This window comes from Burkholderiales bacterium, assembly GCA_036262035.1.
Taxonomy (GTDB): Bacteria; Pseudomonadota; Gammaproteobacteria; order Burkholderiales; family SG8-41; genus JAQGMV01.
Window position 1 is genome coordinate 1 of the sequence record DATAJS010000007.1, and the last position, 46,796, is coordinate 46,796.

At 68.5% G+C, this 46,796-nt stretch carries 46 protein-coding genes and 1 tRNA gene; 16 read left to right on the top strand and 31 right to left on the bottom strand.

Annotation, left to right across the window (positions count from 1 at the left end):
• Positions 1 to 359: 359 nt before the first annotated feature.
• The 3 genes from VHP37_04955 (at position 360) to VHP37_04965 (ending at position 885) form a co-directional block, all read left to right on the top strand.
• Positions 360 to 433, top strand: a tRNA-Gly gene (locus tag VHP37_04955).
• Between the two features lie 73 nt (positions 434 to 506).
• A complete protein-coding gene (locus VHP37_04960) occupies positions 507 to 734 on the top strand; it encodes a hypothetical protein (protein HEX2825673.1) in 228 nt (75 codons plus the stop codon).
• Position 735: 1 nt separating this feature from the next.
• On the top strand, positions 736 to 885 hold the full coding sequence (locus VHP37_04965; protein ID HEX2825674.1) for a hypothetical protein: 150 nt from the start codon (positions 736 to 738) through the stop codon (positions 883 to 885).
• Positions 886 to 911: 26 nt separating this feature from the next.
• Here the strand turns inward: VHP37_04965 and VHP37_04970 are convergent, their stop codons facing one another.
• From VHP37_04970 to VHP37_04990, 5 genes are all read right to left on the bottom strand, one after another.
• A complete protein-coding gene (locus VHP37_04970) occupies positions 912 to 1,634 on the bottom strand; it encodes a CHASE3 domain-containing protein (GenBank protein ID HEX2825675.1) in 723 nt (240 codons plus the stop codon).
• 87 nt (positions 1,635 to 1,721) lie between these two features.
• Positions 1,722 to 2,747: an Ldh family oxidoreductase gene (locus VHP37_04975; GenBank protein ID HEX2825676.1), complete on the bottom strand. Its 1,026-nt coding sequence runs from the start codon at positions 2,745 to 2,747 to the stop codon at positions 1,722 to 1,724.
• The gene (locus VHP37_04980; GenBank protein ID HEX2825677.1) at positions 2,744 to 3,703 is read right to left on the bottom strand and encodes a tripartite tricarboxylate transporter substrate binding protein; all 960 of its coding nucleotides are present in this window, start codon (positions 3,701 to 3,703) and stop codon (positions 2,744 to 2,746) included. Before VHP37_04980 ends, VHP37_04975 begins: the two co-directional genes overlap by 4 nt.
• Positions 3,700 to 4,710, bottom strand: a complete 1,011-nt coding sequence (locus tag VHP37_04985; protein HEX2825678.1) for a membrane dipeptidase — start codon at positions 4,708 to 4,710, stop codon at positions 3,700 to 3,702. The genes VHP37_04980 and VHP37_04985 overlap by 4 nt, the downstream gene beginning before the upstream one ends.
• A 4-nt stretch (positions 4,711 to 4,714) precedes the next feature.
• Positions 4,715 to 5,677 carry a LysR family transcriptional regulator gene (locus VHP37_04990; protein HEX2825679.1) on the bottom strand — a complete coding sequence of 321 codons (963 nt, stop codon included), beginning with the start codon at positions 5,675 to 5,677 and terminating at the stop codon, positions 4,715 to 4,717.
• Between the two features lie 143 nt (positions 5,678 to 5,820).
• Here VHP37_04990 and VHP37_04995 point away from each other — a divergent pair, with 143 nt between their 5' ends.
• Positions 5,821 to 6,783, top strand: a complete 963-nt coding sequence (locus VHP37_04995; GenBank protein HEX2825680.1) for a tripartite tricarboxylate transporter substrate binding protein — start codon at positions 5,821 to 5,823, stop codon at positions 6,781 to 6,783.
• Positions 6,783 to 8,171 (top strand): MmgE/PrpD family protein, encoded by a 1,389-nt coding sequence (locus tag VHP37_05000; protein HEX2825681.1) that lies wholly within the window; start codon positions 6,783 to 6,785, stop codon positions 8,169 to 8,171. Before VHP37_04995 ends, VHP37_05000 begins: the two co-directional genes overlap by 1 nt.
• Here the strand turns inward: VHP37_05000 and VHP37_05005 are convergent.
• The gene (locus VHP37_05005; GenBank protein ID HEX2825682.1) at positions 8,128 to 9,276 is read right to left on the bottom strand and encodes a mandelate racemase/muconate lactonizing enzyme family protein; all 1,149 of its coding nucleotides are present in this window, start codon (positions 9,274 to 9,276) and stop codon (positions 8,128 to 8,130) included. The genes VHP37_05000 and VHP37_05005 overlap by 44 nt on opposite strands.
• A gap of 149 nt (positions 9,277 to 9,425) precedes the next feature.
• On the opposite strand from VHP37_05005, the gene VHP37_05010 reads away from it, so the two are divergent.
• From VHP37_05010 to VHP37_05030, 5 genes are read left to right on the top strand one after another with little or no spacing between them, the layout of a single operon-like run.
• Positions 9,426 to 10,679, top strand: coding sequence for a sarcosine oxidase subunit beta family protein (locus VHP37_05010; protein ID HEX2825683.1), 1,254 nt, complete (start codon positions 9,426 to 9,428; stop codon positions 10,677 to 10,679).
• A gap of 1 nt (position 10,680) precedes the next feature.
• On the top strand, positions 10,681 to 10,944 hold the full coding sequence (locus VHP37_05015) for a sarcosine oxidase subunit delta (GenBank protein ID HEX2825684.1): 264 nt from the start codon (positions 10,681 to 10,683) through the stop codon (positions 10,942 to 10,944).
• On the top strand, positions 10,941 to 13,916 hold the full coding sequence (locus tag VHP37_05020; protein ID HEX2825685.1) for a sarcosine oxidase subunit alpha family protein: 2,976 nt from the start codon (positions 10,941 to 10,943) through the stop codon (positions 13,914 to 13,916). Before VHP37_05015 ends, VHP37_05020 begins: the two co-directional genes overlap by 4 nt.
• Positions 13,909 to 14,481 (top strand): sarcosine oxidase subunit gamma family protein, encoded by a 573-nt coding sequence (locus tag VHP37_05025; protein ID HEX2825686.1) that lies wholly within the window; start codon positions 13,909 to 13,911, stop codon positions 14,479 to 14,481. Before VHP37_05020 ends, VHP37_05025 begins: the two co-directional genes overlap by 8 nt.
• A 10-nt stretch (positions 14,482 to 14,491) precedes the next feature.
• Positions 14,492 to 16,228: a gamma-glutamyltransferase gene (locus VHP37_05030; GenBank protein ID HEX2825687.1), complete on the top strand. Its 1,737-nt coding sequence runs from the start codon at positions 14,492 to 14,494 to the stop codon at positions 16,226 to 16,228.
• Positions 16,229 to 16,387: 159 nt separating this feature from the next.
• Here VHP37_05030 and VHP37_05035 read toward each other — a convergent pair whose 3' ends face one another.
• On the bottom strand, positions 16,388 to 17,218 hold the full coding sequence (locus VHP37_05035; GenBank protein ID HEX2825688.1) for a cytidylate kinase family protein: 831 nt from the start codon (positions 17,216 to 17,218) through the stop codon (positions 16,388 to 16,390).
• 121 nt (positions 17,219 to 17,339) lie between these two features.
• Here VHP37_05035 and VHP37_05040 point away from each other — a divergent pair, with 121 nt between their 5' ends.
• From VHP37_05040 to VHP37_05055, 4 genes are read left to right on the top strand one after another with little or no spacing between them, the layout of a single operon-like run.
• Positions 17,340 to 18,080, top strand: coding sequence for a CBS domain-containing protein (locus VHP37_05040; protein HEX2825689.1), 741 nt, complete (start codon positions 17,340 to 17,342; stop codon positions 18,078 to 18,080).
• 48 nt (positions 18,081 to 18,128) lie between these two features.
• On the top strand, positions 18,129 to 19,559 hold the full coding sequence (locus VHP37_05045; GenBank protein ID HEX2825690.1) for an AsmA family protein: 1,431 nt from the start codon (positions 18,129 to 18,131) through the stop codon (positions 19,557 to 19,559).
• Complete coding sequence (gene mutY / locus VHP37_05050; protein ID HEX2825691.1) at positions 19,556 to 20,623, top strand: A/G-specific adenine glycosylase; 1,068 nt, start codon at positions 19,556 to 19,558, stop codon at positions 20,621 to 20,623. The genes VHP37_05045 and mutY overlap by 4 nt, the downstream gene beginning before the upstream one ends.
• Positions 20,620 to 21,354, top strand: a complete 735-nt coding sequence (locus tag VHP37_05055; protein HEX2825692.1) for a 5-formyltetrahydrofolate cyclo-ligase — start codon at positions 20,620 to 20,622, stop codon at positions 21,352 to 21,354. Before mutY ends, VHP37_05055 begins: the two co-directional genes overlap by 4 nt.
• A gap of 67 nt (positions 21,355 to 21,421) precedes the next feature.
• On the opposite strand, the gene VHP37_05060 is transcribed toward VHP37_05055, so the two are convergent.
• The 11 genes from VHP37_05060 to VHP37_05110 form a co-directional block, all read right to left on the bottom strand.
• Entirely contained in the window at positions 21,422 to 21,997 is a 576-nt protein-coding gene (locus VHP37_05060) for an LON peptidase substrate-binding domain-containing protein (protein ID HEX2825693.1), read from the bottom strand.
• Entirely contained in the window at positions 21,994 to 22,836 is an 843-nt protein-coding gene (rapZ, locus tag VHP37_05065; GenBank protein ID HEX2825694.1) for an RNase adapter RapZ, read from the bottom strand. Before rapZ ends, VHP37_05060 begins: the two co-directional genes overlap by 4 nt.
• Positions 22,836 to 23,777 carry an HPr(Ser) kinase/phosphatase gene (gene hprK / locus VHP37_05070; protein HEX2825695.1) on the bottom strand — a complete coding sequence of 314 codons (942 nt, stop codon included), beginning with the start codon at positions 23,775 to 23,777 and terminating at the stop codon, positions 22,836 to 22,838. Before hprK ends, rapZ begins: the two co-directional genes overlap by 1 nt.
• The gene (ptsN, locus tag VHP37_05075; protein HEX2825696.1) at positions 23,746 to 24,231 is read right to left on the bottom strand and encodes a PTS IIA-like nitrogen regulatory protein PtsN; all 486 of its coding nucleotides are present in this window, start codon (positions 24,229 to 24,231) and stop codon (positions 23,746 to 23,748) included. The genes hprK and ptsN overlap by 32 nt, the downstream gene beginning before the upstream one ends.
• A gap of 41 nt (positions 24,232 to 24,272) precedes the next feature.
• On the bottom strand, positions 24,273 to 24,599 hold the full coding sequence (raiA, locus tag VHP37_05080) for a ribosome-associated translation inhibitor RaiA (protein ID HEX2825697.1): 327 nt from the start codon (positions 24,597 to 24,599) through the stop codon (positions 24,273 to 24,275).
• A gap of 25 nt (positions 24,600 to 24,624) precedes the next feature.
• Positions 24,625 to 26,058: an RNA polymerase factor sigma-54 gene (locus VHP37_05085; GenBank protein ID HEX2825698.1), complete on the bottom strand. Its 1,434-nt coding sequence runs from the start codon at positions 26,056 to 26,058 to the stop codon at positions 24,625 to 24,627.
• A gap of 62 nt (positions 26,059 to 26,120) precedes the next feature.
• On the bottom strand, positions 26,121 to 26,903 hold the full coding sequence (lptB, locus tag VHP37_05090; protein ID HEX2825699.1) for an LPS export ABC transporter ATP-binding protein: 783 nt from the start codon (positions 26,901 to 26,903) through the stop codon (positions 26,121 to 26,123).
• A complete protein-coding gene (gene lptA, locus VHP37_05095) occupies positions 26,890 to 27,510 on the bottom strand; it encodes a lipopolysaccharide transport periplasmic protein LptA (GenBank protein ID HEX2825700.1) in 621 nt (206 codons plus the stop codon). The genes lptB and lptA overlap by 14 nt, the downstream gene beginning before the upstream one ends.
• A complete protein-coding gene (gene lptC, locus VHP37_05100) occupies positions 27,500 to 28,081 on the bottom strand; it encodes an LPS export ABC transporter periplasmic protein LptC (GenBank protein ID HEX2825701.1) in 582 nt (193 codons plus the stop codon). The genes lptA and lptC overlap by 11 nt, the downstream gene beginning before the upstream one ends.
• 9 nt (positions 28,082 to 28,090) lie before the next feature.
• Positions 28,091 to 28,615, bottom strand: a complete 525-nt coding sequence (locus VHP37_05105; protein ID HEX2825702.1) for an HAD family hydrolase — start codon at positions 28,613 to 28,615, stop codon at positions 28,091 to 28,093.
• A complete protein-coding gene (locus tag VHP37_05110) occupies positions 28,615 to 29,604 on the bottom strand; it encodes a KpsF/GutQ family sugar-phosphate isomerase (protein ID HEX2825703.1) in 990 nt (329 codons plus the stop codon). Before VHP37_05110 ends, VHP37_05105 begins: the two co-directional genes overlap by 1 nt.
• Before the next feature lie 169 nt (positions 29,605 to 29,773).
• Between VHP37_05110 and VHP37_05115 the strand changes: the two genes are divergently transcribed.
• Positions 29,774 to 31,624 (top strand): sulfatase-like hydrolase/transferase, encoded by a 1,851-nt coding sequence (locus tag VHP37_05115; protein ID HEX2825704.1) that lies wholly within the window; start codon positions 29,774 to 29,776, stop codon positions 31,622 to 31,624.
• A gap of 58 nt (positions 31,625 to 31,682) precedes the next feature.
• Here the strand turns inward: VHP37_05115 and VHP37_05120 are convergent, their stop codons facing one another.
• The 4 genes from VHP37_05120 to VHP37_05135 all read right to left on the bottom strand — a co-directional run bounded on the left by VHP37_05120 (position 31,683) and on the right by VHP37_05135 (position 34,742).
• Complete coding sequence (locus VHP37_05120) at positions 31,683 to 32,372, bottom strand: prepilin-type N-terminal cleavage/methylation domain-containing protein (GenBank protein HEX2825705.1); 690 nt, start codon at positions 32,370 to 32,372, stop codon at positions 31,683 to 31,685.
• Positions 32,373 to 32,410: 38 nt separating this feature from the next.
• Entirely contained in the window at positions 32,411 to 33,112 is a 702-nt protein-coding gene (locus VHP37_05125; GenBank protein HEX2825706.1) for a prepilin-type N-terminal cleavage/methylation domain-containing protein, read from the bottom strand.
• A 122-nt stretch (positions 33,113 to 33,234) separates the two neighbouring features.
• Positions 33,235 to 33,972, bottom strand: coding sequence for a hypothetical protein (locus tag VHP37_05130; protein ID HEX2825707.1), 738 nt, complete (start codon positions 33,970 to 33,972; stop codon positions 33,235 to 33,237).
• Positions 33,972 to 34,742 (bottom strand): ABC transporter permease, encoded by a 771-nt coding sequence (locus VHP37_05135; protein ID HEX2825708.1) that lies wholly within the window; start codon positions 34,740 to 34,742, stop codon positions 33,972 to 33,974. The genes VHP37_05130 and VHP37_05135 overlap by 1 nt, the downstream gene beginning before the upstream one ends.
• A 54-nt stretch (positions 34,743 to 34,796) precedes the next feature.
• Between VHP37_05135 and VHP37_05140 the strand changes: the two genes are divergently transcribed.
• Positions 34,797 to 36,530: an ATP-binding protein gene (locus VHP37_05140; protein ID HEX2825709.1), complete on the top strand. Its 1,734-nt coding sequence runs from the start codon at positions 34,797 to 34,799 to the stop codon at positions 36,528 to 36,530.
• 7 nt (positions 36,531 to 36,537) lie between these two features.
• Here the strand turns inward: VHP37_05140 and VHP37_05145 are convergent, their stop codons facing one another.
• From VHP37_05145 to VHP37_05185, 9 genes are all read right to left on the bottom strand, one after another.
• Complete coding sequence (locus tag VHP37_05145) at positions 36,538 to 37,308, bottom strand: type II secretion system protein (protein ID HEX2825710.1); 771 nt, start codon at positions 37,306 to 37,308, stop codon at positions 36,538 to 36,540.
• A 3-nt stretch (positions 37,309 to 37,311) separates the two neighbouring features.
• Positions 37,312 to 38,121 (bottom strand): hypothetical protein, encoded by an 810-nt coding sequence (locus tag VHP37_05150; protein ID HEX2825711.1) that lies wholly within the window; start codon positions 38,119 to 38,121, stop codon positions 37,312 to 37,314.
• Positions 38,118 to 39,572: a hypothetical protein gene (locus VHP37_05155; GenBank protein HEX2825712.1), complete on the bottom strand. Its 1,455-nt coding sequence runs from the start codon at positions 39,570 to 39,572 to the stop codon at positions 38,118 to 38,120. Before VHP37_05155 ends, VHP37_05150 begins: the two co-directional genes overlap by 4 nt.
• Positions 39,573 to 39,713: 141 nt before the next feature.
• Entirely contained in the window at positions 39,714 to 40,331 is a 618-nt protein-coding gene (locus tag VHP37_05160; GenBank protein ID HEX2825713.1) for a hypothetical protein, read from the bottom strand.
• Positions 40,331 to 40,954 (bottom strand): hypothetical protein, encoded by a 624-nt coding sequence (locus tag VHP37_05165; protein HEX2825714.1) that lies wholly within the window; start codon positions 40,952 to 40,954, stop codon positions 40,331 to 40,333. Before VHP37_05165 ends, VHP37_05160 begins: the two co-directional genes overlap by 1 nt.
• Complete coding sequence (locus VHP37_05170; protein ID HEX2825715.1) at positions 40,951 to 42,531, bottom strand: hypothetical protein; 1,581 nt, start codon at positions 42,529 to 42,531, stop codon at positions 40,951 to 40,953. The genes VHP37_05165 and VHP37_05170 overlap by 4 nt, the downstream gene beginning before the upstream one ends.
• Before the next feature lie 6 nt (positions 42,532 to 42,537).
• Positions 42,538 to 43,746, bottom strand: coding sequence for a type II secretion system F family protein (locus VHP37_05175; protein ID HEX2825716.1), 1,209 nt, complete (start codon positions 43,744 to 43,746; stop codon positions 42,538 to 42,540).
• A gap of 6 nt (positions 43,747 to 43,752) precedes the next feature.
• Complete coding sequence (locus VHP37_05180; GenBank protein ID HEX2825717.1) at positions 43,753 to 45,456, bottom strand: GspE/PulE family protein; 1,704 nt, start codon at positions 45,454 to 45,456, stop codon at positions 43,753 to 43,755.
• Positions 45,457 to 45,472: 16 nt separating this feature from the next.
• Positions 45,473 to 46,796 (bottom strand): tetratricopeptide repeat protein (locus tag VHP37_05185; protein ID HEX2825718.1); only part of this gene is annotated, 1,324 nt, incomplete at its 5' end.

Genomic DNA, 46,796 nt, shown 5'->3' on the forward strand with positions numbered 1-46,796 from the left:
GGCATTGAAGCAATACGCGCAGACACTCAAGGGTTCGCCGTTGCTGAAAACTTTAAACGAGCACTTCTTTTCGCACCCGCTCGCTATCGCAGAAGAAGTCGCGGACATGGCCCCGGCAGTTTCGCGAGCAGATTTGGCCGCACTCCGTCCGCCAGACGACCTCGCGGCCGCATGACAATAACGCGTCGTGTCTCACGACCCTCACCGTCGAGGGCGCCGCGACCTGTGACACCCCGGGGGATTCGCAAACGCAGGATCAGCCGTCGTGTGGCACGACTTGTGAACTACCCAGTAATCGCCCCAGTGTCGGAACTGTCGTGTGACACGACAGCTGGAAATCCCCTAGAATCAGGGGCGACGCGGGTGTCTTCCAATGGTAGGAAAGTAGCTTCCCAAGCTAAGAACGTGGGTTCGATTCCCATCACCCGCTCCAAGCGCAGTCGCGTCTCAAGATCTCCCGCCCGCCGCCGTTAACCCCGATACGGGAACCCCATTCCCGTGTCTCGATGAACACGATCTTCAACGGCAAAATCACCCGCGACCGCCTCATCTTCGATTATTCGGGGATCTGGACCCGCCGCTCGGGCGGAATCGACTGGAAAGCGGTGGTGCGTAACGCGGACGTCGTGTGCAGGCCGGGCGGCACGCTCGACGACGTGCTGACCGACGCCGAGATCCGATTGGCAATCCGCGACCTGGTCTTTCTGAACATCGCCGACGCCCTCGGCGAGTAACATGAAATTCGCAGTTTTCTCCCTGCTGCCGAGCGCGATCGGCGTCGCGATCGTCATGAGCGGCTCACCTTCACAGGTCGACTTCGTCCGCGCCGGTGTCTGCTTCGCGCTGGCCTTCGGCATGTGCGTGGCGGGCTCGCACTGGAAGTAAGCCAAGCTGCCGCCGCCTCGCGGCGATCAACGCAACGAATTCTCCGTCGTCCCGAACGACGCTTCGATGCGCGCGAACCTGGCGTCCGCGATGCGTTGAGCTTCGCGTCGCACGGCCAAGCCCAATAACGGCAACGCCGCCAGGCTGATCGCCGTGACGAGGCCGAGCGCGAGCAGGCTTCGGTTTCGCGCCTTTTCCGCCATGGCCGTGCGCTCAGCCAGCAGGCTTTCCTCCTCCCGCCGCATCTCCTGGACGTAGCCGCGATAGGCGGTCGTGAGCGCATACCCGCGGGCGGTGCTCACTTTGCGATTTGCCGCGTCCATCGCCTCGCCGGAATCAGCGGCCGCGATCAGGTTCGAGGACCACCTGAGCACCGCTTTCATGTGCTTGTCCAGCAACTGTACGCGCAGCTGTTGCGCCTCGTTGTCGAGCGTCAGGTTCTGAAGGTTGTACAGCGCATCCTGAGCATCGCGCACCGCCGTGGTGTAGTGATCGAGGAACTGGCGGTCGGCCGTCAGCACGAAGCCGCGCGCCGCGCGCTCCGCGCCGACCACGGCCATCACCGATCGATCGAGCGAGAGGCTGACTTCGAGCGTATGTATGATCCAGCGCTCGGCCCACGTCAGGCGCGTGAAGTTGAGATAGATCGCGGTGGCTGTCGCGACGATCGCTGCGGCCATCGCAAGCAGGATCACGGTCATCCGGCCAAGCTTGAGCGGCTCCGGACAGTCCACATCGGGGACATTCATGGTCGGCGCGCGGTACCGAGTGTGTTTACTTATGACACTGGCAGTGCTCGTGCCCGCCCCCGAAAGATGCCCCCGGGCAGCGTAGCCCTACGCCGCTTCGCCGGCCGCCTTCAGCGCGTCATCCCACAGTCGAGCAGGCATCCGGGCGCCGTCGCGCGCTATGCGAGCGCGATTCGCGCTGCGCCGATCGCCGGGCAGGCGCACGCCGTCGAGCGCCGCGTAGCGCGCGAAGAATGCTTCGCAATGCGCGAGCCACCCTTGCGCATCGCCGAACTTCGCCGGGTCGAGCGCCAGCAGGAAGACGCCGCCGCGCGGCGGCCCGCCGTCCTTGCTGTCCTGCTCGCCCGCTTCGACGCTGAAAGGCTGGCCGATCAGGCCTGCCGCGAGCAGCTCGACCATCAGGGCGATCGACGTACCCTTGTAGCCGCCGAACGGCAGTTGTGCGCCTTTGAGCACCGCGGCGGGATCGGTCGCCGGCTCGCCCGACGCGTCGATGCCGATCCCGGGCGGCAGCGCCCGACCGTCGCGCGCGGCGATCGTGATGTCGCCGCGCGCCATCGCGGCCGAGGCCTGGTCGAAGATCATCGCGCGTCCGTCGGCTCGAGGCCAGCCGAACGCCATCGGATTGGTGCCGAAGAAGGGCTTGCGGCCGCCGTAGGGCGCCACCGCCGGCATGTACGCGGTGAAGCACATCGCCGCGAGGCCCGCTTGCACGAGCGGCTCGATGTCCACCCACAAGGCAGAGAAGTGGTGAACGTCGACGAGCGCCGCTGCCGCGATGCCCTGCTCGGGAGCGAGGGAGCTGAGCGCCTCGCGCGCTCTTTCCATCGCGAGCGGCGCGAAACCGCCGTGGCCGTCGATCCGTACGACCGAAGGCGCGAGCCGTTCGAGCGAAGGGCGCGCACGACCGTCGACCTTGCCGCTCTTCAGCGCCGCGAGATAGCCCGCCAGCCTGAAGAGCCCGTGCGAAGCGCAGCCGTCGCGGTCCGCGGCGGCCATGACCGCGGCGACCGAAGCCGCGTTCTCCGCGTCGCATCCCGCGTTCGCCAGCGCGGCGCGCGCCACGCGCCGGATGTCTTCGATCGAAACGAGCTTCGTTGCGGCCGCGCTCATTCCGGCTTGATGCCGAGCTTCCTGAAAAGCCCTGCCCAGCGCCGCTGCTGCGCGTCGAGATAGGTTGCGTACTCGCGGGCGGTGCTGCCGACGACTTCCGCGCCTTCGCTCTGCAGGCGGTCGCGATACGCCGGCTGCTTCGACACTTCCGCGATCGCTTTCTCCAGCCGCTCGATCGCGCTGCGCGGCGTCTTCGCCGGGACGAGGATGCCGTACACGCCGGTCGTCGCATCGTAACCCGGCACCACCTCGCTCACCGCGGGGACATCGGGCATGGCGGGCGAGCGCTTCGCGCTGGTGACCGCGAGCGGCCGCAGCCTGCCGGTCTTGAGCATCGGGAACGCGGACACGATGTTGGGCGGATAGATGTCGATCTGGCCGCCCATCGTATCGGCCACCGCCTGCGAGGTCGCTTTGTACGGGATCTCGCGGATGTCGAGGCCCGCCATCGACTTGAACAGCTCGAGCGTGAGGAACGCCGAGCTGCCGCGTCCCGACGAGCCGTACTTGAGCTTGCCCGGCTGCGACTTCGCCAGGTCGACCAGCTCCTTGAGCGTCTTGGGGGGCAGACCCGGGTAGATGCAGATCACGTTCGCCGCGAGCACGAGCAGGCTCACCGGCACGAGCTCCTTCGGATCGAACGGCAGGTCGCGATAGAGGAGCGGGCCGGTGACGAGGCTCAGCGTGCCCATGAGCAGCGTGTGTCCGTCCGGCGTCGCGCGCGAGACGAGCTGGTTGGCGAGGCCGCTGTTCGCGCCCGGGCGGTTGTCGACGACCACGTTCTGTCCGAGCGGCTCGGTGAGCTTGTCCGCGAGCAGCCGCGCGGTGATGTCGGTGGTCGTGCCCGGCGTGAAGCCGACGACGATGCGCACCGGGCGCGACGGGGAGGTTTCGGCGGCATGGGCTGCGGCTGCGGAGAGCGCGAGCGCGGCCGCGAGAGCGAGGCGGGCGCTCATCCGACGAACCGCTCGAATGCGTTGACCCAGTTCTCGCCGAGGATGCGGCGCACGTTCTCTTCGGAGTAGCCGCGCGCGAGCAATCCGTTCGTGAGGTTCGGCAGCTTCTCGATCTTCTCCAGGTTCGTCGCGTAATCGAGGTTCAGGAAATCGTCGACCGAGCCGAAGATGTCCGGCCGCAGCGTGCGGTTGCGGACCGACTGCGGCAGGACATGCCCCGCTTTCTTGAAGCCTTCGACGTAGTCCAGCCCCAGCCCCATCGCCTGCATGCCGAATTTTTTGGTGACGTAGTCGACGTGGTCGAGCATGCCTTCGAGCGTGGCGTGCTCCGCCGACACCGTGCGCGGCAGCGCGTTCAGCCCGATGACGCCGCCTTTGCGCACGACCGCGTCGATCACTTCGTCCTTCTTGTTGCGGTCGTTCGGCGTCACGGCGTAGGCGTTCGCGTGGGTGATCACCGGGGCCCGCGCGAGCTGTGCAGTGTCGAGCGAGGTCTGATGTCCCGAGTGCGACACGTCCACCATCATCGGCAGCTCGTCGATCGCGGCGATCACGTCCTTGCCGTAGAACGTGAGACCGCCGTCCTTCAACTCGCCGCAGCCGCAGCCGAGCAGGTTGGCGAAGGTGTAGCACACGCCGAGGATGCGAAAGCCCAGCCGATGCAGCACGCGCACGCGCTGCGCGTCCTTCTCCAGCATGTCCATCGCCTGCGTGATCAGCACCAGCGCGATCTTGCCCTGCTGTTTGGCGCGGCGCAGGTCGGCCGCCGTGGTCGCGAGCGTGAGCAGCGGGTTCTTCTCGATCTTGGTGAGCGCGGTTTCGGTGCGCCTCAACACCTCGTCCCACGACTGCGGCGAAGCGATGCTGAGAAAGCCGGCGCTGACGCCGCCGGCGGCGAGCGCGCTGGTGTACGGCTCGTCGAGCACGTAGAGCGGCGTCAGCCCGTCGAGGACGATCGACGCCTTGTGTATGGCCGGCACTTCCGCTCGGGCTGCTGCTGTCTGCATGTGATTACCCTATGACGATCTGGTTGCGCAGCCACGGCACGAGCTTGCGCATCTCGGGGACGCAGTGCTCGCGCAGCACGGCGCAGGCGAGCTCGGTGACGCGCCGCGGCAGGTCGCCGTACTCGCCCGCGCGCGTGATGAGATGGAGCTGCCGGCTGAAGCCCGCGCCGGGAAACGGCACCGCCTTGACGCCGGTGAGACGCGTGCGCACCTGGAGCAGGCACAGCGGCGTCGCGATGCCCCAGCCGAGTCCCGCCGCCACCATCGCGACGAGCGCGTCGGTGGCGTCGACTTCGAGGAGGTGCGCCGCCCTCACGCCGAGCCGCCGGAGATGGCGCTCGATCTGCGCGCCCACCTGCGAGCGCGCCGAGAACCGGATGAGCGAATAGCGATCGGCGAGCTCGCGCACGCCGAGCTCCGCCGCCGCAGAAGGAATCTTCTCCGGCATGACCAGCAGATAAGGCTCCGAGAGGACCTGAAAGCGCTGGAGCCCGTCGAGCTCGTCCATCGGATCGCTGGTGACGATCACGTCGAGACCGCGATTGAGCAGGCCTTGCGCATGGTCGTGCGCGAGACCCGAACGGAACGACAGGCGCGACGTCGTCTTGAGCAGCGCCTTGATGAGCTCGGGCCCGGCAGTGCTGGCGAACGAATCGACCACGCCGATCTTCAGCTCCGGCAGCTTGGCCGAGCCTGCCTGGCGCACGATGGTCGGCAGCGCTTCGGCGTCCTCGACGATCGGCTGCGCGTGGCGCTGCAATACCTGGCCCGCCGGCGTGAGCGCCAGCGGCCGATGCGAACGATCGATGATCACGGTACCGAGCACGTCTTCGAGCTGGCGTATCGCCTGCGATATCGCGGATTGAGTCAGACCGAGCTTCGCCGCCGCAGCGGTCATGCTCCCCGTCGAGCCGACGGCGAGAAACGCTTTGAGCGATGTAAGGTTGTACTCGATCACCTTTTTCATGCTAGACCATGTCGCGCGAGCGGATCTTGCAAATTAGCAGACCTAATGATGTTCCGTAAACTTGTTAATGCAGACCGTGGATCGTTGACACGCACGCAGCGCGCGGATGACATGCATGCAAAAGGTCTCCGGGGAGAACCGAGATGAGCAAGCGCATGGCGGCGTTAGCGGCTGCGGCGATGTGGGTCGCCGCGCACGCGTACGCACAGTCGTATCCGTCGAAACCCATACGCATCGTCGCGCCGTTCTCGCCGGGCGCGAGCACCGACATCGTCGGACGGCTGCTCGCCGTCAAGCTCGGCGAAAGCTGGGGCCAGCCGGCGGTCGTCGAGAACCGCGCCGGCGCGGGCGGCGTGATCGGCGCGTCGTACGTCGCGAAATCGCCGCCCGACGGCTATACGCTGCTCATGGCCTCGGTCGGCAGCATGGGCACGATCGCGCTGAGAAAGAACGCGCCCTACGATCCGTTGAAGGATTTCGCGCCGATCACGCTCGGCGTGCGCGCCGCGAGCGTGTTCTCGGTGCATCCGTCGCTGCCCGTCACCAGCGTGAAGCAGCTCATCGCGATCGCGCGGGCGCGTCCGGGCCAGCTCAACTATTCGACCTCGGGCGTCGGCTCGCCGAGCCACCTCGCGACCGAGCTGTTCAACACGATGGCGGGCGTGAAGACGGTGCACGTTCCTTACAAGGGGCCGGTCGAAGCGATGACCGATCTGCTCACCGGCCGCGTCGAGATGTCGATCACGAGCGTGGTTTCGACCCTGCCGCTGTATCGCAGCGGGCGGCTCCGCGTGCTCGCCTCGACCGGGCGCACGCGCATGACGGAGCTTCCGGACATCCCGACGATGATCGAATCGGGGCTGCCGGGCTACGAGGTGTACGTGTGGTACGGGGTGATGGCGCCCGCGGGGACGCCGAAGGACATCGTGACCAAGCTCAACCACGAGCTGGTCCGCATTTTCAATTTGCCCGACGTCAAGGCGAAGCTGCTCGCGAACGGCGGCGAGCTCGCGACCGGCACGCCGGAGGAATTCCACGACTTCGTGCGGCGGGACGTCGAACGCTGGACCAAGGTCATACGCGACGCGAAGATCGAGCAGATCTGATGGCGGAAACCATCGCGGAGCGCCTGGCAACGTGGTCGAGCGGCGTGTCGCTCGAGCGACTCCCGGGCGAAGTCGTCGCTTCCGCGAAGCGCTGCATCGTCGACGCGAGCGGCGTCGGCATCGCGGGCGCGAATTACCCGGTGGCCCGCGCAGTCCGCAAGCTCGTGCGCGAAGCCGGCGCCACCGGTGCGGCTTCGCTGTGGGGGACAGACGAGCAGGCGCTGGCGCCCGAGGCGGCCGCGCACTGCAACGCCGTCGCCGCGCACGCCCTCGACTTCGACGACACGTGCTACGACGGCATCGTGCATGGGTCGGCGGCGGTGTGGCCTGCGGTGCTGGCGTGCGGCGAGGCAACCGGTGCGAGCGGCGCCCGCCTGCTCGAAGCGTTCGTCGCAGGCGTCGAGTGCGAGTACGCGCTCGGCCGCGCGTTCGGCGACGAGCTCTATTTCAAGGGATGGTGGACGAGCGGCCTGCTCGGCTCGATCGGCGCGGCCGCGGGCGCGGCGAAAGTCCTGGGGCTGGACGCGGTGCGCACGCGTTCGGCCATCGCGCTTGCCGCGTGCCACGGCGGCGGCGTGCGCGCGGTCATCGGCAGCGATGCGAAACCGTTCATGATCGGGCGCGCCGCAGCAGCGGGCGTGCAGGCGGCGCGCTATGCCGCAGCCGGATTGGAGGCGCCCGCGGACGCGTTCGAGAGCCATCGCGGCTTCATCCCGGTGCTCGCGGACGGGCGCTTCGATCAGAGCCGCCTCGCGCTCGGCGAGCGCTACTCGCTGGTCGAGCCCGGCGTCGCGTTCAAGCTGTTTCCGGCGTGCTCGGCGACGCAGGCGGCCACCGAAGCGGTGCTCGATCTCGCGCGGGACCATCACATCGACGCGGCCGACGTCGAGCGCGTCGACTGCCGCGTGACCAAGCTCGTCTTCATCAGCCTCACTTATGACCGGCCGGCGAGCGTGACCGAAGCGCAGTTCAGCCTGACGTATGCGATCGCCTGTGCGCTGCGCTACCGCGCGTTCGGCGTCGAGCACCTGAGCTCGCCCACGTTCGGCGAGCCCCGGATGCTCGCGACGATGGCCAAAGTGCGGATGACGCAGAGCGAGACGCTCGAAGCGACCGAGGAGGGCCGCCGCCGCAATCCGGAAGGCGCGCACGTCACCATCCATCTGAAGGACGGACGCAGCTTCGAGCGTTACAACGGCGCGGCGACGGGCATGCCGCAGAAGCCGATGCCGGACGCGGCGCTCGATGCCAAATTCCTGGCGTGTGCCGGCGCGTCTCTCGGTTCAGCCACCGCGGAGCGGCTGCTGCGAACGCTGCGCGCGCTCGAGAGCAGCCCCGGCCCGGTCAGCCTCGGCCGCGCATCTTCCGGTACATCGCGGCGTACTTAGCGACCTTGTCGCGATCCAGCGTGACGCCGAGGCCCGGCGCGTCCGGCACCGCGAGCGCGCCCTGGTGAAAGTCGTCGGTCTTTTCAACGACGATGTCGTCCGCGTTCGTGGTGGCGTAGGTCTGGTTGCCGAGCGTGGCGTTCGGGATCGTCGCCATGAGATGCACGTGAGCCATCGCCGAGATCCCGAACTCGGGTCCTGCGTGTCGGCACACCTGGATGTTGGCGAGATCGGCCATCGCCGCCATCTCGCGGAACGCCATGAGACCGCCGACGCGGTGGATGTCAGAGCAGATCACGTCCGCGAGGCGCCGGCGGATCGCGTCGTAGGCGAGCTGATTGGTGTTGACGCCCTGATCGATGCACAGCGGCACGGGGGAGAGCCGCGCGACGCGCTCGAAGCCGTCGAAATCGTCCTCGGTGACCGGCTGCTCGATCCAGTCGAGTCCGATCCTCTCGAGCGCGCGAATCTCCTTCATCGCCTGAGTCGCCGTCCACGCGCCGTTGGCGTCGCCGCGAATCAGCGCGTCCGGCCCGAGCGCTTCGCGCAGGGCGGAAAGATCGGCGAGGTCCCGCGCCGTCCCGAGACCGATCTTGAGATAGAACGCCCGGAAGCCGCGCTGCCTGAACTCGAGCGCGTCGTCGAGCATCGCGCCCTGCTCCTTGCGATGGATCCAGGCGAACATGTCGACGCGGTCGCGCAAAGCGCCGCCGAGGAGCGCGTGCAGCGGGCGCCCCGTGGCTTTGCCGACGATGTCCCACAGCGCGATGTCGATGCCGCCGAGGGCGTTGTTCGCGATGTTGCGGAACGCTTTCCAGGTGAGCGCGGTGAGACCCGCCTTGGACTGCGAGTTGAGCGCGCGTTCCTGGAACGCGTTGATCGCGAACGGATCCTGGCCGACGAGGCCCTCGCGAAACTCTTCCACGACGAGCTGGTTGATCTCGGGCAGCGGGATGCCCGGCGCTTCGCCGAGCCCGGTGATGCCTTCGTCGGTATCGACTTCGATGAGCAGCGTCGATTTGGCCGAATAGGCGCCGGTCCAGGTGACATGAGCCTCCCTGAACGGCACCGCCAGCGGCGTCGCGCGTACATCGGTGATCTTCATCGCGTCTCCTCGGATGCAATGCGAGTCTACCGAGGCGCGTGCGCCCTGCGTGACACCATTAGGACGCCTAATGCCGTTGCGCAGGCTGCTTAATAGAGCCGCGGGCGCCATTGACGGCGCCCCCCGTAAGTTGATCTGATACCCACGCCTTGAAATATTCGATATTCAGCCTCGCGCGCAACGCGCTCACCTACCACGAGAACTGGACGCAGGCGTGGCGCAGTCCGCCGCCCAGGCGTGAGTACGACGTAGTCATCATCGGCGGCGGCGGACACGGTCTCGCCGCGGCGTACTACCTCGCGCGCAACCACGGCATCACCAACGTCGCGGTGCTCGAGAAGGGCTACCTCGGGGGCGGCAACACCGGGCGCAACACCACGATCGTCCGCTCCAACTACTACCTCGAGCCCAACGCCCACTTCTACGAGCACTCGCTCAAGCTGTGGGAAGGCCTGTCGGCCGATCTCAACTACAACGTGATGTTCAGCCAGCGCGGGGTGCTCAACCTCGCGCACAGCTACGCCGACCTCGACACCTACTCGCGCCGTGGCAACGCGATGCGCCTGAACGGCATCGACGCCGAGCTCCTGCTGCGCGACGACGTCGAGCGCATGGTGCCGCTGCTCGACTGCTCGCCGAACGCGCGCTATCCCGTAATGGGCGGGCTGCTGCAGCGGCGCGGCGGGACGGCGCGCCACGATGCCGTGGCGTGGGGCTATGCGCGCGGCGCCGACATGCGCGGCGTCGATCTCATCCAGCAGTGCGAGGTCACCGGATTCACCCGCAACGGCAGCCGTATCGACGAGATCCACACCACGCGCGGCACGATCAGGGCGAAGAAGATCGGGCTCGCGGTCGCCGGGCACTCGGGTCACGTCGCCGCGATGGCGGGCTTTCGCCTGCCGATCGAGACGCACGTCTTGCAGGCGCTCGTGTCCGAGCCGGTCAAGCCCGTCCTCGACACCGTCGTCACGTCGGGCGCGGTGCACTTCTACGTCAGCCAGTCGGACAAGGGCGAGCTCGTGCTCGGCGGCGACCTCGACATGTACAACTCGTACGGCCAGCGCAGCAACCTGCCGCCGGTCGAGCACGCGGTGCAGTCGCTGATCGCGCTGTTCCCGTGCTTCAGCCGGCTGCGCATGCTGCGCACTTGGGGCGGCGTGATGGACATGAGCATGGACGGCAGCCCGATCATCGGCAAGACGCCGATCGACAACCTCTACGTCGACTGCGGGTGGTGCTACGGGGGCTTCAAGGCGACGCCGGCGTCGGGCTGGTGCTTCGCGCACACCCTCGCGACCGGCGAGCCGCACGCGCTCAACGCCGCGTTCACGCTCGATCGCTACGGCCTGGGCCGCACGATCGACGAGAAGGGCGGCGGACCGTACCCGTGGGTGCACTGACATGATGCTGCTCACCTGCCCGCACTGCGGGCCTCGCGACGTCACCGAGTTCACCTATGGCGGCGACGCGAACGCACGCCAGCCGGCCGACGGCGCCTCGCTCGAAGAGTGGAACGCGTACGTATTCCTGCGCGACAACCCGCGCGGCCCTCACGACGAACTGTGGCAGCACACCGCCGGCTGCCGCCGCTGGATACGCGTGCAACGCAACACGCTCACTCACGCAGTGCTGGGCTCGGCGCCCGCGAGCGGGGGACGCGCGTGAAGAACCAGCCCTACAGGCTCGCCACCGGCGGGATCGTCGACCGGCACAGGCCGCTGCGCTTCAGCTTCGACGGCGTCACGCTCGAAGGCTGCGCCGGCGACACGCTCGCTTCCGCGCTGCTCGCGAACGGCGTGCGCCTCGTCGGCCGCAGCTTCAAGTACCACCGGCCGCGCGGCATCTTCGGCGCCGGCGCGGAGGAGCCCAACGCGATGGTGCAGGTCGGGCGCGGCGCGCGCACCGAGCCGAACCTGCGCGCGACCCAGGTGGAGCTGCACGAAGGTCTGGTCGCCGCGAGCCAGAACCGCTGGCCGTCGCTTGCGTTCGACCTGCAGAGCCTGAACGACGTCTTCTCGCGCTTCCTGCCCGCGGGGTTCTATTACAAGACGTTCATGTGGCCGCAGTCGTGGTGGCTCAAGTACGAGCACTGGATCCGCAAGGCGGCCGGCATGGGCGTATCGCCGCGCGATCCCGATCCCGACAGCTACGCGCATCGCCACGCGCATTGCGACGTGCTGGTCGCCGGAGGCGGCCCGGCGGGATTGGCGGCGGCGCTCGCGGCCGCGCGCTCCGGCGCCCGGGTCATCGTCGCCAACGACGATTTCGAGTGGGGCGGGGCGCTGCTCGGCGAATCGTGCGAGATCGACGGCGGCCCGGCGCTCGAATGGGCGCGCAGCGCCGTCGCCGAGCTCGCGGTGTGTCGCGACGTGACGCTGCTTTCGCGCTCGACCGTCTTCGGCTACTTCGATCACAACCTGCTCGGCATCGCGCAGTCGGTCCACCCGGGCGCCGAGCACGCGCCGCGGCAGCGCCTGTGGAAAGTGCGTGCGAAAGAGGTCGTGCTCGCGACCGGGGCGATCGAACGGCCGCTCGTCTTCGCCGACAACGACAAGCCTGGGGTGATGCTCGCGTCGGCGGCGAGCATCTACGTCAACCGCTACGCCGTCGCGCCGGGAAGCCGCGCGGTGGTGTTCACCAACAACGATTCGGGTTATCGCGCCGCGCTCGATCTGCAGCGCGCCGGTGTACGGGTCGCCGCCGTCGTCGATCCCCGCACCGAGCTTGGCGCCGTGCGCGACCGCGTCGCGCGCGCGGGGATCGAGGTGATCTCCGGCGCCGCGGTGATACGCGCGACCGGCGGGAAGCACGTCGACGGCGTGACGGTCGGACGGCTGGTGAACGGCACCGCCGCGCGCGAGCGCGAGATCGCGTGCGACCTCGTCTGCGTCTCCGGCGGCTGGAGTCCCGCGGTGCATCTCTTTTCGCAGTCGAAAGGCCGGCTGCGCTACGACGAGCGTCTCACCGCGTTCGTGCCGGACGCATCGGCGCAGGCCGAACGCTCGGCCGGCGCGGCGCGCGGCGAGCTCGCGCTGGGCCGCTGCCTCGAAGACGGCGCGCGCGCCGGCGCCGCCGCGGCGGAAGCTGCGGGCTGCGCACGCGTGAGCGTCAGCGTTCCTGCCGTTGCGGACGAAGCGCAAGCGCCGCTGATGCCGTTGTGGGACGTCGTCGGCAGCGACACCGAGAAGGCGAAGCGCTTCGTCGACTTTCAGAACGACGTCACCGCACGCGACGTGGCGCTCGCGGTGCGCGAGGGCTACCACTCGGTCGAGCATCTGAAGCGCTACACCACGCTCGGCATGGGCACCGACCAGGGCAAGACCTCGAACGTGAACGGTCTCGCCATACTCGCGGCCCTCATCGACGCGCAGATCCCGGACGTGGGCGCCACGACGTTTCGTCCGCCGTACACGCCGGTCACGCTGGGCGCGATCGCCGGACCCGAGATCGGCCCGCACTTCGATCCGGTACGGTTGTCGCCGATCCACGCGCGTCACGAAGCGGCGGGCGCGGTGTTCGTCAATGCGGGCTTGTGGCGCCGGCCGATGCTGTATCCGCGCGGCAGCGAGTCGATGCTGGAGACGACGAATCGCGAAGTGCTGGCGGTGCGCAACCGCGTGGGCATCGTCGACGTCTCGACGCTCGGCAAGATCGACGTGCAGGGCCGCGACGCCGCGGCGTTTCTCGAGCGCGTCTACGTCAACCGCTGGCGCAATCTCACCGTGGGCAAGGCGCGTTACGGGCTGATGCTGCGCGAGGACGGTTTCATCTACGACGACGGCACGACCACGCGCATCGGCGAAGAGCGCTTTCACATGACGACGACGACCGCCAACGCGGGACGCGTCATGTCGAATCTCGAGTACTACCTCCAGGTGCAGTGGCCGGAGCTCGATGTGAGGCTCACGTCGGTGTCGGACCACTGGGCCGCGGTCGCGCTGGCGGGGCCGAAGTCGCGCGACGTGCTGGCGGCGCTCGCGTCGGGCGACGTGAGCAACGCGGCGCTCCCGTACATGGGTTATCTCGAGACCGAGATCGCGGGCATACCCGCGCGCGTGTTCCGCATCAGCTTCTCCGGCGAGCTCGCGTACGAGATCAACGTGCCCGCGGATTTCGGCGCGGCGGTGTGGGATGCGCTGATCGACGCAGGCAAGGCTCACGATCTGACCGTGTACGGCACCGAAGCGATGGGCGTGCTGCGCATCGAGAAGGGCCACATCGCCGGCATGGAGATCGACGGGCGCACGACGCCCGACGACGTGGGCCTGGGCGGCATGGTCACGGCGGACAAGACGTGTATCGGCAAGCCGCTGCTCGCGCGTCCGGCGCTGCGCGCCGAGGACCGCAAACAGCTCGTCGGATTCGTCCCGGTCGACGGCAGGACGCCGATCCCGCGGGGCTCGCAGATCGTCGCCGATCCGTCGCACGCGGCGCCGGTGCCGATCGACGGTCACGTCACGTCGACGTGCTTCAGCGCGACGCTCGGCAAGCCGATCGCGCTGGGGCTGGTCAAGCGCGGGCGCGCGCGCTACGGCGAGAAGCTCCACGCCGTTTCGCCGGTCACGAACCAGCGCGTCGAAGTCGAGGTGACGCACCACGTCTTCCACGATCCCAAGGGAGAGCGCCTGCGTGGCTGAGCGGATTTACGCGTTCGAGCCTTATGCGGCTCGCGCGAGCGGCAATGCTGCGGGCGCCGGCATCACCATCGCGCCGCGACGCCCGGTTGCGATGCTGAACGTGCGCGGACCGGCGGATGCGGTCGCCGCGGAGCTGCAAGCGCGCTGCGGCCTCCAGCTCTCGCCGGAGCCCAACACCGCCGTCGGTTCTTCGACGCGCGTTCTGTGGCTCGGCCCCGATGAGTGGCTCGTCGTCGAAAATGTGACTCCGACCCGGATTCCCAGAAATCCGGGTCAGAGTCACATTACGGCGACCGATGTAAGCCACGGCCGCGCGGCGCTGCGGCTGCGCGGGGCGCACGTCCGCGATGCGCTCGTCAAAGGCTGCGCGCTCGACCTCGATCCGCGGGTCTTTCCCGCAGGCCGCTGTGCGCAGACGGCGATCGGTCGCATCTCTGTCATACTCGACCACGTCGAGCCCGACGTGATCGACGTCTATTGTTCGCGCAGCTACGCCGGTTCGTTCTGGCACTGGATCGCGCACGCGAGCGCGGAATATCGCTACACCATCGCGCCGCCTGAGTAAGGAGCCTCGCATGGAACGCAAGCCCACACCACCGCGCCCGAGCTGGCGCCCGACCGTCATCGGCAAACGCTACGCGGTCGCGTGCGGCCACTATCTCGCCGCGGCGGCTGCGGTCCGTATCCTCGAGCGCGGAGGCAATGCGGTCGACGCCGGTGTCGCCGCGGCGATGGCGCTCGCCATCGTGCAGCCGGACATCGTGAGCTTCTCGGGCGTCGCGCCGACGCTCGTCTATCGCCGCAAGGAGCGCAAGGTGCAGGCGATCAACGGTCTGGGCTATTGGCCGGCGGGCGTGGACGTCGAGCGCCTGCGCCGTGAAGGACAGGGCGCGATCCCCGAAGGCCTGCTGCGCACCGTGATGCCGGCCGCGCCTGCCACGCACATTCTCGCGTTGTCGCGCTTCGGTACGATCTCGTTCGAAGAAGCCGCCACACCCGCGTACGAGCTCGCGCGCGACGGCTTCGCGGCGTATCCGGTGTTCGTGCGTCACTTCGAGAAGTATCGCGAGAAATACGCCCGCTGGCCGTCGAGCGCGGCGCTGTACCTGCCCGGCGGCGAGCCCGCGCGCGTGGGCCAGATCTTCAAGCAGGAGAAGCTCGCCGAATCGATCGCGGGCATGATGGAAGCGGAGCGCCGCTCGACCGGCGATCGACTCGCCAAGCTCCGCGCCGCGCACGACTACTACTACAAGGGTCCGATCGCCGACGCGATCGCGGGCTTCCACGCCGAGAACGGCGGCTTCGTCACCAAGGCCGACCTCGCCGGATTCGAAGCGCAGCTCGAGCCCAGTATCCGTTGCAGCTACAAGGGCTATGAAGTCCACAGCTGCGATACGTGGTGCCAGGGCATCTCGCTGCTGGAAGCGATGAAGATCCTCGAGGGCGTCGATCTCGCGGCGATGGGACACAACTCGCCCGAGTACATCCATCACGTCGCCGAAGCGCTCAATCTCGCGTTCGCCGACCGCGAGGGTTACTGCGGCGATCCGCGCTTCGTGGAAGTGCCGGTCGCCGGGCTCCTGTCTGACGAATACGCCAGGGCGCAGCGCGCGCGCATACGCAGCGACCGCGCGTTCGGCACGATGCCGCAGCCGGGCAAACCGCCGGGCGCCACGCACGATCCTTACCTCTCCGATCTCTCGCGCTACGCCAAGCTCGAGCCGGGCGCCGCGCTCGACACGATCTATTGCTGTGTCGTCGACGGCGACGGCAACTGCTATTCGGCGACGCTGTCGGACAACGCCCGCGATACGGTGGTGATCCCGGGGCTGGGCGGCACCGTTTCCTCGCGCGGCGCGCAAGGGCGGCTCGAGCCCGGACACCCCGCGGAGATCAAGCCCGGCAAGCGCCCGCGCCTCACGCCTTCGCCCGCGCTGGCGGTGCGCGACGGCGAGCTCTACATGGGCTTCGGCACGCCCGGCGGCGACGTACAGATGCAGGCGATGCTGCAGGTGTTCCTCAACGTGAACACCTTCGGCATGGCGGTGCAGGAAGCGATCGAGCAGCCGCGCTTCGGCACCTTCACGTTCCCGAACTCGTTCTCGCCGTTCTCCATCGGCAACTTCAACATGGAGAGCCGTTTCCCGCAGGCGACGATGGACGCGATCGCCGCGCTGGGGCATCCGGTGGAACGCTGGGCGGACCTGGCGCCTGCCGCGGGAGCAGTGTGCGCGGTGATGAAAGACCCGGCGACGGGCTGGCTGCATGCCGGCGCCGACCCGCGGCGCGAAGCTTATGCGATCGCCTGGTAGCGCCGGCGTAACGCACCGCGGCCGTTGCACCGTCATTCCCGACCCGCGACAGCGTAAGGGATCGGGAATCCATTTTGACTTTCCAGGCGACGACCGTCGCTAGCGCCCCGCCGCCCGCTCGCGCGATAAGTTAAGGCGGCGGTTGCGGCGCTTACGCCGCTAGCTGTCGAGCTTGTACCTCGGCAGAGACGACATCTTGAGCTTGCTCTCGATGCCGCTCACGCCCGGCACGTCCCGGGCGATTTCGAGCGCATCTTCTTCCAGCAGTCCGGGCTCCAGCACTCCGCGCAGTGTGACGCGTCCGTCGTGAGCGTCGATGGCGATGCTCATCCGCGCGGTGCGCGGGTCGTGGCGCAGCGCCGCGCGCACATGCATCTGCAGCGCGAGATTGGCGAAGATGCGCATCGACTCGACGCTCTCCTGGAAGTTGGGCTCGCCGAGCAGCGCGGCGATCTCGTCGACGCATTCGTCGATCGTGAGCCGCTCGGTGTTGAGCACGAGGTCGTAGTTCTCCGCAGCGTGCCAGTCGACGCCGAAATGGCGCTTGGTGATCGCCGCGTGCGCTTCCTCGGACAGCTTGATCTCGCCTTCGACGAAAGCGCGGTCCTCGGTCTGCAGGCGCTCCATCATGCGCTCGACCCGCACCGGGAACGGCGCGCAGACGCGCACGCTGATGACGTGCGGCACCTCGCGCAGCAGATGTGTCGCGCCCCAGCCGCGCAGCACGCCGACGCCGCCGTTCTCGACGAGCTTCAGCGTCTCGTCCGCGGTGTAGATCGAGAGGCTCGTCACGTCGGTCGTCAGGCGCTCCCAGATCCCCGCCTTGCCTTCGAGAAAGCGCACCACGTGGCTCTTGCGGATGCGCATCTTGTCGGCGAGCAGCCCGATCATCTCGTGGTTGACGAGCGGTCTGCCCATGCGCTCGCACAGGCGGGCGGCGACGTCCTTGCCCAGAGATCCCATTTCGCGTGTCATTGCGACGACCGGCATTGCGCCTCCCTTCGCGACCGAACGTGATGGTTTCCGGGCAGCTTAGCATCGCCGGGCATGGGCGTTGCTGCGGAATTCCCGCTATTGCGTCGATCCCCGCAAAAATTCCGGAGTGCGCACCATGTGGAGAAACAACCGCGACCGGCCCGACGATCCCCAGACCCGCGAGCGCGAGACCCAGCGCCTGTCACGTGACGAGTACGAGCGGCCGCTCTACGGCGCGCCCCCTCAGCACCACGGCAGCCCTCCGCAGCAGAACCAGGGCACGAATTACGCGCGAGCGGACTGGACGTATTCGCCGCAGCAGGGCGCCCGCTTCCGCGCCGACCCGCGCGGCGCGTGGCCGCAAGGCCCGCAGGAGCCGCAGATCGACCGCTCGCGGCCTCTCACCGGCAGCCTCGCCGACCTGCGCGCTCACGACCTGATGACGCGGCGCGTCGCGACCGTCCATCCGGCGTCGTCGGTCGAGCGCGCCGCGCGCCTGCTCGAGGAGTGCGATTGCGGGTCGCTCCCGGTGGTCAGCGACAACGGCGTGCTCGTCGGCATGGTGACCGACCGCGACATCGTCACGCGCATCGTCGCGCGCGGACGCGAGGTGCGCAGCGCGATCGTCGCGGACTGCATGACCGAGCACGTCTTCGCGTGCTACGCGAACGAGACCGTCGGCGAATGCATGCGGCAGATGGCGCACCACCGCGTGCGCAGGATGCCCATCGTCGACGAGCGCGGACGCCTGATCGGGATACTCGCGCAGGGCGATCTCGCGCGGCACGCACGCCAGAACGCCGTTGCGGACGAGGGGCGCGCAGTGGCGGAGGTGCTGGGAGAGGTGTCGCAGCCGGTGCGCGGCGTGCAGCGGTAAAGCGCCTCTCCCTGAGGGGGGGGAGGGCGTGCGCGCTAGAATGGCGGGGTGAAGAAGGTCGCGAAGTACGCGCTCGCCGCCGCGGGCGCTTTTCTCCTCTGTGCGGGGCTGGTCCTCGGCTATCTCGTCCTCACCTTCGACGTGCGCGATTACGAGCCGCGCATCGTCGCGCTCGTGAAAGAGAAGACCGGACGTACGCTGACGATACGCGGCGAGACCGCGCTCTCGCTGTGGCCCGATCTCGGCCTGACGCTCGGTCCGGTCGCGCTGAGCGAGCGCGGCAGCGATGCGGTCTTCGCCGAGGTGGCGAACGCGAGGCTGAGCGCGAAGCTGAGGCCGCTCTTCGACAAAGCGCTCGTCGCCGACGAGCTCTTCCTCGAAGGCGCGAGCGTCCGCATCACGCGCGACAAGGACGGCCGGCTCAACATCGACGATCTGCTCGCGGGCGAAGGCGGAGCGCTCGATTTCGACATCGCACGCGCGCGCGTGACGAAGTCGCGCATCGTCTACGAGGATCTCGCGCTCGGCACGCGCCACCAGGTTTCGGGCATCGAGATCGTCACGGGGCGTCTCGTGAACGCCGCGACGAGTCCGGTCACGGTCGCTTTCGACGCCCGCGACGGCGCCGGCGCGTACGCGGTGGCGATCGAGGCGCAGGGGCGCCTCACGTTCGACTCGAGACAGCGCACCTACGCCTTCGACGCCGCGTCCGCGCGCTTGCGCGGCAAGCTCGCCACGCTGAGCGACGTCGATGCGACGATCAAGGGCGGCGCCGCATGGACGCCCGGCGTCTTTCGCGTGAACGCTTCGGCCATCGAGGGGCGGTTCAAAGCCGCCGGCCGGCCGTTCGAGCTGGATGCGGCGTCGACGCTGCTCGAGACCTCCACGGAGGGAACGACGGCCGAATCGGTCGCGGCCGCCCTTCGCTCGAGCACCGGTGACGACCGCTTGCAGGCGCGCTTCAACTCCCCACGCGTCGAGTGGCGCCAGGGCGTGCTCGCCGCGCGGGAATCGACAGTCGAGCTCGACCTCGTGCGCGATGCGCGCAAGGTCCACGCGACAGTCGCCGGCGCATTGCGGGCGACCGAGGGGGCGCGCGTGTTCGAGCTGAGCGACGCGCGCACCAAATTCTCGGCGAGAGGCGCGGGGCTGCCGAAGCGCGGCGTCGAAGGCGCGGTCGCGGGGAACGCGACTTTCGATACGCGCAGCCTGCGGGTCGAAGCGAAGCTCGCGGGAACGGTGCTCGACACGCGCGTCAAGGCGGCGTTCCACGGTGTCTCGCCGTCGTCGTACACCTTTGCGCTCGATCTCGACACGCTCGATCTCGATCGCCTCGGTCTCGCGGCGGGCAAAGACACCGGCGTCGACTTCGATCTCGCCGAGCTCTCCGGCTCGCCTGCGGCAGGCACGCTGCGCATCGGCACTCTGAGGCGCGCGAGCGTGGTCGCGAAGAACGTCCAGCTCGCGTTGAAGCCGTGACGCGCCGCTCGCAGACCGGCGGGGATTTCGCTGCGCGCGTGGTCGCGTGGCAGCACCAGCACGGCCGGCACGCGCTGCCGTGGCAGAACACGCGCGACCCGTACCGCATCTGGGTCTCCGAGATCATGCTGCAGCAGACCCAGGTCTCGACCGTGATCCCCTATTACGAGCGCTTCATGGCGCGCTTCCCGACGGTGGCGGCGCTTGGCGATGCAGAGCTCGACGACGTGCTCGCGCATTGGGCGGGGCTCGGTTACTACTCGCGCGGGCGCAACCTGCATCGCGCGGCGATCGTCGTTCGCGACGAGCGCGGCGGATGCTTTCCGCGGACGATCGAGGAGGTCGAAGCGCTCCCCGGCATCGGCCGCTCGACCGCGGCGGCGATCGTGGTCTTCGCCTATGGTTCGCGGCACGCGATCCTCGACGGCAACGTGAAGCGGCTGCTCGCGCGGCATCGCGGCATACAGGGTTATGCCGGCGAGAGCGCGGTGGCGCGCGAGCTCTGGCGCGCTGCCTCCGATGTGCTGCCGTTCGTCGAGGTCGAAGCCTATACGCAAGGTTTGATGGACCTCGGCGCCACGGTGTGCAGCCGGCACAAGCCGCGTTGCGAGGCCTGTCCGGTCGCCGCCGACTGCATCGCACGGCGCAAGCGCCTGACCGAGGTCATTCCGGCGCCGCGCCCGCGCAAAGCGCTGCCGCATCGTCACACCGTGATGCTGGTGCTGGCGCGAGGAGGCGAGGTCCTGCTCGAGAAGCGGCCGGCGCCGGGCATCTGGGGCGGCCTCTGGAGCTTTCCGGAAGCCGCGATGGACGACGACCACGCCTCGCTCTGCGCGCAGCGCTACGGCGCGGCGGTCGGCGCGGTCGAGCAGCTTCCGCGCGTCGAGCACGGTTTCACGCACTACAAGCTCACGATCGCACCGCGGCGGCTGGAAGTGCAGGCGCTGGAGACGCGAGCGGCCGAAGGCGACACTCAGTGGCTGGCGCTGTCGGACGTGAAGCAGGCGGCGATACCCGCGCCGGTGAGGACGATCGTCGAGCAACTGGAGAAGAGAGAGCAGTGAGCATTCCGGAAGACCTGAAGAAGTGGCGCAAGGCCCGGCGCGAAGCGCTGATCGCGCGCCGTGTGGCGATTCCCGAGGCCGAGCGCAATGCGGCCAACGCGCGCATGACGGCGGCGCTCGTCGACGCCTTCACGCCGCCGGCGGAAACGGTCGTCGGTTTCTGCTGGCCGTTCAAGAACGAGCTCGACGCGCGCTTCGCGGTGCGGCACTGGCGCGAGGCGGGCGCACACGGAGCGCTTCCCGAAGTCACGGCGCCCAGAACGCCGCTGACTTTCCGCCTGTGGAAACCGGGCGTGCCGATGCGCGCGGGCGTCTACGACATTCCGGTGCCCGACGGCACTCCGGTCGTGCTGCCCGACATCGCGATCGTGCCGATGAACGGCTTCGACGGGCGCGGCTACCGCCTCGGTTACGGCGGCGGCTTCTTCGATCGCACGCTCGCCGCGCTCGAGCGCCGCATCGTCGCGATCGGCATCGCGTTCGATGCGCTGCGGATGGAGACCATCCACCCGCAGCCGCACGACATACCGATGGATTTCGTCGTGACCGAAAGCGCGATCTATGCGGCGTCGGGCGAGCCGCTCGAAGCGGTCGATGCGGCGGAAGCGAAGAAGCGATACGAGCGGCTGCTGCTGGCGAAGCGCCTGCCGCGCGCAGCGTTTCCCGACACCGGCCTATCCTCCCCGGTGTGCTACGCCGACCAGTTCCCCGATTACTTCGGAAAAGCGTGAACGGCGCGTCGCGTTAGCACGCGACCTACGTAGGGTGCGCGCGAGCGCACCGGGCTGCGCGAGCGGCCTAGCCCTTCACCAGACCCGCGGCGGCGAGAATGTCGCGCAGCCGCTGCATGCGCGTCGCGGTGTCGGCTTCGAGCAGCGATTGCTTGATCGCGCTGTCGAGCGGCAGTCCTTCGGCCAGCCGGCAGCTCACCCACAGCGCGTCGTCGAGCCGGACAGGCCCGGGGAAGTTGTCCCCGACCTGCTTCACGATGAGCTCCATCACCTCGCGGCACGCCGGATCGACCGGCGGCGGTGCCTCCTCCCCGATGCGCTCTATCGTCCCGGACATGAGGCCGTTCGCCGCGACCTCGGTGTCGAGAAGGCGAAAGCGCTCGCCGCCGCGCGCGACGAGCTGGAACATGCCGAGGTCGCGCATCTCCCACTCTTCGATCGTCGCGAGGCAGCCGATCGTCTCGGGCACCGCGGGTGCGCCGACTTCGGCGCCCTCGCGGATGAGACACACGCCGAAGGGCCTGGAATCGCGGATGCAGACCTTGGTCATCTCCAGGTAACGCTGCTCGAAGATCTTGAGCGGCAGCGCGCCGCCGGGGAAGAGCACGGTGCCGAGCGGGAAGATGAAATGCCGTTCGCTCACAGGGAGAGCTCCCGGTGGCGGACCAGCACCCGCGCATGCTGGCCGCGGAAGTGCTGCGCGAGTTGCTCGGTGAGATACACCGAGCGATGCTTGCCGCCGGTACAGCCGATCGCGACGGTGAGATAGCTGCGGCTGTCACGGTCGAAGCACGGCAGCCAGTCGGCGACGAAGCGCGTGATGTCGGCGAGCATCTTCTGCACCGAAGGATCGGCGTCGAGGAACGCGATCACCGGCTCGTCGCGTCCGGTAAAAGGCCGCAGCTTCGCGTCGTAGTGCGGATTCGGCAGGCAGCGCACGTCGAAAGCCATGTCGGTGTCCAGCGGAATGCCGCGTTTGTACGCGAACGACTGGAAGAGCAGCGTGACGCCGGCGCTGGGCACCTCGACGAACTCGCGCACCCAGTTTCTCAGCACGTGCGGCGAGAGCTCGCTGGTATCGATGTGCTGCGCGAGGGCGGCGATCTCCTCGAGCAGCTCGCGCTCGCGGGCGATCGCCTCGGGCAGCGTGCGATGCCCGTCGCCCAGCGGATGGCGGCGGCGCGTTTCGGAGAAGCGCTGGATCAGCGTGTCGTCCTTGGCGTCGAGGAAGAGGATCCTGATCTCGCTGCCGGCGCGGCGCAGCGCTGCGAGCTGCTGCGGCAGCGCGTCGAGCGCGAGCCCGCTCCTCACGTCCATCGACAGCGCGACGCGCGAATAGCCGGTCTGCGCGAGCGACACCACGAGCTCCGGCAGGAGGTTGACGGGCAGGTTGTCTACGCAGTAATAGCCGGCGTCCTCGAGCGCGTTCAGCGCGACGCTCTTGCCCGAACCCGAAAGCCCGGTGATCAGGACGAGCTGCATCAGGGATCGCCGTTGCGGAGCTCGTGCGCCTGGCGCGCGACGAACTCGGAGGTGCTGTCGACGCCGCGCATCTGCAGCACGTAATTGCGCACCGCGGCCTCGGTGAGCACCGCGAGGTTGCGTCCCGCGACGACCGGTATCGTCACCTTGCAGACGCTCACACCCATGAGGTCCTCGGCGCCGGGTCTGAGCGGCAGGCGCTCGATCGGCGCGTGGTCGGGACCGGGCTTCTCCAGGTGCACGATGAGCTTCAGGTTCTTGCGCGGGCGCAGCGCCGCTTCGCCGAACACGGTGCGGATGTTCAGCACGCCCAGACCGCGCACTTCGAGGAAGTCCTTGAGCAGCGACGGACAGCGTCCTTCGACCGTCTCGGGGCCGATGCGATAGAACTCGATCACGTCGTCGGCGATGAGACCGCTGCCGCGGCTGATGAGCTCCAGCGCGAGCTCGCTCTTGCCCACGCCCGACTGACCGGTGATGAGCACGCCCACGCCGAGCACGTCGAGGAACACGCCGTGGGTCGTCGTCGAGTCGGCGAGCGCGCGCGCGAGGTACGGCCGCAGCATCCACATGAGCTCGACGCTGGGCAGCGAAGTCGTGAAAAGCGCGGTCGCCGTCGCATCCGCCACCGCGCAGAGATCCGGCGGCAGGCGGTCGACTTCGGCGGCGATGAAGCACGCGAGGCCGCGCGACGCGATGTCGGTCAGCGTCGCCTTGCGCGAGTGCGCGTCCAGCCGTTCGAGGTACTGTATCTCGGTGGGGCCGAGCACCTGTATCCAGTTGGGATGGATGAAGTTCAGGTGCCCGATGAGTCCCTTGGACGAGCCCTTGATGAGCTCGCTGTCCAGATCCTTCTCACCGCCCGAGCGGCCGCCCGCCCAGGCGAGCTTCAGCTTCTCCCGGTTATCCTCAAATAACCGAGCTATGCTGAGTCGTGGCATGCGGTTGCCATTGGGTGATCAGCGTATGGAGCTCCTGCGCGGTGGGGGCGGCGAGCAGCTTTTCGCGGAAAGCCTTGTCGCTGAACATCTGCGCGAGCTCGGAGAGGATCTGCAGGTGCTGGTCGGTCGCGCGGTCGGGGACGAGCAGCACGAAGATCAGGCTCACGTTCTGCGAGTCCGGCGCGTCGAAGGGGATGGGCTGGCGCGTGCGCACCAGCCCGCCGACCGCCTCCTTCAGGCCCTTGATGCGCCCGTGAGGGATCGCGATGCCCTGGCCCAGTCCGGTCGAGCCGAGCTTCTCGCGCGCGAACAGGCTGTCGAACACTTGCGCGCGCGCGATGCTGTTGTTGTTCTCGAAGAGCAGCCCGACCTGCTCGAATACCCGTTTCTTGCTGGACACGTCGAGGTCGATGATGACGTTCGACTCGGGCAGCAGCTTGGCTATCAAATTCATCAAGAGACTCTGAGATTGCGCGAGGAGCGGCGTCGAGCCGGCTACTCCTCTTCTGCGGAGTGCCTCACGGTCGCGCCATGGCGCTGCGAGAGGTTCTTTTCCTTGTGCTTGAGGATCGTGCGGTCGAGCTTGTCCACCAGACCGTCGATGGCTGCATACATGTCTTCGGCGGTGCTCTCGCAGAAGATGTCCTTGCCGCGCACGTGCACCGTCGCCTCGATCTGGTGGTCGAGCTTGTCGACGGACATGATGACGTTCACGTCTATGACCTGGTCGAAGTGATGCGTGATGCGCTGGAGCTTGGCTCCGACGTACTCCCGGATGGCGGGAGTGACGTCGAGCTGGTGACCGGTGACATGAAGGTTCATGCGGCGCTCCTTCTCGGATGGACGCTTACAGAGTCTTGCGCAGATTGACGGGCAGTATCTGCATCGATTCGCGGTACTTCGCCACGGTGCGGCGGGCGACCACGATTCCCTGCTGGCCGAGGATCTCGGAGATCTGGCTGTCGGAGAGCGGCTTCTTCGAGTTCTCCGACGAAACGAGCTGCTTGATGAGCGCGCGTATCGCGGTGCTGGACGCCGAGCCGCCGCTTTCGGTCGTGACGTGGCTGCCGAAGAAGTACTTCAGCTCGAAGATGCCGCGCGGGGTGTGCATGAACTTCTGCGTCGTCACGCGCGAGACGGTCGATTCGTGCAGGTCGAGCGTCTCCGCGATCTCGCGCAGCACCAGCGGGCGCATCGCCACCTCGCCGTGCTCGAAGAAATGGCGCTGGCGGTCGACGATCGACTGCGCGACGCGAAGGATGGTGTCGAAGCGCTGCTGCACGTTCTTGATCAGCCATTTCGCTTCCTGGAGCTGGCTCGCGAGCTGCTGCGATCCCGAGCTGCGCGCCCGGGAGAGGATGTCGGCGTAGAGCCGGTTGATCCTGAGCTTGGGCATCGCTTCCGGGTTGAGCGCGGCCATCCACACGCCTTTCACCTTGCGCACCACGACGTCGGGGACGACGTAGCGCGTATCGTCCGACCCGTACTCGCGGCCGGGACGCGGGTTGAGGCTCGTGATGAGCTTCTGCGTGTCCCGGAGCGTCGAATCGTCGCAGCGAAGCACTTTCTTCAGCCGATTGAAATCGCGCGAGGCCAGCGCGTCGAGGTGATTGTTCACCACTTCGAGGGCTTCGGTGCGAAAAGGCGTGTCTTCGGCCAGGGCCGTGAGCTGGAGCGCGAGGCATTCGCCCAGATTGCGTGCGCCGACGCCGCTCGGCTCGAAGTGCTGGAGGTGCTTCAACGCGATCTGCAGCTCTTCCGGCTCGACGTCGAGCTCCTCCGGCAGCATGGCGCGGACCTCTTCCAGCTCCTGCGTCATGTAGCCGTCGTCGTCGAGCGTCTCGATCAGCAGAGTCACCAGCGTGCGGTCGCGCTCGGAGAGCTTGGTGAGCGAGAGCTGGCCGATGAGGTGATCGCGCAACGTCGGGCGTTCGGCTGCGACCTGCGGGTAATCGTCGTCGTCGCCGTCCTCGCGCGAGCCGTTGCCGTACTGTTCGCCGCCCGAGAACATCATCTCGCCGTCGGACGCGGCGGTCTGCGGCTCTTCGGCGGCCGCGGCCCCCGCCTCGACCGGGGCTTCGCTTACCGACGAGCCGTTGACGGGCGGCGGCGGCGTGTCGGCGACGCCTTCGTCACGCTCGAGCAGCGGGTTTTCCTGGAGGAAGCGTTCCAGCTCCTGGTTCAACTCCAGAGTCGACAGCTGGAGCAGCCGGATCGACTGCTGCAGTTGCGGCGTGAGCGTAAGGTGCTGCGAAAGCCGGAGTTGGAGGGAATGCTTCATGCGCTCTGAAGGGAGGGTCCGGGCGCTGCTTTGTTGCGGGGGGAGGCGTCTCTTCGAGAGCGCTAGAGACGGAAGTGCTCCCCGAGGTAGACCTTTCTTACGCTCTCATTATAAACGATTTCTTCCGGCTTGCCGCTGGCGAGGACCGATCCTTCGTTGATGATGTAAGCGCGGTCGCAGATGCCGAGAGTTTCTCTCACATTATGATCGGTGATGATCACGCCGATGCCGCGCTCTCTCAGGAAACCGATGATTTTCTGGATTTCGATCACCGCGATCGGATCGACGCCGGCGAACGGCTCGTCGAGCAGGATGAAGCGCGGCTCGGTCGCGAGCGCCCGCGCGATCTCCACCCGCCGGCGCTCGCCGCCCGACAGGCTGATCGCCGGGCTGTTGCGCAGGTGCGCGATGTGCAGCTCGCGCAGCAGGTCGTCGAGCTTGAGCTCGAGCATGCTGTCGTCGTTCTCGTGCAGCTCCAGCACCGCGCGCACGTTGTCGGCGACCGACAGCCGCCTGAAGATCGAAGCTTCCTGCGGCAGGTACGAGAGCCCGCGCAGCGCGCGCGAGTGTATCGGCATGTGCGTGAGGCGCTCGCCGTCGAGGTAGAGCTCGCCGCCGTCCATCGGCACCAGCCCCACCATCATGTAGAAGCACGTCGTCTTGCCGGCGCCGTTGGGGCCGAGCAGACCGATGACCTCGCCGCTGCGCACTTCGAGCGACACGTCGTGAACCACGACGCGCGAGCGGTAGCGCTTGCGCAGGCTCTGCGCCTTGAGCTCGCTGGGGTTCTCGACGACGTGCGCGGGTGCGAGCTCCGCGGCGTCGCGCGGGCTACTTCCCGGCACCGGTTTCTCCGCGCGGCACGTCGGCACCCGCGTCCGGCTTGAGCGGCACGGCCGCGGGCGCCGGAGGTGTCGCGCCTTCCTTGGGCTTGGGGTTCAGCACCATTTTCACGCGGCCCTCGGCGGGCCGCGCGCTCGCGGCCTTCGTTCCGCCGCCCTGAACCTGGTAGAACTCGGTGTTGACGTCGTAGGAGATGTAGCTGCCGCGCACTTCGTCCGGACCGCGCTTCATCAGCGCGCGGTTGAACATCTCGACCTTGTCGGCGCGGCTGTCGTACTCGATGCGCTCGGACCAGCCTTCGATCAGCTCCTCGGTGCCTTCGCGCTTCTGCTTGAAGTACGCGAGGTTCCCCCACACCGTGCCGCTCTTGAAGCCGTCCTTGTCCTGACGCACCTGGACCTTGTCTCCGCGCAGCACCGTCGTGCCCTGCGTGATCACCACGTTGCCGGTCAGGGTCATGATCTGCTTCGCGTCGTCCACGGTCGCGCGGTCGGCTTCGACGTGGATCGGCTTGTTGCGGTCGGCTTTCTCCGCGTGCGCGGCCGGCGCTGCGACCAGCGCCAGCGACGCACACAGCGGCACGAGCGCGCGAGAGAGCCTAGCGCGCATCGGCCGCCCGGTTGTAGACCGCCTTGACCCGCCCCTGGAGGTTGAGCACCCGTGTCTCACTATTGAATTCTAAGCCCGATGCGTTGACCACCCCTGCGGCGTTACGAATCGTTACAGGGCGGTCGGTCTTCGCGATGTTGTCGTCGGGAATCACGTGCAGGTAATTCGTCTCGAGGGTGAGCTCGCTCTGATTGCCGGCGGCGGCGCGCACGACGCGCACCTCGTTCTCGAAGTACACGTCGTCGCCGTTGGCCGACACGCGCGCGTCGAGGGACGTGACGGTGACCGGCGCTTTTCCTTCGGCATACGTGACGAAGCGCGGCTTCTCGAGCACGGTGACGTCGTCATCGGGGTAGTGCGTCATCTTCACCGCGCGCAGCGTGTGCTTGACGCGGCCCTGCTCGTCCATGCGCACCGCGGCGAGGCCGTCGACGATGTAGTCGGGATCGTGCCTCACCACGGCCGCGCCCGGAGTGCTGGGCGGGCGCAGCACGCGTTCCAGCCAGAAGCTGAACGCGGCGAGGCACGCCAGCAGTGCAAGGGGGAACCAGCCCCCGAAGCGCTCGATCATCGGTCCGCGTCAGGAGAGATAGGCCGCGAGCTGTGCGTCGAACGTGCCCTGCGCCTGCATGATGAGCTCGCACGCCTCGCGCACCGCGCCGCGGCCGCCGCCGGCCTGCGTCACGTAGTGCACGCGGCTGCGCACGGTCGCGGGCGCTTCGGGCACCGACAGCGCGAGCCCGCAGCGCGTCAGCACCGGCAGATCGACCCAGTCGTCTCCCATGTAAGCGCAATGCCTCGCTTCGAGTCCGAGCGAGGCCGCGAGTTCCTGGAAAGCGCCGAGCTTGTGCTCGATACCCTGGAACAGGAGCTCGATGCCGAGGTTCTCCGCACGGCGCGCGACACATGCCGAGCGCCGGCTCGTGATGATGGCGAGCTCGACGCCGCTTTGCTGCAGCGATTTCATGCCGAGCCCGTCGCGCACGTCGAATATCTTGGTTTCTTCACCGCTGTCGTGGTAGTGCAGGCCGCCGTCGGTCAGGATGCCGTCGACGTCGAAGATCGCAAGCCGTATGCCGCGGGCGCGAGCGTAGACGTCTTCCATCAGACCACTTTCGCGCGCAAAAGGTCGTGTATGTTGACCGCGCCGACGAGTTTTTTCTCTTCGTCGACGACGAGGATCTGGTGCACCTTGTGGCGCTCCATGAGCTCGGCCGCTTCGGCGGCCAGACGTTCCGGCGCGATCGTGCGCGGACCGGCGCCCATCGCGTCGGCGATACGCGTCGCGTTCAGATCGACACCGCGCTCGAGCGAGCGGCGCAGATCGCCGTCGGTGTAGATGCCGATGACGCGCCCGGCGTCGTCGACCACCGCGGTCATGCCCATGAGGCCGCGCGACATCTCGACCACCGCGTCCATCACCGTCGCGCGCGGACCCACGCGCGGCGCGCCGGTGCCTGTGCGCATCACGTCGCGCACGTGCGTGAGCAACCTGCGGCCGAGCGCCCCGCCCGGATGCGAGCGCGCGAAATCGTCGCGGGTGAAGCCTTTTTCGCGCATCAGCGCGACGGCGAGCGCGTCGCCGAGCGCCAGCGCCGCGGTCGTGCTCGCGGTCGGCGCGAGATCGAGCGGGCAGGCTTCCTTTTCCGCGCCGGCGTAGAGATGCACGTCGGCCTCTTTCGCCAGGCTCGATCGCTCGTTGCCCGTCATCGCGATGAGCTTCGCGCCCTGGCGCTTGAGCAGCGGCACGATCGCGAGCAGCTCGCCGCTCTCGCCGGAGTTCGAAAGGCCGATCAGGGCGTCGTCGCGCGTGATCATGCCGAGATCGCCGTGGCTCGCCTCGGCCGGATGCACGAAGAACGCGGGGGTCCCCGTGCTCGCCAGGGTCGAGGCGATCTTGCGCGCGACGTGGCCCGATTTGCCGATGCCGGACACCACGATGCGGCCCTTGCACGCGAGCACGATCTGCACGGCGCGCTCGAAGCTCTCGTCGAGCCTGGAGACGAGGTCGGTGATCGCTTTCGCCTCGATCTCGAGCACGTCGCGCGCGATCGCGATGGAGGCCGCTTCGGCGGGCTTGGGAAGGGGTTGCATGGTCGGTCGGAAGTATAGCAGAGGGGTCGTCATAGACGCCCTGATCCATGTCACAAGCCCTTGTGTTCAAAGAAAAAAGACTTGCCGCACCGCGAAGGGCGCACGGCTGTGATAACGTCCGCGCGAGCCGCGCCCGGATGCAGCGCGGCCGCGCAATCGGGGAGTCCATTTGCCGCGTGTCCCGCTGACCAGGGCATTGCTGTCGGAGCTGGCGCTCTGGCTCTTCGCCGCGGCGATCTTCGTGATCGCCTACGTGAGCGAGCCCCAGGTCGCCGCGATCGGCGCCGCGGCGCATCTCGCGGTCGTGTCGCTGGTGTGGCTCGGGCTCACGCTCGTGCGCATGGTGCTGGTGATGATCGTCTCCGACCGCAGCCTCGCGCGCGCGATGTGCGCGCTGGCGGTCGCCGCGGGCGTGGTGATCGTCGTTGCCTACGACATCCTCGTCATCGCCGGCATGCACCTGTGGGGCGGCGTCGTCTCGTGGGAGCTCATGCGCGCCTACGCGCTGCAGGCGCCTGCGCTGGCGCAGATGTTCGGCGTTCAACTGTATGCGCCGGCTCTCGCGGCAGGCGGCGTGCTCGTCGCAGCCTATGCCGTCGTATGGCGCTCGCTCGGCCGTTTCGACTGGGTGGCGCACCTCGCGCGCGCGGTGCCGAGCCGGACTTACGTCGGGATCGTCATCGCGGTCGCGGTCGCGAGCACGGCCGGACTGACCGTATTTCGCACCGGCCGGGGCGCCGATTTCGACGAGCCGTTGAGCCTCACGTTCTATCCGGGCCGCACGTCGTGGCACCTGCAGGGCCACGGCATCGATCACCGGCGGGCGCGGCAGCTCGACGCGCGCGAGGATGAAGCGCGTGCGGCGTACAAACCGGACGCGAGTCCGGATCGTAAAAACCTGGTGCTCATCGTCGTGGATGCGCTGCGGCCCGACCACATGGGCGTGTACGGCTACGAGCGCGATACCACGCCCTATCTCAGCGCGGTCGCGCGCTCGCGGCCGGTGCGCGCGGTGCCGCAGGTGCGCTCGACCTGCGGCTCGTCGGCCTGCGGGATGCTGAGCCTGATCAGCTCCAAATTCGCGCACCAATTTTCGGAGCGGCCGATCACGCTGCACGAGGTGCTCAAGCGCCACGGATACCGGCTGCACCTGGTGATCGGCAGCGATCACACCAACTTCTACGGGCTGAACCGCATGTACGGCGCGGTCGACAGCTACTACGACACCTCGCGCGAGCCCGTCGCTTACATGAACGACGACCGGCTCGTGCTCGCACGCGCCGCCGCGCTGCCGCGCTGGGACGGGGCGCCGGTGATGCTGCAGTTCCACCTGATGTCGGCGCATCCGCTCGGCGCGCGGCAGGACCGATACGCGACGTACGCTCCGGCGGCGAGCTACGTGGTGCCCGGCGCGCGCTCCGCGGCCCTGGCGCGCAACTACTACGACAACGGCGTTCGGCAAGTCGACGCCGTCATCGAGTCACTGCTCGCGACGCTGCGCGCCAAGGGCTATCTCGGTCACACGCTCATCGCGATCACGGGCGATCACGGCGAGGCGCTCGGGGAGCGCGGCCGCTACATGCACGCGCGCGGCCTCGACGACGAGGCGCTGCGCATTCCGCTCCTGCTCATCGGCGAAGGGTACGAGCCCGGGCGTCTGGCGCTCGACGCCTCTGCGATCGCCTCCCAGGTCGACGTCGCGCCGACGGTACTGCGCGAGCTGGGCATCCCGCAGCCAGCGACGTGGTCGGGCTACGCGCTGCAGGACGGCCGCAGGCACGACTTCATCTATCTGCGCGAGTTCGATGCGATCGGCCTCATCGATCAGCGAGACCCGCGCAACCTCTGGCAATACTGGGTGGACGGAAAAAGCGGCCGCGAGCACATCGCGAAGCTGGGTCGCGGCACGCTCGAATCGGAGGACGCGATCGACGGCATACCCGCCGTACTTCTGAACGATTGGCGGCGGCGCCACCTGCAGCTCGCCGCGCTGGCCACGACGGTGCCGCGCGAACCGTAGCGTGCAAATGAGAAGGGCCGCGCGAGGCGGCCCTTGTGAACGCTCGTGCTTCGCTGCGTCAGTACAGGCTCGTCCCGCCGCAGTTCGATTTGCCGCCGGAGACGTTCCAGGTCGTCAGGGTCGGCGTGGTCGTGTTGGCCGCGACACAGTCCGCCGCGGTCGGCGCGGTGCCGCCGGTCGGCGCGTAGGTCGAGAACTGGAAGGCCCCGGTATACGGCGCGCCGTCGTCGACTTTGCGATCGAGCTCGGCGACGATCTCGACCGGAATGTTGGCGCCGGTCTTCAGATTGTGGCGGCTCACCGCGCCGCCGGCGCCGTACACGCCGTCGAAGATGAGCTGCATGAAGCCCGCGTACGGGTTCTTCGGGTTCGAGGCGTCCGAAGGTGCGGTCACCCCGTTGTAGACATACGAGCCGTTGATGAAGCCCGACTTGGCGAGGTGCTCCCACGCGAGGATCGATTCGACGGGCGCGGTCGTGCCGCCGCCGATCTGACCGTTGGCGTTGCCGTCCGCGGTCGTCCCGCTGATGTTGGTGGTCGCGGCGCCATAGTCGCCGGGGAGCGCCCGATAGCGGTCGAGGAAGCCGAAGTAGGCCGCTTTCACCCCGTCCTGCTGCTGGATGAGGTTGCGCACGCGTGCGCCGGTGATCAGCTCCTGACCTTTCAGAACGCCGCCCAGCAGCAGTCCGATGATGACCAGCACGATCGCGATCTCGATCAGCGTGAAGCCCGATTCGCGTTTTTTCATGACCATTCCCCCTGAGGCTCTAGAGCGCTTTCAATGAGTTAGTAGAGGCTCGCACCGCCGCAGTTGGCGCTGCCGCCGGCGACATTCCAGCCCGCCGGAACCGGCGCCGTGCCCGCGACCGCGGCCGTGACGCACCCGCCGGTGCCTTCGCCGGTCGGTGCGGTGCCGCCGCCGGCATACGGCGAAAACTGGAAGGCCCCCGTGTAGGGCGAGCCGTCGTCGACCTTGCGGTCGAGCTCGCCGACGATTTCGACCGGGATGTTCGGGCCGGTCTTCAGGTTGTGCCGCGATCCTGCCGGCGTCGTCGAGGTGCCGGTCCCGTAGACCCCGTCGTAGATGAGCTGCATGTAACCGGCGTACGGATTCTTGGGATTGTTCGCGTCGGTCGGCGTAGTCGCGCCGTTGGCGACGTAGGAGCCGTTGATGAAGCCCGACTTGGCGAGATGCTCCCACGCCAGGATCGATTCCGCGCCGGCTTCGATCTGACCGTCGCCGTCGCCGCTGCCGGTCGCGCCCGTGATGTTGGCCGCGGCGCCCGAGTAGTCCCCCGGCAGCGCCTTGTAGCGGTCGAGGAAGCCGAAGTAGGCCGCCTTGACGCCGTCCTGCTGCTGGATGAGGTTGCGCACTCGCGCACCGGTGATCAGCTCCTGGCCTTTCAGGACGCCGCCGAGCAGCAGCCCGATGATGACCAGGACGATCGCGATCTCGATGAGGGTGAAGCCCGTTTGTCTGTTGCCCATGTCGAACGCCCCCGGGGGTCGTATCGTGAAAAATGCCGCGGTTTCCGCAATATGCGTACCACCGCTGAGCCCCCTATAACGGCACCCGAATGTCGAACTTCAGCGTTGTTTCAGAGATTTAATTAACGAGATTTGGACGGTGCCGACGATTTCTCGGCACTTTTCATCTTTTCGAGGCGCTCGGTGAGGAAGCGGATCTCGGCCGCGTCGGTGACTTCCCCGCCTGCCAGGAGTCCCCCCAGCAGCACGGTCGCCGACTCGAGCTCGCCCATGTCCTCGCGGATGAAAATCCGCATCTGCTTCGCCCAGCCGCTGGCGGCGGGGGCGTGGCGGGCGATGTCATCGGCATAGCGCAGCGCGAGAGGCATGTCCCTGAGCTGGTGCTTGGCGATGAGCGCGGCGTGGGCCAGCCAGCGCCAGCGCCGGTTGGGATCGCGCAGGAACTCGCGGTGGACGAATTCGAGCATCCGCCTGCGCTTCGCCTCGTCCGGGACCTGGGTGTACAGGTGGGACGCCATGAGGAGGGGGTATTGCCCGGCCGGATCGAGATCGAGCGCGCGCCCGAGCCACGCCTCGACCGCGCCGTAGTCGAGGTCCCTGAACGGGACGCTGACGCCCGGCTGGTTGTCGAACGCCTGGAGATAGAGCACCAGGAGCTCGGAGAGGCCGATCGGCTCGCCGACGCTCGCGACCTCGAGCCACTGCGCCGGGGGCGGCATGCCGAGGGCTGCTGCGGCAGCGACCGGTTTCGGCGCCGCCGCCTGCCACGCGACCTGGGCGGCCAGCGCCGCGACGAGCACGGCCTTCACGGCGCGCGGCACCGCGGAGACCGGCCGCTCGTCGCGTCGCACGAACCGCATCAGAAGTTCTTGCGATGCATGTCGAACACCGCCGCCGCCGCCACGATGGCGACGAAGAGCGCGCCGTGCGCGGCGATCCCGGGCAGCGCGCTCCACGCGGCGGCGCCGTCGACGAGCCACGCGGTGCGCGTCCATTCGTCGAGCGCAGGTATGACGAGTGCAAGCCCCTCCACGAGCCACGTCATGACCCGGTGCGAGAGCTCGTTCGCGCCGGCGATCGGATGGGCGCCGATGAGACGCATCGCGGTGAGCGCTCGCGCGAAGAGATAGAACGCCATGACGACGCTCATCGCCGGCATGAGCTGGTTGAACGTGACCGCGCAGAAGACGCTGAAGGCGACCACGATCGAGACTTCGATCGCGAGGGACGCGCACCACGCGGCAGTCGCGGGCACGCCGGCGAGCGGCGCGAGCGGCAGCGCGACCGCGAGCGCGAGCGCGACGGCGATCGCGACGAAGCCCGCGAGCTTGCCGACGATATAATGCGAGCGCGGCAGATCGAGCGCGAGCATCACGTCGAGTCCCTTGTCCTGGAACTCGCGCGCGATGCTGGCGACGCAGTAGAGCGCGGCCACGAACACGATCGCGAAACGCGCGGTCGAGGCGTAGAAAGCGGTCTGGAAGCGCGCGCTTTCGGCGATCGCGATCTCGCGCACGAAGAAGCTCGCGCCGAAGAGCAGCGCGATGCACGCGAGCGTGAGCAGCGGGAGACGCGTGCGCACCGCTTCGAGGACGGTGTAGCGCGCGATGGTTGCGATCCTCGGAGTCACGGACGCGGTGCGATTTCGTTCGAAGCGCCGAGTATAGATGACGATGGGAGCCCGATGAGCGCCAGGACGTTGAGTGCCCCCGAGCGCATCGCGATGGCGAACCCGCAGCTCTCGCTGGGGCTCATGCTGCTCGCTCTGCACGCGTCGATCGCCTGGGGCATCGACGAGTGGTGGGCGCGCGCGTTCCTGCTCGCCCATCTCGGATTGTTCCTGCTGTGGCAGCCGGTGTGGCGCGGCGAGCGCGACATCGAGCCCGCGCAGGCATTCTCCGTCGTCGCGGTCGCGTGCCTGCTCGTCGGCTGGTACAACTGGTGGGTGCTGGCGGCGTGGCTCGCGCTCCTCGTCGGCGTGATCGGCGGCAGCGTGCCGCGCATCGGCGAGCGGCGACAGCGCATCATCTCGGTGCTCGCGGCGCTGTACCTGCTGTCGATGTTGCTGATGTGGGTCGTGCCGCAGCTCTTCAGCAACCAGGTCATCGAGCCCGCGATCGAGCCGCTGGTGCGCTACGCGCTGCCGCTCTTTCCGATCGCGATCATGCTGGTGCGCGCGCCGCCGCGGCTGCCGGAGAACCCGGTCGGCGTCGATCTCTTCTACAGCGTGCTGCTCTTCCTGCTCGTGGTCGCGCTCGTGCTCGGCAGCTTCGTCGTGCGCGAGCTCTCGCACGGCAACTACGTCATCGCGCTCGCGCAGACGCTCGTCGGCATCTCGCTCGTGCTCTTCGGCCTTTCATGGCTGTGGTACCCGCACAGCGGTTTCGCCGGCATGGGATACCTGCTCTCGAGCTATCTCATGAGCCTGGGCCTGCCTTTCGAGCGCTGGGTGCAGCGCCTCGCCGAGCTCGCCCAGGACGAGAGCGATCCGCAGCGCTTCCTCGCGCTCGGGCTGCAGCACATGCTGACGATGCCGTGGGTGCGCGGCGTCGAATGGCGCACGCCCGGCGGCGAAGGCGATTTCGGCAGCCGCACCTCGCATGCGACCCCGCTCCAATCGGGCGAGCTCAAGCTCGTCATCCATACGCGGTGGGCGGTGTCGCCCGCGATCCTGCTGCACCTGAAGCTGCTCGCGCAGATGGTCGGCCATTTCTACGAGGCGAAGCAGCGCGCGCAGATCCAGCGGCAGAACGCGTACACCCACGCGATCTACGAGACCGGCGCCCGTCTCACCCACGACGTGAAGAACCTGCTGCAGTCGCTGAAAGCGCTGTGCGCCGCCGCCGCGAGCACGACGCCCGAGCAGGCGCAGGCGCTGCAGAGCCTGATGCAGCGCCAGCTGCCGCTGATCACTCAAAAGCTCAACACGACGCTCGACAAGCTGCGTGCGCCGAGCGCAGCGGAGCTCAACCGCGTCGACGCGCGCGCGTGGTGGGAGAACCTCGTCATGCGCTACAGCGGCCGCAACATCAGCGCGGTGATCGAGGGCGACCTCGAAGGGCTGACCGTGCCGGGCGAAGTCTTCGACAGCGTCGCCGACAATCTCGTCGAGAACGCGCTCACCAAGGCGGCGCAGGACGACGCCGTTCACGTGCAGGTGACGCTGAGCGCGGCGGGCGGCGGGACGCTCAGGGTATCCGACAGCGGCGCCCCGATACCGCGCACCATCGCACAGCAGCTCTTCTCCGGACCGGTGTCGTCGCAGACCGGTTTCGGCGTCGGGCTGTATCAGGCGGGCAGGCTCGCGAGCGAAGCGGGCTATCGCATCTTCCTCAAGAGCAACGAGGCCGGCCGGGTGTGCTTCGCGCTCGCGCCCGCCGCCGCGGACGAAGGCGCAGGCCGGCAGCACGCGGCATAGCCCCTCGTCACGGAAGCTGGCCCGCCGCGACCATGCGCGCGATGAGCGTGGGCATCGCGATCCACGCCACCTGATCGTCGAACTCTCCGCCCGGACCAAAGCCGCGCGTGCGGCTCACGAAGAGCCGGTCGGCGCTGCCGCCGTTCGGATTGGGGTTCTGTGCTTCGTCGCGGCCGGCGCCGCCGCTCGCACCGTTGGCGCCGGTGGACCACACCACGACCGGCGCAGTGGACACCAGCGTCGCCCCCGCGCCGCAGCTCGTGCCTTCGACGGCGCCGACGCCGGTGCTGCACACGTGAAACAGCGACAGCGCCGGATCGCCGAGGCTCGCGATGGTCGCGGCGCGCAGGCCGTTCACGCGCGTGAACGGATTGGCGATCTTGCCGACGGTATACGGCGCGACCGCGTAGCGGATGCGGCTTGCGGCACCGCCCCACGCGTCGATGGCGTAGCCCTGGGAATCGGTCGGCTGCAGGCCCAGCGCGGCCGCCGGCAGGAAGCCGAAGTACGCAGGGCAGCTCCCGGTCGCGTGATCGGCCTCGGCCGCCTCGACCCCGCCTTTGGCGGTGTCCGCCGGACACGGGAAATGGCCGTTGGCCGCCGCGTAGCCGAGCAGCGCTTCGCGCGCGCGCTCGAGGATGCGCTCGGTCTCGTCGGTCTTGCGCGCTTCGAGCTGCGCCTGCAGCGGCAGGAACAGGCTGCCGAACAGCAATGCCATGAGAAAGAGCGCGACCGCGAGCTCGAGCAGCGTGAAGCCGGGCTCGCGCGGTCGCGGCATGCGCTATTTCGCGGCGCCCGCCGGCGGCGGCGACACCGCGCCCTGCGCCGCGGGCGTGAACTGGCCGGCGACCACGAGGCGGGAGAGCAGGGCGGTGACGGGCAGCCACGTAACGATGTCGTCGAACTCGTGTCCGGGTGTGTTGGACGCGGTGCGGCTGACGAACACCCGGTCGGCGCTGCCGCCGCGCGCGCTCGGGTTCTGTGCTTCGTGCACGCTGGTGCCGCCGGTCGTCGCCGCGTTGGGCCCGCTCGACCACACCACGACGACCGCGTTGGAGGCGAGGGTCACCGACGTGCCGCAATCGTCAGCGGTCGCGCCGGTTCCGCTCTGGCAGACGTGGAAGTGCGTGCCTTGCCCTAAGCTCGCGAGCGGTGCGCTGCGCATGCCGTTGGCGCGCGTGAGCACGTTGGCGACTCCGGCGATCGTGCGGTCCGAAACGGCATAGCGCAGCCGGTTCGCCTTGCCCTCCCACGCGTCGACCGCATAGCCGTCGGCGTCGGTCGGCTTGAAACCGAGCAGCGCCGCCGGCAGGAAGCCGTAATAGGTCGGGCACGCCCCCGTCGCGTGGTTGGTGCCGGCCGGCTCCTGGCCGTTGCTCGCGTTGTCCGCGGGACACGGGAAGTAGCCGTTCGCCGCGGCGAAGCCCAGCAGCAGCTCCTGCGCGAGCTCGACCGTGCGCCGCGTCTCGTCGACCTTGCGGTTCTCGATCTGCGTCTGCAGCGGGACCATGATGCTGCCGAGCACGAGCGCGATCACCGAGAGCGAGACCGCCTGTTCGAGGATCGTGAAACCGCGAGCGCGTGTGATCATGACGTGCACCCCCTCAATAGAGCCATCGCCGTTTCGCATGCGGCCGTATTCGGCGCGGCCGCGCACGGGGCGCGCACCATCGCGCCCGCGGCGGGCGCGCACGAGCAGCGCGCGAGCGCGGCGCTCGCCGACAGGCAGGCCGCCGTGACGCCCGACGGAGCGGCGGCGCACGGCGCGTTGTCGAGCAGCACGCGCGCGTGCGCCGCGCAGCTCGACGCCTGGCCGAGGATCGGCCAGACGCGGTCGCGGTCCGCGCCGGTCGCGCGCGGCGTGACGTAGCGGTCGTCTTCGTTCGCGTTCTCCGCATCCTCGATGTAGGCGAGCGGCGCAGCACCCTTGCGCGCCGCGGTCGCATAGCCGGTGGAGATCAGCATGACGTCGTAGCCGTCAGCGCCGTCGAGCGCGAGCGTATCGGCCGCGCACGTGGTGCACGCCGCGCCGCGCGCTTCGAGCGCCTCGCGCGCGGCGGCGTAATAAACGGCGCGCGCCCAGTCGTTGGTGACGAAGTACTGCGGGAGTGCGCCCGCCGGCCACGCGTGCGGCAGGACGTTGCGCACCGGCACCCGGCCGCGGCTCGCGCCGGCGGCGCTGTCGCCGCTCCCGGCGGCGTCGGCCCACGGGTAACACGCGCACGCGCCTTGCGCGCGGTACGCGATCAGCGCGTTGCGCAGCTCGATCGCGACGCGGCGCTCGACGAGCGGCATCAGGTCGGCGGCGACGATCACCGCGAGCCGGTCGTTGTAGCCGTCGGCGGTCGATCCGGCCACGAAAGGCCCGTCGGCTTTGGCGTTGTTCACGCCCGCTGCGGCGTCGAGATAGTTCGATGCGCAGCGCTTGCGCGAGACCGCCTTGCCCGTCGCCGCGCAGAGCTCGACGGTGTCGTCGCGGACCTGGCCCTTCATCGCGAAGCCCGGCGCGAACACCACCGCGATCGCATCGGATGCGATCACCGTCGCTGCGCTGTTGCTGAAGACGGTGAGCGAGCCGCGCGTATCGGTGTTGAGCGGCGGCGCGCCGGGATGATCGCGAAAAGCGGGCGAGAGCGCGTACCACAGGCGCTCGCCGTGCTGGTCGCGCAGGTCGCCCACGCCGAGCGTGCGCCACGGCAGGCGCCCGATGTAGCTCGGGCACGCCGAGCCATTGAAGAGATCGGCGCTGCCGTCGTCGCCGGTGTCGGGACAGGGCAGGCTGCCCGGACGGCTCGCGTCCGCGATCGCGCGGCCGATCAGCGCCTGCCGCGCCTGCTCGAGCGCGAGCCGGGCGCGGTTGTCGGCCTTGATCGCGCGCTCGACTTCGGTCGTCGAACCGTAGACGAGCAGCATCGTCGCGATCGACAGCATGACGATGAGGATGAGGAGTGCCTGGCCGGATTCACCGCCGATCGCACGTGCGGCGCGTCGTCGCGGCCGGTACGCGAAGCGGCCGGCCGGAAGCAAAGCCGAGCGGGTCATGCCGCTGTCGTTTGCATCGTGCAAGAGCCGAGTCCCCCGGGTTGGGGCGCGCGGGCTGCGTGGTCCCGCGTTCAGGCGTGGTCGGACGATCTTACCCGAGGGTCGCGCCGCGGGCGTCGCGCGGGCGATGGGACCTTAGGCCTATTTCGCCGGAACGCGCGCGCTACGCTGCTCGGCTTCGGGAGCTTTGGAAGGCTCGGCTCTCTTCTCGGGCTCTCCGGCTTTCGGCGGCGCCTTGGCGTCGGATTTCCCCGAGTCCTTGTCGGCGGCCTTGGCCGCTTCGCCCTTCTCGTCCCTGGCGTCTTTCGCGCCCTTGTCCGGCGCGCGCGCCTTCTCCGGCGGTGGCGCCTCGCTGACGCGGCCGGTCGTCAGCTCGGCGCGCTGTCCGACCTTGAGATCGATCGTGCCGCCGCCGTCGGGCGCCTGCAGGGTGACCCGGCCGTCCGGCCGCACGCGGCCGGTCACGGGCAGGTTCGACAGCGCTTCCTTCTCGGGCGCGACGCGGTTGTTGAGCCACAGCGTCGACTTGCCGTCGCTGCGCCTCACGATGCCGTTGTAGGTGATGATCCGCGTCTCGGGCGGCGGGGGCTCGGCGGACTTCTGCGATCCCGCAGGCTCGGCCGTGCGCTTGGTGGCGCGCGCGACGTCGAGCTGCGCACGCTCGGCGGGCGTGAAGAAGAGCCGGCCGATCGGTTGTGCAGCGCCGGCTGTGTCGAGGACGAGCACGAGCGCGAGCGCGACGAAAGCGAGGCCGCGCATCATCCCTTCTTGTCTCCGGGTCCGGGCGGGCGCACCGTCAGCCAGCGCAGGTTGCATTCGGCGGAGAGCTTCGCCTCGACCTGCGTGAGATTGACCTCGTCCAGGTTCTTGAGCCGTCGCACCACGCAGTCGTCGACGGTGAAATAACCGCCGCCGCGGCGCGCGAGCGCCTCGAGGAATCGCGGCAGGTCTTCTTCGTGCAGCATGCCGAATCGCAGGTGCATGACCGACTCCTGCAGCAGGAGCTGGCCGGCGTTGAACTCGCTCGCGTACACGTACGGACGTTGCGCCGAGAGGTCGTAGTCGACGCCGAAGATGCGCGCTTCCTCGTTGGCCGCGCGCAAGGAGTCGAGCCACGTGATGCGTTGTTCTTCGCCGACGAACCCCGCGCGCGCGAGCTGCTGGTAGGCGCCGAGGTACTTCGAGATCAGCTCTTTCTCCTCGCCCGCGTTCGAGATCTTCAGCCGCGCCTGCCGCAGGTCGTTCTCGCGCTTGGTCAGGTCGGCGCGCGCGCTGTCGAGCACCGCGCCGGAGACGAAGATGATCGCGACCGCCGCGACGATCGTCACCAGGAAGGCGATGAGCGGAGTGCGCAGCGCGTCGATGTCCTGGCGGGTGATCATATGCGCGGCTTGAACACGACGACGAGCTCGAAATCGGCGACGTTCGCCTCGGCGCGCGAAGCGCTCTGCGTGTTACCGGAGAGCGCGGCGGTGGGGCTCACGTTGAGAGGCATCTTGGTCGCGCGCACCTCGGCGACCGCGGGGTTCTGCCGCAGCCGGTCGGCGAGACTGTTGATGGTGTTGATCGCCGCGCGATAGTCGCCGCGGAAAGGCCTGATCTCGCCGGTGATGTAGGCGCTCTGATGACGTCCCGGCGGCGGGTTCGATCCGCCCGTCTGGCCGCTGCGCGCGCTCGCGGGGCTCGCCGCGACGTTGTCGCCGCCGCGCTCGACGTTGGTCGTGCCGTATTTCCAGCCGAGCTCGCGCAGCACGACGTTCGGCGCCGGTGCGAGCGCGCTCGAGATCGCCGCCATCATCGGCACCGGGTCGCGCGCGCTGTCGCGCAGCGCCTTCGCGGTCTCCACCGCGCGCCTGAGGTTGTCGCCGCTCGTCGGCGAAGGCGGAAACTCGCGGGTGATCTGCTGGTACTGCAGCTCGTGCGAGCGGATCTGCATCGCGATATCGTCGGCCTGCGAGTTGACGCTGTACGCGCGCCAGCCGTTCACGCCGCTCCACAGGGCGGCGACCGCGCCGACGCTCGCGCACGCGGCGAAGATCGCGCGGCGCGCGCGGTAGCGCTTGTAACCGACCGTGACCGGCGCCGGGGCGATGTTGCCGACGATGGTCTGCAGGCCCAGGAGCTGGAGATAGATCGCGTCGGGCGAGGCCGCGACGACGCTCGCGTCCATGCCCAGCCGGGACGCGAGCTCCGCGCGGCCGATACGCAGGCAGTCGAGGCTCGGGTTGTCGCGTGCGATCGTCTCGGCGACCGATTCGAGCTCGTCGTCGCGATCGATGAGCAGCACCGTGAGGTGCTCGTCGAGCGTCGCGGTGCGCAGCGCGTGCAGGTACAGGCGCGTGTTCGAGATCTCGCCCGCATAGAGACGGACCGGATCGGTGCTCTTCGACGCGTCGCCGCGCGTGAGGCGCGACAGTCGGAACTGGCGGTCGCGGAAAAAGGTGAGCCTTAAGCCCCCGGTGTGCTGCGCGGCGAGCAGGATGTTGGGCGCCTTCACCTGCAGCTTGTCGACGAGCGCGCCGCTGACCATCGGCAGCAGGTACATCGCGCCGACCGGAAGCTCCTGCGCGGCGACGATCTTCAGCCAGTCGACCGGAATGTCCGGATTGGTGAGCGCGGCGAACAGATAGCGGTCGTCGCGGCGCTTGTCGCTTTCGCGCCCCTGCAGCCAGGCGCCGATGTACGGCGTGTTGCGATAGTGCTGGCGCAGCTTTCTCTGCACCATCTGCACGCGGTCGGGACCGAAGCTGTGCGGCAGCGTTTCGAAGCGGTAATCCTCTTCCACCGCGTCGACCATGATGAACACCGGCACGTTGGCGTGCGGCGTGAGGAACTGCCGGAAGTCGGCGAGCCCTTTCTCGTCGTGCGCGAACTGCTCGAGCTTCACGATCCTGCCGCCGCGCCAGTACGCGGCGGAAGCCTGCAGCGAGGAGACGCAGATGAGCAGTTTCTCTCTCACGGCCACCTAGAATTTCAGCTTGCCCAGCACATCATACACGGGCGACAACACAGACCACATGATCAGCGCGAGCACGAGCCCCAAGCCCAGCGTGAGCGCGGGCTCGAGCATCTTCAGCGCCTTGTCCACCGATTCGCGCACGTCGCGCGTGTAGAAGTAGTTGACGTTGCGCAGCGCCACGTCGAGCGCGCCGGTGTTCTCCCCGACGCGCAGCATGCGGATCACCAGAGGCGGGAAGATGCCGAGGTTGTGGAAGCACTCGGTGATGCTCGCGCCCGCCGAGACCTGCTGGCCGGCGCGCATCAATCCGTCGGCGATCACCTTGTTGCCGACGATGTCCTCGGACGTGCGCATCGCGTCGAGCACCGTGATGCCCGACTCGTACATGAGGGCGAAGAAGGTCGCGAAGCGCGCCAGGATGATCTTCTGCAGGATGGCGCCGACGACCGGGAGCTTGAGCTTCATGCGGTCCCAGAAGTACTGCATGCGCGAGTTCTTGGAGAACGAGAGCGCGAAAAAGATCGCGGCCGCGATGGGCACGCCGAACACGAGCGGCCACCAGGCGACGACGAAGTTGGACATCGCGATCAGCACGCGCGTCTGTATCGGCAGCGCAACTCCCATGGTCTTCAGCAGCCCGGTCACCTGCGGCACGAGATAGATGAGCAGGAACAGCACCACGCCGGTGACCACGATCATCACCATCACCGGATAGATCAGCAGCCGCTTGGTCTGCGAGGCGAGCTCGTCCTGCCACTTGAGCGATTCGGCGAGCTGCGCGAACACTTCGGGCAGGCGGCCGGTCTGCTCGCCCGCGCCGACGAGGCTCACGAACACCTTGTCGAACACCTCGGGGTGCGCGGCCATGCATTGGGACAATACTTTGCCGCCTTCCATGTCCTCGATCATGATCGTGAGGATCTCGCGGAAGCGCGGGTTCTCGAGCGAGTTGCGAAGGTCGCGCAGCCCCTCGAGGATCGGTATGCCCGAGCGGCTCATCTGCTCGACGTCGAAGCAGAAGTTGATGAGGTCGCGGCGCACGATGCGCCCGCCGCCCGAGAGCCGCGACGCCTTGCGGTCGACCTGCTTGCACGTGACGAGGTCGAGGTTCATGCGCCGCAGGCGCAGCTCGAGGTCGGCCTCGTTCACCGCGTCGAGGCCGCCGCGCACCGTGCGGCCCGTCTTGTCGACCGCCTTGTATTGGAATGACGACATCGCGGCTTACGCGTAGCGGCCGGTGAGGTCGACCGCGCGCGACAGCTCCGAGAGCGTCGTCACGCCGTCGAGCACGCGCTGCATGCCGGCTTCGGCGAGCGGCCTGAACCCCTTGGCCATGGCGGCCGTGCGCAGCTCCTTCGACGTGGAGCGCCGCGCGACGAGCTCGTCCATGTCGGCGTCCATGACGAGGATCTCCATGATCGGCGTGCGGCCGCGATAGCCTTTCTCGTCGCAGTGGCGGCAGCCTAGCGGGCGGTACAGCGTCGGCTCCTGCTCGGCATACGCGCCCAGCAGCATGCGCTCCTCGCGGCTGGGCGCGTACGGCTCCTTGCAGTGGGCGCACAGCGTGCGCACCAGACGCTGGGCGATGACGCCGATGATGTTGCCCGACATGATGTCGGGCTGGATGCCGATGTCGAGCAGCCGCGGGAACGCGCCGAGCGCGGAGTTGGTGTGCAGCGTGGTGAACACCTGGTGGCCGGTCATCGCCGCGCGGAACGCCATCTCGGCGGTTTCCTTGTCGCGCACTTCGCCGACCAGGATGATGTCCGGGTCCTGGCGCATGATCGAGCGGATGCCGTTCGCGAAGTCCATGCGTGCGACCTCGTTCACCGAGGTCTGGCGCATGAGCGTCAGCGGATATTCGACCGGGTCCTCGAGCGTCATGATGTTGACGGTCTCGTCGTTCACCTGCGCGAGCAGCGAGTACAGGGTCGTCGTCTTGCCGCTGCCGGTGGGGCCGGTGACGATGAGGATGCCTTCGGGCCGCGCCAGCATGAGCGCGAGGCGGTCGTTGACGTCCTTGGGCAGATCCATCTTGTCGAGGCTGATGATCGACTTCTCGCGGTCGAGCACGCGCAGCACGATGTTCTCGCCGTAGATCGTCGGCTGGGTGGAGACCCGGAAGTCGACCGGACGGCCGTTCAGCGTGAGCGACAGGCGCCCGTCCTGCGGCGCGCGCGTCTCGGCGATGTTCATGTCCGAGACGACTTTCACCCGCACCGTGATGCCCGGCATGTAGGTCTTGTGCAGGCTGCGCACGGTCTCGAGCACCCCGTCGATGCGGAAGCGCACGCGCAGGAACGCGTACTCCGGCTCGAAGTGGATGTCGGAGGCGCCGCGCTTCACCGCGTCGACGAGCAGCGCGTTGACCAGGCGCACCATCGGCTGGGTGTACTCGTCGCCGCCCGCCTGCAGGCTCTCCCAGTCGATCTCGCCGGTCTCGATCTCGCGCAGGATGCCGTCGACCGACAGCTCGTAGCCGTAGAACTGGTCGATGAAGTCTTCGAGCTGAGCTTCGGCCGCGAGCTGGGTCTTGATCTCGATGTCCGCGCCCAGCATCGCGCGCAGCTGGTCCATCGCGACGACGTTGAAGATCTCGGTCGTGGCGACGGTGAGCACCTGGTTGCCCCCGTGATAGGCGATCGGCAGGATGCGGTTGCGGCGCGCGAACTCCTGCGGCACCAGGCGCAGCGCTTCGCCGTCGGCGACGACCTGCGACAGGTCGATCGACTCCTGGCCGATCGTGCGCGCCATGATGTCGCGGATCGCGATCTCGGTGACGAAGCCGAGACGCACCAGCAGGCGCCCGAGGGGAATGTGGTTGTGACGCTGCTCGGCGAGCGCGATCGCGAGCTGGTCGGTCGTGATGAGGCCCTGCTGGACCAGCAGCTCGCCGAGCCTGAGTTTCTTCCTTTGTTCAGCCACGCAGGATGCCCGCTCGTCAGTCGAGCTGGGAGGACAGCGAGCTGATGCGCTCCCGCGCGTGCGCCACGCTGAAGTTCGCGCGCCCCGCGGAGGCGAGCTTGTCGGCGAGACGATAGAAGTTGAGGGCGAGCTTGCCCTGGCCGAGGTGATCGAGACCGACCGCCAGGTTGTACGCGTAGTCGGGGTTCGACGGTTCGAGGTGGTGCGCCTGGAAGTACGAAGCTTGCGCCTGTGCCCACAGCGACTGGTCGGCGTAGAGATTGCCGAGCACGAAGTGCAGGAACGGCGAGGGCTCGCGCGCGAGCAGCGTCTTCAGGCGCGTCTCCGAAGCGATCGGGTCGGCGCGTCCGACCAGGCCGATCATCGCGGCCTGCGCCTGCGGGTGACGCGGGTTCAGCTGGAGGATGCGCGTGTAGAAGCGCATCGCGTCGTCGGTGCGGTTTTCCTGGGCGGCGAGGTAGGCGAGGCCGAGCATCGCGTCGACGTTCTGCGGCTCGCTCTGCAGCGCGCGGCCGTACGCGCTGCGCGCGGCCTCGAGGTCGCCGGTCTGCAGCGCCGAATAGCCTTCGGACAGCGCGGGATTGAGGCGCGGCTGCGCGGCGACCGGGGTTACGGCGATGCGCTCGCGCGACGCGGCCGCGTCGGCGGCGGGGCCCTGCGCGGCCGGTGCGGTGGCGACGCGCGCCGGCGGGGCGGCGGGGGCGGGCCTCGACTCGCCGGCTCCGATGCTGCCGCGGTTGCTCGGCGCTTCGGCCGGCCGCTCCGCGACGCGCGGCGATTCGGGCACGCGCGGCGATTCGGCCGGCCGCGGGCTCTCGCCCGGCCGCGGGCTGATCACCGACGACGCCGAGATCGCGCCGCTCGGGGCGGCCGCTGCGGCCTCGGGCGTGGGCGCCGCAGCGGCTGTCGGTGCCGGTGGCGCCGCCGGCGGCGCCATGCCGGCCATCGGATCGGGCGACGGCGCGGTCGCGGTGGGCGCAGGCGCGGGCGCCGCAGCAGGCGGGGGAGGCGGCGGGTCGGATTGCTTGGCGGCCTGCCGGATGAACAGGCCGGGATTGCTGATCTGCAGGTACACGTACACGCCGTAACCCAGGCCGCAGAGCAGCGCGAGAGCGCCGACCATCGCGACCGGATTGCTGCGCAGGTACGTGAGCGCGTTGCTCGCGGCGCCGCCGCTCGCCTGCATCACGGTCGCCGCGCGCGCACGCTGCTGCTGTGCGTCGATGTCCTCGAGCGAGACCGCCGTCTGCTGGGTGCGGCGCGCGGCCGCGGCATCGCCGCCGAGGGCGGCGGCGGGCTTGCGCGCGGGGCTCGCGCCCGCGGCAGGCGCGACGGCCGCG

Bases quoted from the DNA above. Each gene is read 5' to 3' on its own strand.
- VHP37_04960 (HEX2825673.1), top strand. From the start codon at position 507: ATGAACACGATCTTCAACGGCAAAATCACCCGCGACCGCCTCATCTTC.
- VHP37_05120 (HEX2825705.1), bottom strand. From the start codon at position 32,372: ATGAAAAAACGCGAATCGGGCTTCACGCTGATCGAGATCGCGATCGTG.
- ptsN (HEX2825696.1), bottom strand. From the start codon at position 24,231: ATGAATTTGATAGCCAAGCTGCTGCCCGAGTCGAACGTCATCATCGAC.
- VHP37_05030 (HEX2825687.1), top strand. From the start codon at position 14,492: ATGGAACGCAAGCCCACACCACCGCGCCCGAGCTGGCGCCCGACCGTC.
- VHP37_05165 (HEX2825714.1), bottom strand. From the start codon at position 40,954: ATGATCACCCGCCAGGACATCGACGCGCTGCGCACTCCGCTCATCGCC.
- VHP37_05035 (HEX2825688.1), bottom strand. From the start codon at position 17,218: ATGCCGGTCGTCGCAATGACACGCGAAATGGGATCTCTGGGCAAGGAC.
- VHP37_04975 (HEX2825676.1), bottom strand. From the start codon at position 2,747: ATGAGCGCGGCCGCAACGAAGCTCGTTTCGATCGAAGACATCCGGCGC.
- VHP37_05145 (HEX2825710.1), bottom strand. From the start codon at position 37,308: ATGCCGCGACCGCGCGAGCCCGGCTTCACGCTGCTCGAGCTCGCGGTC.
- hprK (HEX2825695.1), bottom strand. From the start codon at position 23,777: ATGCCACGACTCAGCATAGCTCGGTTATTTGAGGATAACCGGGAGAAG.
- rapZ (HEX2825694.1), bottom strand. From the start codon at position 22,836: ATGCAGCTCGTCCTGATCACCGGGCTTTCGGGTTCGGGCAAGAGCGTC.
- VHP37_05110 (HEX2825703.1), bottom strand. From the start codon at position 29,604: ATGCAACCCCTTCCCAAGCCCGCCGAAGCGGCCTCCATCGCGATCGCG.
- VHP37_05160 (HEX2825713.1), bottom strand. From the start codon at position 40,331: ATGCGCGGCCTCGCTTTCGTCGCGCTCGCGCTCGTGCTCGTCCTCGAC.
- raiA (HEX2825697.1), bottom strand. From the start codon at position 24,599: ATGAACCTTCATGTCACCGGTCACCAGCTCGACGTCACTCCCGCCATC.
- VHP37_05000 (HEX2825681.1), top strand. From the start codon at position 6,783: ATGGCGGAAACCATCGCGGAGCGCCTGGCAACGTGGTCGAGCGGCGTG.
- lptC (HEX2825701.1), bottom strand. From the start codon at position 28,081: ATGATCGAGCGCTTCGGGGGCTGGTTCCCCCTTGCACTGCTGGCGTGC.
- VHP37_05085 (HEX2825698.1), bottom strand. From the start codon at position 26,058: ATGAAGCATTCCCTCCAACTCCGGCTTTCGCAGCACCTTACGCTCACG.
- VHP37_04970 (HEX2825675.1), bottom strand. From the start codon at position 1,634: ATGAATGTCCCCGATGTGGACTGTCCGGAGCCGCTCAAGCTTGGCCGG.
- VHP37_05150 (HEX2825711.1), bottom strand. From the start codon at position 38,121: ATGATCACACGCGCTCGCGGTTTCACGATCCTCGAACAGGCGGTCTCG.
- VHP37_05005 (HEX2825682.1), bottom strand. From the start codon at position 9,276: ATGAAGATCACCGATGTACGCGCGACGCCGCTGGCGGTGCCGTTCAGG.
- VHP37_05155 (HEX2825712.1), bottom strand. From the start codon at position 39,572: ATGACCCGCTCGGCTTTGCTTCCGGCCGGCCGCTTCGCGTACCGGCCG.
- VHP37_04995 (HEX2825680.1), top strand. From the start codon at position 5,821: ATGAGCAAGCGCATGGCGGCGTTAGCGGCTGCGGCGATGTGGGTCGCC.
- VHP37_04965 (HEX2825674.1), top strand. From the start codon at position 736: ATGAAATTCGCAGTTTTCTCCCTGCTGCCGAGCGCGATCGGCGTCGCG.
- VHP37_05140 (HEX2825709.1), top strand. From the start codon at position 34,797: ATGAGCGCCAGGACGTTGAGTGCCCCCGAGCGCATCGCGATGGCGAAC.
- VHP37_05175 (HEX2825716.1), bottom strand. From the start codon at position 43,746: ATGTCGTCATTCCAATACAAGGCGGTCGACAAGACGGGCCGCACGGTG.
- VHP37_05040 (HEX2825689.1), top strand. From the start codon at position 17,340: ATGTGGAGAAACAACCGCGACCGGCCCGACGATCCCCAGACCCGCGAG.
- lptA (HEX2825700.1), bottom strand. From the start codon at position 27,510: ATGCGCGCTAGGCTCTCTCGCGCGCTCGTGCCGCTGTGTGCGTCGCTG.
- VHP37_05105 (HEX2825702.1), bottom strand. From the start codon at position 28,615: ATGGAAGACGTCTACGCTCGCGCCCGCGGCATACGGCTTGCGATCTTC.
- VHP37_04980 (HEX2825677.1), bottom strand. From the start codon at position 3,703: ATGAGCGCCCGCCTCGCTCTCGCGGCCGCGCTCGCGCTCTCCGCAGCC.
- VHP37_05015 (HEX2825684.1), top strand. From the start codon at position 10,681: ATGATGCTGCTCACCTGCCCGCACTGCGGGCCTCGCGACGTCACCGAG.
- VHP37_04990 (HEX2825679.1), bottom strand. From the start codon at position 5,677: ATGAAAAAGGTGATCGAGTACAACCTTACATCGCTCAAAGCGTTTCTC.
- VHP37_05130 (HEX2825707.1), bottom strand. From the start codon at position 33,972: ATGCGGTTCGTGCGACGCGACGAGCGGCCGGTCTCCGCGGTGCCGCGC.
- VHP37_04985 (HEX2825678.1), bottom strand. From the start codon at position 4,710: ATGCAGACAGCAGCAGCCCGAGCGGAAGTGCCGGCCATACACAAGGCG.
- VHP37_05125 (HEX2825706.1), bottom strand. From the start codon at position 33,112: ATGGGCAACAGACAAACGGGCTTCACCCTCATCGAGATCGCGATCGTC.